This window comes from Endothiovibrio diazotrophicus, assembly GCF_054657215.1.
This window is the reverse complement of record NZ_BAAHXB010000047.1, coordinates 1-41,862: the sequence shown is the minus strand read 5'-3', so window position 1 is coordinate 41,862 and position 41,862 is coordinate 1. Positions and strand designations below refer to the sequence as shown.

The 41,862-nt window shown below is 65.7% G+C and carries 38 protein-coding genes and 1 CRISPR repeat array; of the genes, 17 read left to right on the top strand and 21 right to left on the bottom strand.

The genetic code is table 11. The features are described from left to right. Positions 1-26 precede the first annotated feature (26 nt). Positions 27-2,032: a CRISPR direct-repeat array (repeat unit 36 nt; unit sequence GCTTCAATGAGGCCCCGGCAAAAAGCCGGGGAATAG). Positions 2,033-2,264: 232 nt separating this feature from the next. Together cas2 and cas4g/cas1g are read right to left on the bottom strand one after the other, a co-directional pair. After that, positions 2,265-2,555: a CRISPR-associated endonuclease Cas2 gene (gene cas2, locus ACYQ2W_RS13115; protein ID WP_459867680.1), complete on the bottom strand. Its 291-nt coding sequence runs from the start codon at positions 2,553-2,555 to the stop codon at positions 2,265-2,267. Positions 2,556-2,641: 86 nt separating this feature from the next. Further along, complete coding sequence (cas4g/cas1g, locus tag ACYQ2W_RS13110) at positions 2,642-4,348, bottom strand: CRISPR-associated endonuclease Cas4g/Cas1g (protein WP_459867677.1); 1,707 nt, start codon at positions 4,346-4,348, stop codon at positions 2,642-2,644. An 86-nt stretch (positions 4,349-4,434) separates the two neighbouring features. Here cas4g/cas1g and ACYQ2W_RS13105 point away from each other — a divergent pair, with 86 nt between their 5' ends. Both ACYQ2W_RS13105 and ACYQ2W_RS13100 read left to right on the top strand, forming a co-directional pair. After that, entirely contained in the window at positions 4,435-4,743 is a 309-nt protein-coding gene (locus tag ACYQ2W_RS13105) for a CopG family ribbon-helix-helix protein (protein WP_459867674.1), read from the top strand. Further along, positions 4,740-5,084 (top strand): type II toxin-antitoxin system PemK/MazF family toxin, encoded by a 345-nt coding sequence (locus ACYQ2W_RS13100; protein ID WP_459867671.1) that lies wholly within the window; start codon positions 4,740-4,742, stop codon positions 5,082-5,084. The genes ACYQ2W_RS13105 and ACYQ2W_RS13100 overlap by 4 nt, the downstream gene beginning before the upstream one ends. 38 nt (positions 5,085-5,122) lie before the next feature. Here the strand turns inward: ACYQ2W_RS13100 and csb2 are convergent, their stop codons facing one another. The 5 genes from csb2 to ACYQ2W_RS13075 all read right to left on the bottom strand — a co-directional run bounded on the left by csb2 (position 5,123) and on the right by ACYQ2W_RS13075 (position 13,719). Beyond that, a complete protein-coding gene (gene csb2, locus ACYQ2W_RS13095; RefSeq protein ID WP_459867668.1) occupies positions 5,123-6,685 on the bottom strand; it encodes a type I-G CRISPR-associated protein Csb2 in 1,563 nt (520 codons plus the stop codon). Positions 6,686-6,687: 2 nt separating this feature from the next. Next, positions 6,688-7,641: a type I-G CRISPR-associated RAMP protein Csb1/Cas7g gene (gene cas7g / locus ACYQ2W_RS13090; protein WP_459867665.1), complete on the bottom strand. Its 954-nt coding sequence runs from the start codon at positions 7,639-7,641 to the stop codon at positions 6,688-6,690. Then, positions 7,641-9,803: a type I-G CRISPR-associated protein Cas8g1/Csx17 gene (gene cas8g1, locus ACYQ2W_RS13085; RefSeq protein ID WP_459867662.1), complete on the bottom strand. Its 2,163-nt coding sequence runs from the start codon at positions 9,801-9,803 to the stop codon at positions 7,641-7,643. The genes cas7g and cas8g1 overlap by 1 nt, the downstream gene beginning before the upstream one ends. Further along, a complete protein-coding gene (gene cas3g / locus ACYQ2W_RS13080; RefSeq protein ID WP_459867660.1) occupies positions 9,796-12,246 on the bottom strand; it encodes a type I-G CRISPR-associated helicase/endonuclease Cas3g in 2,451 nt (816 codons plus the stop codon). The genes cas8g1 and cas3g overlap by 8 nt, the downstream gene beginning before the upstream one ends. Positions 12,247-12,741: 495 nt before the next feature. Further along, a complete protein-coding gene (locus tag ACYQ2W_RS13075; protein WP_459867658.1) occupies positions 12,742-13,719 on the bottom strand; it encodes a helix-turn-helix transcriptional regulator in 978 nt (325 codons plus the stop codon). A gap of 186 nt (positions 13,720-13,905) precedes the next feature. On the opposite strand from ACYQ2W_RS13075, the gene ACYQ2W_RS13070 reads away from it, so the two are divergent. The 9 genes from ACYQ2W_RS13070 to ACYQ2W_RS13030 all read left to right on the top strand — a co-directional run bounded on the left by ACYQ2W_RS13070 (position 13,906) and on the right by ACYQ2W_RS13030 (position 22,558). Further along, a complete protein-coding gene (locus ACYQ2W_RS13070) occupies positions 13,906-14,199 on the top strand; it encodes a type II toxin-antitoxin system Phd/YefM family antitoxin (RefSeq protein WP_459867655.1) in 294 nt (97 codons plus the stop codon). Beyond that, positions 14,196-14,633, top strand: a complete 438-nt coding sequence (locus ACYQ2W_RS13065; RefSeq protein ID WP_459867652.1) for a type II toxin-antitoxin system VapC family toxin — start codon at positions 14,196-14,198, stop codon at positions 14,631-14,633. The genes ACYQ2W_RS13070 and ACYQ2W_RS13065 overlap by 4 nt, the downstream gene beginning before the upstream one ends. A gap of 36 nt (positions 14,634-14,669) precedes the next feature. Then, the gene (locus ACYQ2W_RS13060) at positions 14,670-15,086 is read left to right on the top strand and encodes an RDD family protein (RefSeq protein WP_459867649.1); all 417 of its coding nucleotides are present in this window, start codon (positions 14,670-14,672) and stop codon (positions 15,084-15,086) included. Positions 15,087-15,302: 216 nt separating this feature from the next. Then, on the top strand, positions 15,303-16,817 hold the full coding sequence (locus tag ACYQ2W_RS13055; RefSeq protein WP_459867646.1) for an alternate F1F0 ATPase, F1 subunit alpha: 1,515 nt from the start codon (positions 15,303-15,305) through the stop codon (positions 16,815-16,817). Between the two features lie 215 nt (positions 16,818-17,032). Then, entirely contained in the window at positions 17,033-17,905 is an 873-nt protein-coding gene (locus ACYQ2W_RS13050) for a F0F1 ATP synthase subunit gamma (RefSeq protein ID WP_459867643.1), read from the top strand. Between the two features lie 107 nt (positions 17,906-18,012). Continuing rightward, positions 18,013-18,423, top strand: a complete 411-nt coding sequence (locus tag ACYQ2W_RS13045) for a secondary thiamine-phosphate synthase enzyme YjbQ (RefSeq protein WP_459867640.1) — start codon at positions 18,013-18,015, stop codon at positions 18,421-18,423. 252 nt (positions 18,424-18,675) lie between these two features. Next, complete coding sequence (locus tag ACYQ2W_RS13040) at positions 18,676-19,038, top strand: glutathione S-transferase N-terminal domain-containing protein (protein WP_459867637.1); 363 nt, start codon at positions 18,676-18,678, stop codon at positions 19,036-19,038. Between the two features lie 166 nt (positions 19,039-19,204). Continuing rightward, positions 19,205-20,641: an exodeoxyribonuclease I gene (sbcB, locus tag ACYQ2W_RS13035; RefSeq protein WP_459867634.1), complete on the top strand. Its 1,437-nt coding sequence runs from the start codon at positions 19,205-19,207 to the stop codon at positions 20,639-20,641. A gap of 246 nt (positions 20,642-20,887) precedes the next feature. Next, entirely contained in the window at positions 20,888-22,558 is a 1,671-nt protein-coding gene (locus tag ACYQ2W_RS13030) for a methyl-accepting chemotaxis protein (RefSeq protein ID WP_459867631.1), read from the top strand. 60 nt (positions 22,559-22,618) lie between these two features. Here the strand turns inward: ACYQ2W_RS13030 and ACYQ2W_RS13025 are convergent, their stop codons facing one another. Continuing rightward, positions 22,619-23,230: a YiiX/YebB-like N1pC/P60 family cysteine hydrolase gene (locus tag ACYQ2W_RS13025; RefSeq protein WP_459867628.1), complete on the bottom strand. Its 612-nt coding sequence runs from the start codon at positions 23,228-23,230 to the stop codon at positions 22,619-22,621. Positions 23,231-23,553: 323 nt separating this feature from the next. Between ACYQ2W_RS13025 and ACYQ2W_RS13020 the strand changes: the two genes are divergently transcribed. The 4 genes from ACYQ2W_RS13020 to ACYQ2W_RS13005 all read left to right on the top strand — a co-directional run bounded on the left by ACYQ2W_RS13020 (position 23,554) and on the right by ACYQ2W_RS13005 (position 28,324). Next, on the top strand, positions 23,554-25,662 hold the full coding sequence (locus ACYQ2W_RS13020; protein WP_459867625.1) for an SUMF1/EgtB/PvdO family nonheme iron enzyme: 2,109 nt from the start codon (positions 23,554-23,556) through the stop codon (positions 25,660-25,662). A 149-nt stretch (positions 25,663-25,811) separates the two neighbouring features. After that, the gene (locus ACYQ2W_RS13015; RefSeq protein WP_459867622.1) at positions 25,812-27,620 is read left to right on the top strand and encodes an ABC transporter ATP-binding protein; all 1,809 of its coding nucleotides are present in this window, start codon (positions 25,812-25,814) and stop codon (positions 27,618-27,620) included. A 26-nt stretch (positions 27,621-27,646) separates the two neighbouring features. Beyond that, complete coding sequence (locus tag ACYQ2W_RS13010) at positions 27,647-28,156, top strand: hypothetical protein (RefSeq protein WP_459867619.1); 510 nt, start codon at positions 27,647-27,649, stop codon at positions 28,154-28,156. Between the two features lie 42 nt (positions 28,157-28,198). Further along, positions 28,199-28,324 (top strand): hypothetical protein, encoded by a 126-nt coding sequence (locus ACYQ2W_RS13005; protein WP_459867616.1) that lies wholly within the window; start codon positions 28,199-28,201, stop codon positions 28,322-28,324. A 244-nt stretch (positions 28,325-28,568) separates the two neighbouring features. Here ACYQ2W_RS13005 and ACYQ2W_RS13000 read toward each other — a convergent pair whose 3' ends face one another. Then, a complete protein-coding gene (locus ACYQ2W_RS13000; protein WP_459867613.1) occupies positions 28,569-29,288 on the bottom strand; it encodes a DNA-binding transcriptional response regulator in 720 nt (239 codons plus the stop codon). Positions 29,289-29,398: 110 nt separating this feature from the next. On the opposite strand from ACYQ2W_RS13000, the gene cqsA reads away from it, so the two are divergent. Next, complete coding sequence (gene cqsA, locus ACYQ2W_RS12995) at positions 29,399-30,724, top strand: alpha-hydroxyketone-type quorum-sensing autoinducer synthase (RefSeq protein WP_459867610.1); 1,326 nt, start codon at positions 29,399-29,401, stop codon at positions 30,722-30,724. A gap of 33 nt (positions 30,725-30,757) precedes the next feature. Here the strand turns inward: cqsA and ACYQ2W_RS12990 are convergent, their stop codons facing one another. After that, the gene (locus ACYQ2W_RS12990) at positions 30,758-32,071 is read right to left on the bottom strand and encodes a sensor histidine kinase (RefSeq protein ID WP_459867607.1); all 1,314 of its coding nucleotides are present in this window, start codon (positions 32,069-32,071) and stop codon (positions 30,758-30,760) included. 150 nt (positions 32,072-32,221) lie between these two features. Here ACYQ2W_RS12990 and ACYQ2W_RS12985 point away from each other — a divergent pair, with 150 nt between their 5' ends. Then, positions 32,222-32,641, top strand: coding sequence for a hypothetical protein (locus tag ACYQ2W_RS12985; protein ID WP_459867604.1), 420 nt, complete (start codon positions 32,222-32,224; stop codon positions 32,639-32,641). Between the two features lie 27 nt (positions 32,642-32,668). Here the strand turns inward: ACYQ2W_RS12985 and ACYQ2W_RS12980 are convergent, their stop codons facing one another. The 11 genes from ACYQ2W_RS12980 to ACYQ2W_RS12930 all read right to left on the bottom strand — a co-directional run bounded on the left by ACYQ2W_RS12980 (position 32,669) and on the right by ACYQ2W_RS12930 (position 41,679). Further along, on the bottom strand, positions 32,669-32,917 hold the full coding sequence (locus ACYQ2W_RS12980; protein ID WP_459867601.1) for a hypothetical protein: 249 nt from the start codon (positions 32,915-32,917) through the stop codon (positions 32,669-32,671). 52 nt (positions 32,918-32,969) lie between these two features. Then, positions 32,970-33,782, bottom strand: coding sequence for a response regulator (locus ACYQ2W_RS12975; protein ID WP_459867598.1), 813 nt, complete (start codon positions 33,780-33,782; stop codon positions 32,970-32,972). Between the two features lie 129 nt (positions 33,783-33,911). Continuing rightward, positions 33,912-34,328 (bottom strand): hypothetical protein, encoded by a 417-nt coding sequence (locus tag ACYQ2W_RS12970; RefSeq protein WP_459867595.1) that lies wholly within the window; start codon positions 34,326-34,328, stop codon positions 33,912-33,914. A 13-nt stretch (positions 34,329-34,341) separates the two neighbouring features. Beyond that, the gene (locus ACYQ2W_RS12965; RefSeq protein WP_459867592.1) at positions 34,342-35,331 is read right to left on the bottom strand and encodes a DNA polymerase III subunit delta'; all 990 of its coding nucleotides are present in this window, start codon (positions 35,329-35,331) and stop codon (positions 34,342-34,344) included. A 145-nt stretch (positions 35,332-35,476) separates the two neighbouring features. Further along, positions 35,477-36,106, bottom strand: coding sequence for a dTMP kinase (gene tmk, locus ACYQ2W_RS12960; protein ID WP_459867589.1), 630 nt, complete (start codon positions 36,104-36,106; stop codon positions 35,477-35,479). A gap of 11 nt (positions 36,107-36,117) precedes the next feature. Then, positions 36,118-36,369 (bottom strand): DUF7706 family protein, encoded by a 252-nt coding sequence (locus ACYQ2W_RS12955; RefSeq protein WP_459867586.1) that lies wholly within the window; start codon positions 36,367-36,369, stop codon positions 36,118-36,120. A 235-nt stretch (positions 36,370-36,604) separates the two neighbouring features. Next, positions 36,605-37,672, bottom strand: coding sequence for an endolytic transglycosylase MltG (gene mltG / locus ACYQ2W_RS12950; RefSeq protein WP_459867583.1), 1,068 nt, complete (start codon positions 37,670-37,672; stop codon positions 36,605-36,607). A gap of 6 nt (positions 37,673-37,678) precedes the next feature. Further along, the gene (pabC, locus tag ACYQ2W_RS12945) at positions 37,679-38,515 is read right to left on the bottom strand and encodes an aminodeoxychorismate lyase (protein ID WP_459867580.1); all 837 of its coding nucleotides are present in this window, start codon (positions 38,513-38,515) and stop codon (positions 37,679-37,681) included. 360 nt (positions 38,516-38,875) lie between these two features. Further along, the gene (locus tag ACYQ2W_RS12940; protein ID WP_459867577.1) at positions 38,876-39,517 is read right to left on the bottom strand and encodes a DUF47 domain-containing protein; all 642 of its coding nucleotides are present in this window, start codon (positions 39,515-39,517) and stop codon (positions 38,876-38,878) included. 12 nt (positions 39,518-39,529) lie between these two features. Continuing rightward, on the bottom strand, positions 39,530-40,561 hold the full coding sequence (locus tag ACYQ2W_RS12935) for an inorganic phosphate transporter (RefSeq protein WP_459867574.1): 1,032 nt from the start codon (positions 40,559-40,561) through the stop codon (positions 39,530-39,532). Between the two features lie 308 nt (positions 40,562-40,869). Beyond that, entirely contained in the window at positions 40,870-41,679 is an 810-nt protein-coding gene (locus ACYQ2W_RS12930; RefSeq protein WP_459867571.1) for a site-specific integrase, read from the bottom strand. Positions 41,680-41,862: the final 183 nt, after the last annotated feature.

The window sequence follows — 41,862 nt, the reverse complement described above, 5'->3', positions numbered from 1 at the left end:
GATGGTGGAGGCGATACGCCGACTGGGCTTCAATGAGGCCCCGGCAAAAAGCCGGGGAATAGTCCCGTCGGTGCTCGATGACTTCAGTGAAGCCATCCAGCTTCAATGAGGCCCCGGCAAAAAGCCGGGGAATAGGGCGGCGCACCTTGCGCACCCCGCGCTCCGTGAGCCCGCTTCAATGAGGCCCCAGCAAAAAGCCGGGGAATAGCGCTCGCCATAGGCGCGCCGTTCTTCAGAGGATGAGCTTCAATGAGGCCCCGGCAAAAAGCCGGGGAATAGCTCCTCCGGCGGCTGGTCGTCGAACAGGGGCCGGAGCTCGCTTCAATGAGGCCCCGGCAAAAAGCCGGGGAATAGCCGATCATACCCCCTATGTGCCGTCGTGGTGCTACCAGCTTCAATGAGGCCCCGGCAAAAAGCCGGGGAATAGCCTGCATGGCAACGTAAGCACCATTCCAGCTGCGGAAGCTTCAATGAGGCCCCGGCAAAAAGCCGGGGAATAGCAACCGCTACACCGCTACCGAGTCGGCCCAGGCGGTGCTTCAATGAGGCCCCGGCAAAAAGCCGGGGAATAGGGCCGGTATCGAGGTGCGATGATGAGCGAGTGGCGCTTGCTTCAATGAGGCCCCGGCAAAAAGCCGGGGAATAGCGTGGTCCCCGCGTGGTCGGCGATGGAGGGGGCCGCGTGCTTCAATGAGGCCCCGGCAAAAAGCCGGGGAATAGGCCGGAGGCGAATCGGCCCGTGCCGCCCTGCGCCCGCGCTTCAATGAGGCCCCGGCAAAAAGCCGGGGAATAGCTGGTCACCGGACCACGCCACGGTCGTTACCGTGCCGCTTCAATGAGGCCCCGGCAAAAAGCCGGGGAATAGCAGGACGCCAGCGGAACCGAGACAACGCCTCGTGGTGGCTTCAATGAGGCCCCGGCAAAAAGCCGGGGAATAGCGACGATAGGAGGACACCTTTTCTCTTCCTCCCCGCGCTTCAATGAGGCCCCGGCAAAAAGCCGGGGAATAGGACATTGGGGTACACCATGAACACCTTGGCCCAATCGGCTTCAATGAGGCCCCGGCAAAAAGCCGGGGAATAGGGCAACAGGTCGTCGGTGATGTCCGCGTAAGTGGCGAGGCTTCAATGAGGCCCCGGCAAAAAGCCGGGGAATAGTGGATACCACGCGTCGTCGGCGCTGCCGGAGCTGCGGGCTTCAATGAGGCCCCGGCAAAAAGCCGGGGAATAGCCTGATGAGCAAGCACTGGAAAATCGGTGATCGATTCGCTTCAATGAGGCCCCGGCAAAAAGCCGGGGAATAGTCCCTGATCGATGATCTCTCCTCGCGGCATGCGAAGGAGCTTCAATGAGGCCCCGGCAAAAAGCCGGGGAATAGATCCGCTGTTCGATGTGGAGGTGAGCTTTCCGGAGATGCTTCAATGAGGCCCCGGCAAAAAGCCGGGGAATAGGGTTGCACCCCTCAATGTGACGGCCTCGCCTCGCATGCTTCAATGAGGCCCCGGCAAAAAGCCGGGGAATAGCTTGAGATGCTGTGCCACCAAGACGAGGGCACCGCGGAGCTTCAATGAGGCCCCGGCAAAAAGCCGGGGAATAGCTCGGGCCTGGGCTATAACACCCGCGTATCTGGAGAGCTTCAATGAGGCCCCGGCAAAAAGCCGGGGAATAGAGGCCGAAGTCACCAACATGATTCCTCGTAACGGGACGCTTCAATGAGGCCCCGGCAAAAAGCCGGGGAATAGGATGTTGCTGTGATAGACAGCAATGGATTCTTGCAGTGCTTCAATGAGGCCCCGGCAAAAAGCCGGGGAATAGTGCTCGATATGGACATCGAGGAGATCAGCATCGCATTGCTTCAATGAGGCCCCGGCAAAAAGCCGGGGAATAGAAAGTAATTAATAGCGTCACGAACAACCTGCGGAAGCTTCAATGAGGCCCCGGCAAAAAGCCGGGGAATAGTCGGTGACTCGCGCCCGGTCATTGGCCGGGAAGGTCACGCTTCAATGAGGCCCCGGCAAAAAGCCGGGGAATAGAGACCCATTTGAAACCCTTGCAGCACAAGGGTTTCAGGCCCATTTTGCGAGCGGTCCCTGTTCGCCAAAAAGTTATCCACAGAAAACACCCCTTCCAACCGTTTGGCAGTACCCGTTTTCATCTTGTTTTTCAAAGAGCTGGCGTTTTGCGAGCGGTCCCCCCGGGATTCGGTCATCACCGGACCGCTCGCAAACGGGCGGCGGATCGGGCCGCCGTCCGCAGGTCGCACGGTCAGACGATGACCGGCTCCCTGACCACCGCCTCGAAACGCTTGCCGAGGCTGATCACGCGCGGATCCACCTTGTCGGCGACGCCGATGTCGAGCATCAGCACGTGATCCTCGTCATGGTGGATGATCTCGTCGAGAGTGGCAAGCAGCTCGGCATGGCGGCGGCGGCTCATCCGCGCCTGGAACACCGAGAGCTGCAACCACTCGCCGTACCCCTTCATCAGCTTGAACACCCGCCGCCAACGGCGGGTGTCGCGGATGTCATACGTGATGACGTAAAGGTGTTCGTCCATCCTATCCCCCCTCCGGGCAATCGGTCGCCTCTCCGCCCGCCGCCACATTTACGAAACAACAGGATAGATGCGCCCCCAAGGGGCATCTATCGGGTCAAAAAGTTCGGATAGTCGTCCAGCTCGCCCAGCAAGTGGCGACCGAGCAACCGCGCCTGCACCTCGAGCACCCGCCGGTAGCTGATCTTGTAGCCGAACAGCGGGTGGGTGATCTCGTGGGCGAGGCGCCGCTCGAAGGCGCCGATGAAGCGCTTGCGGCCGTCGTTGGTCAGCGCCACCGAGCCGGCCGCACTGATGAAGTCGCTGGGTCGCACCTCGCCGTTGTTGATCGCGCTGACCACCGCCGACTCGGCGATCAGCGGCCGGAACGGTTCCATCAGGTCGAGCGCCAGCGCCGGCCGGCCGTAGCGCGGCTGGTGATAAAAGCCGCGGTAGGGATCGAAACCCACCGCGCTCAGCGCCACGTTCCAGCTGCGCACCAGCAGGGTGTAGGCGTAGGAGAGCAGCGCGTTGACCGGATCGGGCGGCGGGCGCCGCTTGCGATGGTGGAAATCGAAGGTGAAGTTGGTCTCGTCGTCACGCTTGAGCAGCTCGCCGAACAGCCCGAAGTAGCGCGCCGCAGCGGCCCCTTCGATACCCAGCAGTTCCTGAAGATTCTCCGCCCGCAACGCCCGCTTGGCATCCAGCTTCATCCCCTCCAGCTCCTGCTCCGGCTTGCCGTCGCCGCGCCAGTTGCGACGCAGGAAGGTGCGGGTATTGAGGATCTTCGCGTTGACCAACCCCTTGGCGATGCGCAGGCAGGCATGCTCGTCGAAACTGGCGCGGTACTGGGCGGTGCGCAGCTCGACGTTCTTGTGGCCGAGCCCCTGCGTGTGACCGAGGAACCAGCCACCATAGCTGTGCCAGGTGATCGGGATCTCGCGGCGCATCAGCTCGTGCAGGGTCGGCGTGGTGACGTAGACGTTGCCGATCAGCACCAGTTGGGAGACGTCGATCAGCCGCACCTCGGTGACCTTCTTGTCCTCGACGCTCACCTCCAGCCGCTCGCCGCGCTTCGCCACCTTGGCGGCGTTGGCCTGCACGTAGAGCGGCAGCGCCTCGTCCCTGCCCACCCCCATGGGCCGAGGCGACTCGCCGCCGCGACGCAGGAAGTTCACCTCGTCGGGCAGACAGATCCCGACCAGCGAACAGCGCGGACACTTGGGACTCTCCAGCAGCGGCGCCGGGATGTGGCCGCCGGCGGCGATCAGCCGCAGGCCGTTGATCGCCGACAGGGTGCGGTCGCGCAGCTCCTGGTCGAACTCGACGGTGACCCGCTCCTTCGACTCGACGAAGTAGAGCACCCCCTCCTCGCAGGTGTGGCCGTGCTCCTCCAGCAACATCCCCTGCATGCAGAGCTGCACCCGCTCGGGCGAATAGGCCCCCTTGGCCACGTGGGGCCGCCGGCCCCGCTTGTAGTCCACCGGGGTGACCCGCCCCCCTTCCGCCTCCACCAGATCGAGCCGCGCGATCAGCCCGAGGCGGTTGGAGGAGAGTTCGATGGAGCGGGCGTGGATCTTGGTCTGATCCTCCCAGTCCTCCTTCGCCGGCAGCTCGCCGCCCTTCCGGTCCACCCGCTTGTGCTTGGCCCGCCCATCGACGGTATCGGCCGAGTCGGCCCACTCCCCCTGCACCCACTCCAGATAGGCGAGCCGCGGACAGTACTCGTACTCGTTGACCATCCGCGCCGGCAGCAGCGGCTGGTCGTCGTTCAGCTCGGGGAAGGGTAACGGCAACTCCTGCTGGCGCGGGTCCATGGCGGATCTCCTTCTTTTTGTCCGATTGCCGGTCGTCCAATACGGCTTATAATTTGTATGACAAAACGTAGTTAACGGTGATGATCATGTCCACGTTCAGCATCCGTCTCGACGACGAACTCTCTTCGGCGTTCGACCGGGAGGCGCAGCTCTGCCACAAGAAGCGCTCCGAGCTGGCGCGCGAGGTCCTCGCCGAGTACGTTCGGCGGCGCGAGAACGAGCGCTACATGGCGGGCCTGGCCAAGGCCGCCCGCGCGCTGGCCACCGACCCGGAGGCACAGCGGGAGTCGCGGGAAATCGCCGAGGAGTTCCTCGCAGCCGACAATGAAGCGCTGGCCATCGCCGAGGGGCGCGACCCCGACGTCCCTTGGCCTGAAGAGCAGTGGTGGAAATGAGGCGGGGAGAGGTCTGGATCGGCAATCTCAATCCCACCCGCGGCCGGGAGATCGGCAAGGTTCGCCCGGTGGTGATCCTCCAGTGCAACACCCTGACCGAGCAGGGCATCGGTACCGTCGTCGCACTCCCGCTGACCACCCAACTCCGCCCGGGCAGCGAAGCGCTGAGAGTTTGTGTCCCGGCCCGTGACCGCCTCCTGCAAACCTGCTATGTCGTCGCTGAACAACCGCGTGCCGTTGATCGGAACCGCTTCGGTGAGGGACCGTTGACCACGCTGACCCGAGAGGAGATGGAGGAAGTCGAGCGCTGCCTGATGGGTGTCGTCGGGATGATCCGCTAACCGCCGTCATTGGGGACGCGGAAAAAACAGATTGTCCCTTACGCTTCCGGCACGAACATCCCCAAGCCGAAGTGGCAACCAAACCCCAGGGCCAGCGGCCCACGGACCGGTTCGGAGAAGGTGAGTCGCACCAGGTTCCCACGGCGATCGGGTTGAACGACGCCCCGCTTCGAACGGAATCGGTGGAAGTGGGTGGCCGTCCGTTCGCGCTCCCTGACCATCACCGAAGGCAACCGCTCGACCTGCTCCAGTCCGGGAATTTCGCGCGCGTCACACTCCCGCAGAAGCTGCTCCCGCAGACCGAAGCCATGCTTGGCATGCCACGGGTGAAGATAGGGGGTCACCGAACGCCACACCCGCCCCTCGCCGGTATAACCCGACGCCTGTTCCACCGACTCCCCCATCCCTTCGAGCAGCAGCCGCCACTCCCATTTCGGCAACGCGGCCGCCTCGTCCGCCCCGCCCCCCTTTCCGCCATTCGCGACGAAGAGGCGGCGAAGCCGCGAAATCGCCTGCCGCGAGCGTTCGCACAACCCGGCGGGGGCGTGGATGAGCAGATGATCGATGTATCCGTCGCCGTCGCTGTCCTCCGGCAGGAAAAAGGCGTGGCCATGGCGTTGATCCCGTACCAAGCCGTGACCCGAGATGACCGCCGGCACCTGATCTTCCCCGAAAAGCCACTTGGCCCTGCTGATCAAGGCGACCCGCGCCAGCTCCCCCAGCCTCACCGCATCCTCGATCCGCGGTCGCGGCTTGCCGGTGAGGACGAATCGGGCGGTGGTGATCGGCGGCGTCTCCCGCGAACGGCTCACGAACGGCGCGGGCGCCGCCGACAGCGCCCCGGCCGGGCGCCGGTAGGCGACCTGACGGGAGCCGGGGGGACGGTCCCACCCCTCCCCCTTCCACTGACCGGTGTCGAGCCGCATGGCATCCACCAGCCCCTCCGGCAGCGTGGCGCGCAACCGCTGGCCGCCCTTGCCCCGTTTCCCCTTGACCGCCTCGCTCTCCAGCACTCCGTCGCGCCAGCCGCGATAGGACTCCGCGGTGCGTGGCGCGATCAGCGAGACGATCTCGAAGGCCTCCCCGCTATCTGCGTCGAATGGCTGATCGCCGGGGATGCAGTTGAAGGCGATATCGCCCGCCGCCTCCAGCCTGCGCGCCTCGATCCAGCTCTCGGCGCGGCCCAGATAACCCAGCCCCTCGAGGAGAAGATCGAACAGCGCAAGCTCGCCCTCGGCGAGCGTCGTCGCGGGCCACGCGATCACCAGTTCCGCATCGGCGCCGAGCCGGGCGAAGCCGTCGTAGATCAGCACCCTCTTCTCCTTCGCCCCCTCCCGGCTCGGCATGTAGTGACAGCTGTGGGCGGCGGTGGCGGGCGGCAGCGCGTAGTGGGGCAGCTCGCCGGCCAACCGCTCGACCAACGATTCGAGCAGTGCTCCGGGAAAACGGGCGGCGTCGGCCTTGTGGTGCCACACCGCCACCAGTGCCCGCAGCAGCCGCCACGGCTCCGGCGGCCAGGCGACGTCGGCCTCGTTGACGTGGCGTCCCCAGGGGGTGGCGTGGTAGCGCCCCGCCGGGAAACGGAGTGCGACGGCGAGCATGGCTACTTCCTGTAGGTGACGACGGTGACGGCGGGATCGGCGAACAGCCCCTCGGCGGCCGCGGCCCGGATCAGGCCGGGGAGCGCATCCTCCAGTGCCGTGAGGGTCGGCAGCACCAGGCCGGCCGGGCGGGTCACCACCGGCTCCCCGGCATCGAGATCGCAGGCGGTGCGCAACCGCAGCCCCTCGTGGAGAAAGCGTTGGATTTTGAACAGGGCGAGGGCGATCAGCAGCGCCTCCGCGGCTTCGCCGAGACCGAAGCCGCGAATCTGTGCGAGGTCGAGGTTGAAATAACCGATGATCTTGTCGGCGGTATATTCATCACGCGCATAGATCACGTTGCCAAACCCCTCTCTTGCGGTCTTCCCCTCTCCGCCCTTGGCAGGTTGCACGCGATCAACCTTTACCCCGCCGGACGATGCAACCCGTACACTCTCCGCTTCGATAAATGCCGACAAGGAGCGAGGCAATCTAACCATCCCTCCTACCTTTTCCCAAAAGATCCCATGAACCAAGGAGTTGGGATCGAATTTCATAAGCACGGGAGCCAACTGTTTTCTTGGATCGAAGGGTTCCTTTTCGTTGAATGAAACCTCGGCCTTGAGTTCCTCGAAACCGTCAGCATTCACGATGTAGGGTGAATTTAGCCGGTGAGCCTCCTGCACGGAGTTGGTAAGCATTTCTCCCTTCTTGCCAGCCACCTTCACCAACGGCAACCCGCGCAGCGGCCCCACCCAGTCGTCGGCCGCCTCGTCCCAACACACCTTTTCCAGCCGGTTGGCCATGCTCTGGGCCGACTCCACCAGCAGCATGTGGGCGCCGTTCGGCACGTCGTACTCCGCCGCGCCGAGGTCGGGAAAACCGGTCGGCTGGAAACGGCTTCCCTGCACGGGCGTCAACTTCACCTCCACCAGCAGGCGGGGGCAATCATCCAGCGGGCTCAGGTCCAGGCTCATCACTCGTCTCCTTGCTCATCATTGATCTTGTCGAAAGGCTCCAGCACGGCGCGCAGGTCGTCCGGGCTCAATGGAATGGTCAGCGCCGCGATGAGGCGCCGTCCGTCGACGCCGCCCCCCGCCCCTTCGGTCAGCGGTAACGAAAAACCCGCGGCGCGCAGGCGGCGGACGGCGAGGTCGAGGGCGCGGTCGGTATCTCCGGCGTGCAGCCGAGCCAGCAGATCCTTCGGCGAGCGCAGGCGCCGCCCCTCGGGCAGCCGCTTCAGCTCCTCCAACTGCCATTCGGCGATCAGCAGCGGCTTGGTCAGCGAGTAGGCGAGCGGAACCGTACCGGGGGCGTCGCCCCGTTGCGAAAACGGCGGCAGCTCGACCCAGGCGAGACCTTCGATCAACGCAGCGATGCGGGCGTCCTCGGAATCGTCTTGCAGAAAGCGCTCGATCGCCCCCGGGCCGGGGAAGATCCGTCCACCGAAGGGCTTGCTCCGCGCGGCGCCATCGCCCCCTACCCGCTCCCACTCGATCAGGCGACGACGGGCGACCCGGTAGAGCCGCTCACACAACGCCCCGCGCCCCCACACCACCCGGTTGCTCTCCTCGTCCCAACCCTGCCAGCGCTCCTGCAACGGGACCAGATAGGCAGCGAACGGCGGATCGCCCTTGACCGGCGCGGGCGATTCAGCCCGCATCGAGGCGATGGAGGCGGCGATCAGGAAGGCCCAATCCCCGGCGTGGCGCGCCTCGTGAAACCAGCGCCTGGTAAGCGGCGCCAACGGCGGGATATCGCCGCGCAGCTTCGGGTTGTTGCCGAGCAGGGTCATCACCTCGCCCACCACCATCAACACCTTCTGCACCCGGCCGGGAGGCGCGCGACGCGCCTGCCCGCCCCCACCCAACACCAGATCGAACAGCGCATCGTCGAGCCGCTTGACCAGGCTGGTGATGCGCGCCGGGGCATCGCCGCGGGCGAGCCGGCGCACCCGTGACAGCCATCCCTGGCGATCCAGGTCATCGATCAGCTCGGCGGACGGGTTGGCTACCACCGGCACCCGATTCAGCGGCGTGGCGAGATAGGCCTTGCCCGAGCGCATCAGGAAGGCGTAGCGCTGAAACGCCGCGATCCCCCGATCAACGCCGAGCCCGGCCACCGCCCGCGCGAAATCGAGTCCGTCGCGGGCGGGGCGGCGGTGGACCGTGGCCCGCCCCTCGGAGAAGAGCGCGCGCAGCTCCGCCAGCCCCGCCGGCCGCGCCCACAGCGGCAGCCACATCTCGGCGCGCGCCGGGGCCTCGTCGGCCAGCGCGACACTCCCGGCGCCGGCCCCGGTGGGGTAGACCGTGAACGGGAAGCTGAGCGCCGCCCCTTGGGCGCTCTCCAGGCGCCGGGTGGCGGCAGCCGCGAAGAGCAGCGCCCCCTCTAGCATCAGCACGAAGTCCCACGGGTTGATCAGTGAATCGGCGTCGAACCCGGTGGTGGCGTTGGGGCCGCCCGCCGCACCCGGCGCGAACTGCCCGACCGACGCCGACGGCAGACCGGGCACCGCCTCGCCGAACAGGGCGTGGGGCAGATAACGCCGTGCCTCGGCGGTTGCCTCGCCGGAACGGGGATCGAACAGCGCGACCAGCCGCTGCATGAAGTTGTTGGTGAAATCGAGCCGGCCGTCGTTGCCGCCGGTACCGAGCAGCGGCGGATAGCGGGTCGCATCGTCGGCGAGCAGCACCGCCGCATCGAGCCACTCCAGCGCGGCATCGGGGAGCGTTGCGCGCAACGCCCGCAACAGTCCCGCCTTCGCCTCGTCCTTCGGACTCTCGCCCCATCCCCCGTCGGCAACCGCCGAGCGGCAGACACCCAACACCGCACGGTACTCGGCGAAACGCTCCGCCTCGCTCTGTTCCAGGGCGCCGATCCCCTTCTGGTTGTCCTTGGGATAGAAGCCGCTCCCACCGTTCCAGGGCGCCACCACCGCGGTGGGACGATAGGTTTCGAGGAGAAAACGGCTCAAGCCCTCGCGATCGAAACCGCCACGCAGCACGAAGGCGCTGCCTCGCCAACAACCGCTCGCCGAGCGGTCCAGCTGCTCACCGACCACCCGCAGCAAGCCGAGTCCCTTGAGGTAATGGGCCAGCGGCGTCGGCGCGCAGCCGGTCAGTACGATCTCGCTACGCATCACCTTCGCCTCCCTGCCGTTCGTAGCCCGCCGAGGCGCGCCAATCGGCGATCCGCACCAACGCCTCCAGCCACGCGAGACGGAAGGGGCCGAAACGTTCCAACAGCCCCCGGGTGCGCGCACTCCACGAGGCGCCCTGCTCCTCGCTCTCCCCCAGGCCCATCAGGTGAAGCCGCAGCACCGTCTCCGCGAGCGAGCGCCCATCGGGCAGTTCCACCGGCGGGAGCCGGTCGCCGTGCCAGACGCCGCGGGCATAACCGCGTTCGCCCCCCGGCGGCTTGGTCTCATCGGGGAGCGCCCTCAACCCCATGCGCACCTTGCCGTGGTGGGCGGCGATCAGATAGGCCACCAGATCCCGCTCCTCGCCGTCCCCGTGCTCCAGCCAGGCGAGCATCGAGGCGAGTTCGTGACGGAAGTAGCGCCGGTAGTGGATGCCGGGATGCTCGGGATCGCAGCAGACGTAACCGGGCAACGTGCCGTAGCGCGCCCCTTTGGCCCACAGCCCCCGCTGGAGACGAGCGGCTTCGGGATCCTCCCAGATCAACATCGACTGAAAGGCGGGGTGGGCCTTGCCCACGTCGTGCCACGCAGCGGCGGTAGCAACCCACGGGGACACCTCCCCGACCGCATCACATAATTTGCGCGCCTCCACCTCGACATCGCGCAGATGGTCGGAGAGCGGCACGAACCGGTAGTCACGGCTCCGCTCGTCTCCACCCATGCTCTCGGACTCCCGCCTCGCCCGGTTCCTCTCCACAGCGAGCGGTACCACCGCCTCCATGCTCGACGGGAGGAAACCGAGCTGTGAGTCGTAGCCGCCCGCATCGGCGCGCAGCATCACCCGCAATCCCGGACGGGGTCGGTCCAGGGTCGCCCAGCGGCGACCCACGCCGTCCCAGTAGAAGGCGAGGCGCTCGCCCCGCTTCTTTCGCTTGTCGAACCATGCATTCAACTGCCCGAGCGATACCGGGCAGAGTTCCCGTCGATCCGGCAAATCCTCCTCATTGGGCCACCCCTCGAACGAGCGCCAGAAGACCTGCAACTGCCCCTGATCGGCGTCGCGGATATAGGGGGCCACGTCCACGTCGAACCCCAACAGGTCGGGATCGGTATTGAACAGCTCCAGCAGATCCTTGCGCCGCAATACCGTGGTGATCGGCGCCTTGGCGTCGGTGGCCGGCAGGTGGGCGGCGGCGAGGCGGGTCAACGGCGAGAGCCGCTCGCGCGCATCGTCCAACTCCGCCACCGTGTAGGGCAGCGACAGCGCCGGATCGGCGTCGCCGTCGATCCACACCACCGACGCATCGTCCCGCTCTCCATAGCGGTTGCAGCGACCGAACCGCTGCACCATGGAAGACCACGGCGCGAGTTCGGTAAAGAGGGTGGCCGAGGAGAGGTCGCCCCCCGCCTCGATCGCCTGGGTGGCGACGATCAGACGCCCGCCGCCATCACCGGAGGCACGGATCTCCCCCTCGATCCGCCGGCGCTCCTCCGGCCGGAAGCGGGCATGGATCAGCAGCGGCATCGCCCCCCGCTTTCCCAGCCACGCGGCCAACGCCTGGGCGCGCTCCACGCGGTTGAGGATCACCAGGGTGTTGCCCCGCTCCGCGTCGTGGGCCGCCAGCACATCCTCTCCCAAGGCGCCGATGTACGCCTTCGCTCCCGCCTTGAGCGCCTCGGCGGTGAGACGAACGGAGGCCCGGCGCGGCCGCTTCTCCGCTTCGATCAGCTTCCGGACCCGTGGCTCCTTCAGGTCACCGCACTCCTCCAGACCGAGACGCCGCAACGGCAGGTGCGGCCGCATGTCGATGGTGGCGAGCCACCGGGGATTGAGGGTGGCGGAGAGCCACAGGGAACGGCACGGCTTGGCGGTGGCGAACGCACCGTCGCGGCGCAGGGCATCGAGCTGGGCGGAGGTGGCCAGCCCCGGCCCCATCAACTGCACCTCATCGAACACCCACATCGCATCGTTGTGGAGCAGCGCGAAATGGACCGGCCACTGGTAGCGGCTCATGCCGTAACCGCGCATCAGGGCGCGGGAGAGCAGCATGTCCTGGGTGCCGATGATGACCGCCTCCTCTTCCGGGAAACGCGCCCACTCCGCCTCCGTCTCGCCGCCCATCAACAGGTGGACCGAGATCCCGCCCTCCCCCGCCTTGCGGATCAACCCGAGGTTCGCCAGCCAGCCTCGAACGCTCTCGTAGGTCTGCTCCACCAGTACCCGCATCGGAAGGCAGATCACCAACCGAGGCGGGGTATCCGGGTCGCCGGCACGCCGTTTCCATGCCCAGGCCAATACCACCGCCGCGGTCTTGCCCAACCCCGTGGGCACGTCGACCAAGTCGGGCCAAACATCCTCGGCCAACCGACTCTGGAATCCGTAAGGACCTCCACCCAACTTGGTCGCCGCTGAAAAGAAATCGGAATAGGTCTGTAGATCCACGTCCTAGCTTCACTCTCTAATGGTTCCGAAGTTCCTCAACACCCGTTGCGTCGTCTGCGCCGTGCCGATCTTACGGAGGCCAGTAGCTCAATAGCTGACCTACCGGTTTTCAAATGAGGCCGAGGCCCGTGGGCCTCGGAAATTTGACCGAATTGCTGGGATTTACTGCCATCTGACTTCAATGAGGCCCGCAACTCAGTCCGCCTCAGTATTGACCCTCATTCTGAAAGTCTCAAGTGTTTTACATCTATCTGAAAGTTGATAATGCTCCCAACTGTCTCTATCATCCTCCAGAACGAACGTCCCCTCGGGAGTACCTTTGGATGGATTCGACCCCGACAAAGCTTTTCGCACGGCTACTCGAGTTCGCGCAAAGCCATCCCGAGTTATTCCGGACCCTTATTTCGTTTGTCAGAGATATCTTTTTCCTTTCAGCAATTTGCCTCGCACTGGCTGTAGCCTGGAAGGCGATCCCGGTTTCTCCATGAACAGCGGTCAAGTTCTGTACCTCGCCGCCGCCTCCCGCAACCGTCGCGCCACCTCCGCGCGCAGCTCATCCGGCCCCTCCACCACCACCTCCGCCCCGTGGCGAAGGATCTCCATCACCAGCTCCGTCGGATCGCTATAGGGAACCTCCAGCCGCCAACTGCCGTCGTCCAGCCACTCACCGCGCTGATCGCGATGCCACCGCTCGTCGGCCACCCAACGGGCGGCGGTGGACGTAAAACGGAGGATGGCGGCCTGCCTGACAGGACCGGAAAAGATGCCGTAGGCGTCGGAGAAGTGGTGATCGAGACGCTCGTCGGGGATCTCCTGGGCGGGCTGCCCCTGAGGGTGGGCCTCACGGATGCGCTCGACGGCAAAGCTGCGCAGCGCCTCGCGTTCGTGACACCACGCGTCGAGATACCAGTTGTCGCGATAGTGGACCAGTCGCTGCGGGGAAACGGTACGTACGCTCTCGCGGTCGTCACCACGGGCGTGGTAGCGGATGCGCAGCCGCTTGCGCCCCATCAGCGCGGCTGCGACCCGCTGGAACGCCTCGGGTTCCAGCGACCGGCCGGCCTGGCTCAGGATGCGCACCCGGTGAGCAACGTCACCATTGCCCCCTGGCTGTTCCTTGGCGAGTAGTTGGGCGATCCGTTCGCGCAGCGGTTCCAACTGGCGGTCCAACAGGCCGGGTTGTACCTCGGCCAGCAATTGGCGAGCGGTGAGCAACGCCTGGAGCTCGGAGGCATTGAACCAGAGACCGGGGAGTTCGAAAGGGCGCTCCCCCTGGCGGCGATCGTAGTAGTACCCGTTGCGGGTGCGGTCATACTCGACGGGGGCACCGAAGGTGTCGCGCAGATCATCCCTGACTCGTTTGAAGGTCGCCTGGGAGCACTCCAGTTCCTCTTCGATACGACGGCGCGAAACCGGCACATGGGCACCGACAAGCAGCTTGTGAAGTTGATAGATGCGTTTGAAGCGATCCATCACGCCGTTGTACCAGGATGGCCTGGGGGAGTCTGTCGGATAGAGTCGATAGACATGTAATCCATTTCTGATACGCAACGGCACGCACTCGGTACAAGTGTTGAAAAATTCAGGTGCCGCTCTTCTCCCCACACCGCGACGTGACTACAATTCACAAAACCGTGACCACATTATGATTCCAACACCATGCAAGTCCCCGTACGCGAATTGAAGGCCCACCTCTCCGAATACCTGCGCCGGGCCGGCGCCGGTGAGGAGGTGGTCATCACCTCCCACGGTCGACCTATGGCACGCTTGGTTCCGCCGAACTCCCCCCAACCCGCCGACCAAGACGCCGAAGCAGCAGCGATCGCTCGTATCCGCGCACTCCCCTTCGTCATACCGGGAAACGGCGGTTCGGTTGCCGATATCAAGCCGATCTTCTCCATACCGGAAGGCGAGACCACGATGGCCGAGCTGGTGTGCGAGGAGCGGAGGTGATCCTCTACCTCGACACCTCGGCATTGCTCAAGATCTACGTCGATGAGCACCACGCCGATGTGGTGCGTCGATACGCCACCCGGGCCGCCGTGTCGGCTTGTCATCTGATCACCTATACGGAAACCCGCTCCGCATTGGCCGGAAAGCTCCGGAAACGCCAGATCGACACCAACACCCTCGCCGCATGCGTCGCTGAACTGGACCGGACTTGGTCCTATTTCGAGCATATCGACGTATTTTTTCCATTGATCCGGCACGCTGGCGAACTTGCCGAGCGTTTCGGGTTGCGGGGATTCGATGCGCTCCACCTCGCCTCGGCGAAGGTGCTCTACGAAAGTGCGGGAGATCAAACCGCGTTTTTCTTTGCCTGTTTCGACAGCCGACTGAACGCCGCCGCGTCGCAGCTCGACATCCCGCTGATCCGCATCGACTGAACACCGCTCTCCACCCCCCGCCAGGAGTCCCTCCCCGTGCCCATCTGCGACCGCTTCAAACTCGCCCGCCGCTTCGCCGCCATGTTCTACGACAGCCTGCTGCTCGCCGCGGTGCTGTTCTTCGCCTTCATCCCCTTCGTCGCGCTGTTCGGCGACGTGGCGAAGAACGGCTACAACCCGCTCTCCACCCTCTACATGCTGGCGATCGCGCTGATCTATTTCGGCTGGCAGTGGACCCTCGGCGGGCAGACCCTGGGGATGAAGACGTGGAAGATCCGCGTGGTCTCCGACGATGGCGGGCGGGTGAGCTGGCGCCAGGCGCTGGTGCGTTTCTGCGTGGCGATCGCCTCGTGGGCGGCGCTGGGCGTCGGCTTCGTCTGGGGGCTGCGCGATCCGGACTGTCTCACCTGGCACGACCGCGCCAGCGGCACGCGCATCGAGCGGGTCGAATGAGAACCGCAGGATGGGTTGAGCACGAGCGAAGCCCTACACGCCGCGGCCGGACTGTCCACGCCGTAGTCCTTGTGTACGCCTGTTGGGCTTCGCTGCGCTCAACCCAACCCGCAAGCCTCGATCCTCCATAGTCCGACAGGCCCCTCGACACCCCCCCTGGCGATTCCGCCGTCTTCCGCTGTACTTGGGTGAGGATCAACAACCATCCTCATCCCCATGCTGCGCACCGCCGTCGACCAAGCCCTCGCCGCCATCGATCAGGCCCTGGAGTCACACGTCGCCCGTTTCCGCGTCGAGGAGGTGGGCACGGTGACGCGGGTCGACAAGGGGATCGCCACGGTCACCGGGCTGGCCGGGGCGCGCGCCGAGGAGCTGCTGCGTTTCCCCGGCGGGGTCCACGGCATCGCCTTCAATCTGGAACCGGAGCAGGTGGGGGTGGTACTGCTCAACGATGCCGCGGGCATCTCTGCCGGAATGCGCGCCCAGCGCACCGGGCGGGTGGTGGACGCGCCGGTGGGCCGGGCGCTGCTCGGCCGGGTGATCGACGCCCTCGGCCGGCCGCTGGACGGACTCGGCGGGCTGGAGGCGCTGGAGCGGCGGCCGGTGGAGCGCGACGCCCCGGCGATCATCGAGCGTATCCCGGTCAACGTGCCGCTGGAGACCGGCATCAAGGTGATCGACGCGCTGATCCCGATCGGCCGCGGCCAGCGCGAGCTGATCATCGGCGACCGCCAGAGCGGCAAGACCGCCATCGCGGTGGACACCCTGATCAACCAGCGCGCCAGCGGGGTGATCGCCATCTACTGCTCGATCGGCCAACGCGGCGCCTCCCTCTCGCGGGTGGTGGAGGAGCTGCGCCGCAGCGGCAATTTCGCGCGCACCGTGGTGGTCGCCGCCGACGGCTCCGACCCGCCGGGGTTGCAGTTCATCACCCCCTACGCCGCCACCACCATGGCGGAGTGGTTCATGGCGCAGGGGGAGGACGTGGTGGTGGTATACGATGACCTCACCCGCCACGCCCGCGCCTACCGTGAGCTCTCCCTGCTGCTGCGCCGCCCGCCGGGGCGCGAGGCCTATCCGGGGGACATCTTCTATATCCATTCGCGGCTGCTGGAGCGGGCCACCAACCTGAAGCGCGGCGGCTCCCTCACCGCGCTGCCGATCGTCGAGACCCAGGCGCAGAACCTTTCGGCCTATATTCCCACCAACCTGATCTCGATCACGGACGGTCAGATCGTGCTCTCCCCCGATCTGTTCCGCAAAGGGGTGTTGCCGGCGGTGGACGTGGGCCGTTCGGTCTCGCGGGTCGGCGGCAAGACCCAGCTCCCCGCCTACCGCGCGGTGGCCGGCCCGGTGCGCCTCGCCTACGCCCAGTTCCTGGAGCTGGAGGAGTTCGCCCGCTTCGCCACCCGCCTCGACGAGACCACCCGGCGCACCATCGAGCGCGGTCGCCGGGTGCGCCAGGTGTTGCAGCAGCCGGTGGGGGCGCCGCTGCCGGCGGCGGAGCAGATCGCCGCCCTGCTGGCGGTCAACGAGGGGCTGTTCGACGGCTACGACCCGGAACGGGTGGCGGGCGCAGAGGAGAGCGTACGCGACGCGGTGCGCGAACAGCTGCCGGAACTCTGCCATGCACTGCAGGAGGGGGCGGAGCTGGACGAGACGGACCGCGCCCAACTCCTCGACACCGCCCGCAAGGCGCTGGTCGGGCGCAAACGGCGGGAGGGTGGATGACGAGTGGCGCCGCGTAGGTCGTCGCTACCGCGACGACGCGAACGGAAGCAGCGGGGCTGGAACCCGCGACGCCCTGCCCGAACGCGACGCTCCATTCGGACGGAACGGCACGGGATTTCACGAAGGTGCTTCCGCTCGCGTCGCCGCGGTAGCGGCAACCTACGACACCTTCCTGCCCTTCGTTACGAGACTTCCGGCGCTGGGGAGAATCCACCATGGCCGAATCGCTGGAAATTCTGCAAAGGCACATCGCCAGCGTCGAGGAGCTGCACTCCATCGTGCGCACCATGAAGACCCTCTCGGCGGTGGCGATCCGCCAGTACGAGAAGGCGCTGGAGTCCCTGGAGGAGTATCAGCGCACGGTGCTCTACGGCCTCTCCGTGGTACTCCGCGACCGCCCCCCGGAGCCGCGCGGCGAGCCACCCGCCGAGGGATGGGGGATCGTCGTCTTCGGCACCGACACCGGGTTGTGCGGCCGCTTCAACGAGGACGTCACCCGCTTCGCCCTCGAGCGCGTCGCCGAGTACCCCGGCACCCTGCGGCTGATGGCGGTGGGCGAGCGGGTCTGCCCGATCCTCGAGGAGGCGGGTCGCCCCGCCGAGGAGTGCATGGGCACCCCCGGCACCGTTGCCGCCATTACCCCGGTGGTGCAGGAGGCGCTGGTGCGGCTGGAGGCGTGGCACGCGGCCGGCATCGGCCGGCTGGCGCTGGTCTTCAACCGCCAACTGCGCGGCGAGGTCTACCGCCCGCACTTCGAACCGATCCTGCCGGTGGACCTCGACCGCCTGCCCCACTACCGGCGCAAGCAGTGGCCTTCGCGCACCCTGCCCGATTACACCATGGAAGGCGGCCGGCTGTTCGCCGCCCTGCTCCGCCAGCACCTCTTCGCCTCGGTGTTCCGCGCCAGCACCCACAGCCTGGCGAGCGAGAACGCCAGCCGCCTGCGCGCCATGCAGGCGGCGGAGCGCAACATCGACGAGCGGCTCCAGGCGCTGCTCAGCGAATACCGAGCCGAACGTCAGAACGCGATCACCGAGGAGCTGCTCGATGTGGTCTCCGGATTCGAAGCCCTCAAAGAGAGTGTTTAGTGATGAGTGTTTAGTGTTTAATTGTGGAATCGCCTGCGGCGATGCCTTTTCGATATGCGCGAAGCGCGTATTCACCAAGCACTCAACATTCGATATCGTCGTAGACCATGCGCCACGCGATCCTCCAAGTCAGCTCCCCCACCCACCAGGCCCTGGTGCCGATCACCCGCGAGGTGGAGCGGATGCTCCCCGAGCTGGAGCTCGACGACGGCATCCTCCACCTCTTCGTCCGCCACACCACCTGCGGCCTGACCATCAACGAGAACGCCGATCCGGACGTCGCCCGCGACCTGATCCGGCGGCTGGAGAAACTGGTCCCGTGGCACGACGCCGACGATCGCCACATGGAGGGCAACACCGCCGCCCACCTGCGCGCGGCACTGATGGGCACCAGCCTCAGCGTGCCGGTGCAGCAGGGGAAGCTCCATCTCGGCACCTGGCAGGGGATCTACCTGACCGAGTTCGACGGTCCCCGTACCCGCCACGTCCAGCTCACGGCGCTGACCGCCGCGGAGTAGCGTCCGCGGCCACCCTCGGGGGGCCTTCCGCCCATCCCGCCCCGTTGCTACCATAGCCGCCCGTCGGACCATGGATGGATCGGCCGCGAAAGCGGGAGGGCGGCCTCGGTTTTCTAAAAATCGTCGTCAAACAGCTCGCTGTTCTCCTCGAATTTTCGAAAAACCGGGGCCGACCTCCCGCTCCTGCGACGCGATCCCCCGTAGCCCGACAGGCGACTATCGCTCCCGCAACCACGACGTCTCCAGGATCCCATGCCACTCTCCAACCTCTTCGCCCCCCTCGCCCGCCTCTTCACCGGTCAACCCACGGCGCCACGACGCGACGAGGGGGACCAGGAGCGGACCCGGGAGGCGTGTCGGCGCCTCGCCCTCTACCAGTTCCACGCCTGTCCCTACTGCGGACGGGTACGCCGGGCGATCGCCAACCTCGACCTGGAGATCGAGATCCGCGACATCCGCCGCGACGCAAGCCACCGCGACGGGTTGGTGCGCGAGGGCGGCAGCTCCCAGGTCCCCTGCCTGCGCATCGAGGAGGACGACGGCACGGTGCGCTGGCTCTACGAGTCCTACGACATCGTCCGCTACCTCGAGCGCCGCTTCCCGACCGATCGCTGATCCCTGCGCGGACGCCTCCCCGGCACCGCCCTTCATTCGTTCGACACGGCGCCCACGGGGCGCCGTGTCGAACGGAGACACTCCCCGAACGGTGTGCTCCCCCGTGGTCGCCCCTACCCCGCTCCACGGGTAAAATGCCGACAGCATTCAACCCGTGGAGCGAACCTTGCCCAACACCCTCTATTGGCACGACTACGAGACCTTCGGCACCGATCCGCGTTGCGACCGCCCGGTACAGTTCGCCGGCATCCGCACCGACGAGGCGCTCAACGAGATCGGCGAGCCACTGGAGGTGTTCGCCCGCCCCGCCGCCGACCTGCTGCCCCACCCCGGCGCCTGCCTGATCACCCACATCACCCCGCGCATCGCCTGGGAGAAGGGGCTCCCCGAGGCGGAGTTCATCGAACGCATCCGCCGCGAACTGGCCGCGCCCGGCACCTGCGGCGTCGGCTACAACTCGATCCGCTTCGACGACGAATTCACCCGCTACACCCTCTACCGCAACCTCCACGACCCCTACGCCCGCGAATGGCGCGACGGCAACTCGCGCTGGGACATCATCGACATGGTGCGCGCCGCCCACGACCTGCGCCCCGACGGCATCGAGTGGCCGAAGAACGAGAAGGGGCGCACCAGCTTCCGCCTGGAGCTGCTCACCGCCGCCAACGGCATCGGCCACGAACAGGCCCACGATGCGGTCTCCGACGTGCGCGCGACGATCGCCCTGGCGCGCCTGCTGAAGGAGCGCAAGCCGCGCCTCTACGACTACTGCTACAAACTGCGCCACAAGGGCGAGGTGATGAAACTGGTCGACCCGCGCGCGATGGGCGTGCTGGTCCACACCTCGCGCATGTACTCCAGCGACTTCGGCTGCACCACCCTCACCGCGACGCTCGCCGCCCACCCGGTCAACCGCAACTCGGCGATCGTCTACGACCTGCGCGTCGACCCCACGCCGCTGCTCGGTCTCGACGCCGCGGCGATCCGCGAACGGCTGTTCACCGCCGGCGACGACCTCCCCGAAGGCGTCGAGCGGATCCCGCTGAAGGAACTCCACTTCAACAAGAGCCCGGTGGTCGCCCCGGCCAAGACCCTCGACCCGGCCGCCGCCGAGCGGCTCGGCATCGACCTCGACGCCTGCCGCCGCCACTGGAAGGCGCTGCACGACGAACCGGGGCTGGCGGAGAAGATCCGCGAGGTGTTCGCCGGCCGTGAATTCCCCGCCGATTCCGACCCCGACCACGCCCTCTACGGCGGCGGCTTCTTCAGCGACGACGACCGCGCCCGCATGGAGGAGGTCCACACCCTGCGACCGGAGGAGCTGGTCGGCCGCGACTGGCCCTTCGACGACCGGCGGCTGCCCGAGATGCTCTTCCGCTACCGTGCCCGCAACTGGCCGGAGACCCTCACCGAGGAGGAGCAGGCGCGCTGGAGCGAATACTGCCATCGCCGCCTGACCGACCCCGAGGGCGGCGCCAACATCACCCTGGAGCGCTACGGCGAAGAGATCGACCGGCTGCGCATGGAAGAGACGCGCAGCGAGGAGGAGCTGGCGATCCTCGACGAGCTGGAGCAGTGGGGCGAGATGGTGCTGGGCGGGTGACGGCAGGAACGCCGCAACGCCGACCGGCATCCCCAACGCCGCACCCATCCGCCTCCCGCCACGGCGTGTTGAAATAGGAAGCGCACCGAGCATCCGAATACGACATACGCTCTGTCATCGATTTCCTACGCGGCCTAAGAAAAAATGCGCAACTGTGGGCTATTATTGTTCGTCACGCACCGATAACGGTCGGGCAGTGGTGCAACCCTCTTCCCAATAACAACGCAAGACGAAGACCGACAATCCATGATCACGAACTCATTGAACCGGCAACTGGCCATCATCCTGGCAGGCTTGGGAATCGGCGCGACCGCCGTGCTGTTCCTCTACCTCTACACCGCCAACCACAGCGCCGCCCTCGGCGATGCGCGGGAGATCGGCATGGGCCTGATCAACCGATCCGCCCAGATGTTCATGGTCTCCACCAAGCGCTTCCATGACGAGCTCACCGCCGCCGGCAGCGAAGAGGAGAAGAACCGGATCCGCGCGGATTGGACCCGCACCATCTTCGCGGTGGACCAGGCGGTGATCCACGACTTCGGCGCGGGGCTCGCCCGGGTCCGCCTGATCGGCGACCGGGAGATCACCGGCCACGCGCCGCTGGGCGCCGACAACACCCGCATCGAGACCCCCTTCGAGCGCGAGGCCCTGCGCCAGGTCTCTGCGGGCAGCGCCAGCGTCGAGCGCCAGGAGGGGGGGATGCTGCGCACCGCGATCCCGCTCAACGCCAACCTCCACCCCGGCTGCGCCGAGTGCCACCAGAAACCGGTGGGAGAATCCAACGTGCTGGGCTCCCTCAACGTCTACGTGCCGTTGGAGAAGACCTTCGCCGACGCCAAGCGCGAGAGCATCACCGCCACCCTGATCAGCGCCGCCACCGTGGTGGCGCTGGTGCTCACCCTGTGGTGGTTCATGTACCGCCGGGTGCTCGCGCCGATCCACCACCTGACCACCGCCACCGAGGCCCTGGCCAGCGGCGAGGGGGACCTCACCCGTCGCCTGCAGCACAACGGCAACGATGAGATCGGCCGGCTCGCGAGCAATTTCGACCGCCTGCTGGACAAGCTCCACAACACCTTCCGCGACGTCGCCCGGATCAGTTCGATGTTGAAGGAGTCCACCGGCGAACTGCTGATCGCCCGCGAACAGGCCACCGACAACATCCGCCGGCAGAGCCGCGACACCGAGCAGGTAGCGGCGGCGGTCAACCAGATGACCGCCACCACCCAGGAGGTCACCCGCTCCGCCAACTCCGCCGCCGAGGTGGCCCGCGGCGCGGATCAGGAGGCCCGCGACGGCACCAGCGTGGTCCGCCAGGCGATCGACGCCATCGGCAACCTGGCCCAGCAGATGGGCAATACCTCCGAGGTGATCAACCAGTTGGAGCAGAACAGCGAGAACATCGACGCGATCCTCGACGTCATTCGCAACATCGCCGACCAGACCAACCTGTTGGCGCTGAACGCCGCCATCGAGGCGGCCCGCGCCGGCGACCAGGGGCGCGGCTTCGCGGTGGTCGCCGACGAGGTGCGCACCCTGGCGCAGCGCACCCAGAGCTCCACCGAAGAGATCCAGAAGATGATCGAGCAGTTGCAGAACACCGCCCGCGACGCGGTGTCGGCGATGGAACAGGGGCAGGCGCAGACCAACGCCAGCGTGGAGTACGCCACCGCCGCCGGCGACACCCTCGAATCGATCACCCGGGCGGTCGCCAGCATCACCCAGATGAACGCCCAGATCGCCCACGCCATGGACGAGCAGCAGAAGACCGCCGAGAGCATCAACGCCAGCATCTCCAGCATCAGCACCGCCGCGGACCAGGCGGCCAGCGCCTCCGAGCAGGCCGGCGCCGCCTCCGCGCAGGTGGCCGAGCGCGCCGAGGAGCTCAACCGGGCGATCGGCGGCTTCCGCCTGTGATGCATCTGCTCGTGTAGGGACCTCGGAGACGGGGGACAGGCGACGCCGGTCCCCCGTTTTTCATATCCCGTTCGAGAACACCTTGGTGAGCTGCGTGGCCTCGGACAGATGTCGCGGGGTGATCATCCAGCGTTCCAGCGGCGGGTCGCCGCCCTCGTATTTTTCGATGGTCTCCCGATAAGGCCGCCAGTTCAGGCTCCCCAGCTGAACCAACGCGCCCAACGGCTGACCGGTGGCGTCCCGATAGGCCTTGTAGACCAGCTCCGAGCAATAGATGAAATCGTCGTCCAGATCGTATTTGTAGTCGTAGGGGAGACCGAGATACTGCTCGCTCATCGCCAGAAAGGAGGGGATCTGTTTCCGATAGTCCGCCTTCAGGCGAAATACGGAAAAGCGGGCCGCCCTTCCCTGGAGGATCCAGCGGTAGAGCGGCGTATCGCGCACCACCGGCCCGGCCTCCCGCACGTACCAGCCGTCCGCCTTGCGGACGATCATCCCGCAGTGGGAATACAACGAATTCGACGCCCCCTCGATGGCCTCGACCAGATCGACCTTCGGCAGGGACTGGAAAACGACATCCCCCGCCTCCGGCCGGTACTGCAGATACCAGTAGAACGGGATCAGGTAGAAATAGCCCGCGACGAGGGCCGCACCCAACAACAACGCGGACAACCGAACCCTCGCCCAGCGGGTATCCGGAAAAAATCTCAATTCTGCTCTCCCTACGTTCAAGATCGAGCGACTGCCGCGCACCCCGCCGATCATCTGTGACCCGTATCGCCCGCCGCCCCTCCGGGCAGGGGCCTGATACCCCGACAATCCTCCCGTAGATTCCCCGTCGGATCCACCGCTTGACGGGGTCGCATGGGTGACGTCAGTATCTTCCCTTCACGTCATTGTTGACACGCCAATCGATTCGCTTGCATTGGTCACCGATCCGCCGCGGGGACAGATCAGAAGATGCGGGCGAGCATGTAATACGGATGCAACCAAGGATGAACGCGACGATCACCGCCCATCGGCTCATCTCTTCCCTGCTGTTGATCGCCTTCGCCGCTCTCCCCTATTCCGTCGAGGCGGATCCGGTGCAATGGCGAGCGGAGGACGGCGGCAACAATCACTGGTACGACGTCATCTTTCTGCCGTATACGGCCGGTGATGCCGAATACCACGCGACCGAATACGACGCCCTTCGGGGCGCCAGGCAGCTCGCCACCATCACCTCCGCCGCGGAGCAGAACTTCGTCGAACACCTGCCGGCGCTGGTCGAGTGTAGGAACGACCCCCAGTGCCAAGCGCAGCAGTGGCAGGGCGTGTGGATCGGTGGAGAGCGCTCCTGGTCGCGCGAGACGTGGCAATGGATGAACGGCGAGTGGTTCGAATACACCAACTGGCGGGCAGGCGAGCCCAACGATCATGGGGGCAACGAGTCGTGCATCACCCTCTATTTCGACGGCCTGTGGAACGATCAGGACTGCTCCGCGGAGGTGGGTGGATTCGTCGTCGAGTACCTCGACAGCGCCTCCGTCCCGGTTCGCTGGGAGAGCTCCGAGGGAGGGAATGGCCACTGGTATCAGATCGTCACCGACAACTCGCGGCTGCTGTGGGTCGAGGCGCGCGACGCGGCGGCGGCAATGACCTGGGAGGGAATGAGCGGACACCTCGCCGTTCCGTCCAGCCGCGAGGAGGCCGACTTCATCCAGGGGGTGAAGCGGAGTTGGTACAACCAGACCATAGCCACCTACTCGACCAGGGCATTGGTGAACATGAGCGCTTTCCATTTGTGGCTCGGCGGGCGCTACGACGCGCGGGACACGCTCTCCTGGGTGGATGGTTCCCAATCCACGTTCCGAGACTGGTGCTCGGAACGGCTGATCGCAGTCGACCACTACCTGACCAACGTCCAGCTACACACCACCGCGAACGACGGGGTGTGCTGGATGATCAGCGATCCGGGATTCATGGAATCACCCATCCAAGGGTTCCTGGTGGAGTATGAGCCGGCACCGGCGGCCGAGGCCCCATCCACCGTACCCTCCCCGCTATGCGCTTCCATGGATTCGAGCCTGACCCTGAGGATTCCTTGCATCGAGGTCTCCGGCACCCGTTTCTCGGGAACCCTGCTGGCGGAATCACCCTCCGACTCGACGGGTGTGCGCTGGCGTGTCGGCGATGTCGAGATCACCGAAGAGGGCGCCGACGGCTGTGGCGAATTCGACGCCTCCGGGCGCATCGCCCTGCCCTGCGTCAACCACGCCGATCGAGACTACGTCGCGGAGCTCTCCCCGGTCGACGGGCCGGAGCCGCGTTGGGAGCTCTCCGCGGCGGCGCCAACGGCGACCGACGATGAACCTTTGCCGCTAGCGGATTTCCCCGGCAAGGAGGTGACCGACGTCCTCGGGATGGAGTTCGTCGTCATCCCCGGAGGGAGCTTCATGATGGGCAGCCCGGAAGGCGAGGCGGGCAGAAATGGGAACGAGGGTCCCCAACACCGCGTATCGGTACCGGGATTCCTGCTGATGACCACCGAAGTGACCGCGCGCCAATGGGCCACCCTGACGGGTTCCTTCTCCCCCCACCCCTACTGTTTTCTCTGCCCGTACGGCGATGGGGACTGGAACGACGTCCAGCGGTTCATCCGCCAGCTCAATGAACGCACGGGAGGCCGCTTTCGCCTGCCGACGGAGGCGGAGTGGGAGTATGCGGCACGCGCGGGTAGCTCGACCCCCTATTGGTGGGGGGCCTCCCGTACGGGGATCGAGGCATACGCCAACGACTGCGACGCGGATTGCCAGACGCAGACGGCCAGCACCGACGACGACTATTCACAAGCCGCGGCGGTGGGGTCGCTGGCGCCAAACGGCTGGGGTCTGTACGACATGGCCGGAAGCGTCTGGGAACTCGTCCAGGACTGCTGGCACGACGACTACGGCGACGCGCCGGGCGATGGGAGTGCATGGGAGGAAACCGCATGCGAGTCGAGCGTCTATCGCGGCGGCTCCGCTTTCAGCGAGGACATGCGCTCGTCGGTGCGAATGCGCGAGGCACAGGAGATCTTGCGGGTGAGGATCGATCTGGGATTTCGCCTGGCGATGGATCTGTGAACACCGATCACCGGCCCGCACCGGCCCCCGTAGCGACCCCATCGCCATCCCGACACCCTCGCCACCTCGCTCGTTATCGATAAGGGCAACCGGAATAACCTGCGGATCAGCGAAATACGAGGCGCACACCGTTCGGGTAAAATGGATGGATGTTCCCCGCCCACTCGAATGACGCCGCCCCCACCCCCTACCGCTGGCGCCGGATCGTGCGCCTGGTGCTGGACCACCGCCGGCCGCTGGTCACCGCCCACCTGGTCGCCATCCTCGGCGTCGCCTGCGCGGTGCCGGTGCCGCTGCTGATGCCGATGCTGGTGGACGAGGTGCTGCTCCACCAGCCGGGGCGGGTGACCGCGGTGACCGACGCCCTCTTCCCCCCCGCGTGGCACGGGCCGGTGCTCTACATCGTCGCCGTGCTCTTCGTCACCCTGTTCCTGCGCCTCTCCGCGCTGGGGCTCACCGTCTACCAGTCGCGCCAGTTCGCGCGCATCTCCAAGGAGATCACCTACCGCATCCGGCTGCGCCTGCTGGAACACCTCAAGCGGGTGTCGATGGCGGAGTACGAGACCCTCGGCTCGGGGGCGGTCACCTCGCACTTCGTCACCGACGTCGACACCGTCGACAACTTCCTCGGCCAGACCCTGAGCAAGTTCCTGGTGGCGTTGCTGAGTATCTGCGGCACCGCCGGGGTGCTGCTGTGGCTGCACTGGCAACTGGCGCTCTTCATCCTCTTCCTCAACCCCCTGGTGGTCTACATCACGGTCGCCCTCGGGCGGCGCACCAAGCGGCTGAAGAAGCGCGAGAACAGCGCCTTCGAACTGTTCCAGGAGGCCCTCGGCGAGACCCTGGAGGCGATCCAGCAGGTACGCGCCGCCAACCGCGAAGGCTTCTACCTCGGACGGGTCGCCGAGCGTGCCCGCGACATCCGCGACCGCTCCATCGCCTACGCCTGGAAGAGCGAGGCGGCCGGACGGCTCTCGTTCGCCGCCTTCCTCTTCGGCTTCGACACCTTCCGCGCCCTGAGCATGCTGATGGTGCTCTTCTCCAACCTCTCGGTGGGCGAGATGTTCGCGGTCTTCGGCTACCTCTGGTTCATGATGGGACCGGTGCAGGAGGTGCTCAACATCCAGTACGCCTACGCCGCCGCCGACGGCGCCCTCAACCGCATCAACCGGCTGATCGCGCTGCACCGCGAGCCCCACTACCCCCACCAGGTGGACCCCTTTGCCGACAAGCGCACCGTGGCGGTGGAGCTGGAGGCGATCCGCTTCGCCTACGGCGACGGACCGCCGGTGCTGGACGGGGTGAGCCTGCGGATCCGCCCGGGTGAGAAGGTGGCCCTGGTGGGGGCCAGCGGCGGCGGCAAGACCACCCTGGTGCAGGTCCTCCTCGGCCTCTATCCGCCCGTCTCGGGACGGGTGCTGTTCGACGGCGTGGCGGTGGAGTCCATCGGCATGGAGGTGGTGCGCGACAACGTCGCCACCGTGCTCCAGCACCCGGCGCTGTTCAACGACACCGTGCGTGCCAACCTGGCGATGGGCCGCGAGGTGGAAGAGGCGGCGCTATGGCAAGCGCTGGAGGTAGCCCAATTGGCGGAGTTCATCCGCGAGCAGCCCATCGGCCTCGACGCCCTGGTGGGACGTCACGGGGTACGCCTCTCCGGCGGCCAGCGCCAGCGGCTGGCGGTGGCGCGGATGGTGCTAACCGATCCCAAGGTGGTGATCCTCGACGAGGCCACCTCGGCCCTCGACACCGCCACCGAGGGCCGGCTCCACGCGGCGCTGCAGCGCTTCCTGGAGGGGCGCACCACGATCATCATCGCCCACCGCCTGAGCGCGGTGAAGCAGGCCGACCGGGTCTACGTCTTTGACGCCGGGCAGATCATCGAAGAGGGGGCCCACGACGAGCTGGTGGAGAGCGGCGGGCTCTACGCCCGCCTCTACGGCAAGGTGCAGGAATAGATGCCCCCCCGTCGCGGTGAGCTGGAATGGACCTGAAAACCGCGCTCGATGGATGGAATGGCAAAGACACCGCGACTTTGGCATCACTCTATGAAGAGATGGCCGGCGACGCGCGACTCTTCTCCCGACTGGCGGACTCGATCGAAAGGGGTGGTACGGTTCAGATCGCCGCCACTTGGCTGATCAAGCACCACATCGAACAAGGCCACGCGCCCTCACCAGCCGAGTCACGTGAGCTGCTCGGACGTAGCGAGGCATTGGACCCGTGGCAGTCGCGTTTGCACCTCTTGCAGATGATCGAGCACCTCTCCCTCGACGAGGTGGAACAGCGACCGTTGGAGCACTTCATTCGCCAAGCCCTCGCCGATCGCAACAAGTTCGTCCGCGCCTGGGCCTACCACGCCTTCCACCACCTCGCCCGCCGTTTCCCCGCCTACCGCCGCGAGGCGCTGCAACTGGAGGAGATGGCGCTGCGCGACGAGCCGCCGGCGGTGAAGGCGCGGGTGCGCCGGTTGCGGCGGCTCGGCTTCGACTGAGCGACGATTCGCGAGGAGGCGGGACACCCCTTCGACCCGGAGGTGGTGGAGTCCTTCTTCGCCGTGGAGGGGGCATGCCGGGCGATCCACGACAAATATCGCGACCCTTACCCGGCCAAGGTGCTGTCGGTGGAGGGACGGATCCAGGGGATGCCGCAGGCCGATTGAGAGCCGGTGCCCTCGCTCGACCACGGCGCGCGCAGCGCACCGTGCAGGGCGGGACCGCCCGCAGCGTCAAACCCGGTTCCACAGCGGGGGGGGAGCCGTAGGTCGGCGATACTTCGCCGACGGGAACGGGGGCAGCGGAGCATGAACGTCGCCACCCGTTCCGAGCGCGCCCCATCCCGGTCAGAAAAACGGACACGAGCGTTACCGTCGCTGCCCCCGTTTACGTCGGCGCGGTAGCGCCGACCTACGCCACCAGCCACCACCGTCCGAAGGCCTCGGTCTCCCCCTCGTCGGTCACCGCGCCCCCGGGCGGCTCGCCTCCCACGCGCAAGTCCCACCGCCCGCCCCCCTCGTCGACCAGCAGGAACCCTCCGCCATCCCGGAACAGATAGTGCTCCACACAGCCGTGCCGACGCGCCAGTCCATCCAGTAGCTCGGCGATCTCGGGCGACGACAGAAGCCCCTCGGCATCCGTCGCCACCGCCTTCCCCCATTCGATGAAATAGCGCCTCGACAACACGGCCACCGCCTCCTCCAGACGGTCGAGAAAGCGGGGATCGTGCTTGGCGATGAAACAGTCCACCACCCCCTCGCGCAACGCCTCCTCGACACACCCGACGTCGCTCATCCCGCTGTAGAGGATGCGCCGCGCCGGATGATCGCCGAACCCGCGGATCAGCTCGATCCCGGTCAGCCCGGAGAGCCCGTAGTCGACCAGCATCACCGAGACGACCGAGTGCCGCGCGGGGTCCCGGGGATTGCCGAACACTTCGGGAGAGGTTTCTGCGCCGCCCAGGGGACGCCCTCCCGCCAGCGCCTCGTGTGCCTTGCGCTGGGTGTCACAGGCAACAAACCGGTAATCGTCGCCCAAGGCTGCCTCCAGACCGAACAACAGCCCCTGTTCGTCATCCACCGCGACCAGGGTGGAAGGGTAATACCACGGGGGAACAAGCCAATCGCTCATCCGATTATCCTCCGGACAAATGGGGAAATCACATTATGTAGCCACAATAACGACATCAATATTTTTCTATGACTCAGACATTCCATGCATCAGGTGTAGGAATTTTCTGATTGGCGATAAAATGGACTGCCCCCGTACAAACGTACGGGCGAGCGCAAGAGAAATCTCTCAATGACACAGGCTACGAGGAGCAAGATCATGCCCGATATTTCCGCAAAAAAAAGGACCTGAGCACAACCTCCCCCCGCTGGCTCTCCCAACGAGTCCAGCACCACTACCGCGACCGGATGGCCAACGACTGGGGCGGCCGCCACATCCTCCGGGGAAAGGCCCCGAATACCGGCAGCGTACTGCTGATGAGCAACGACTATCTCGGGCTCTCCGGAGATCCGAGGATCGCCGACGCGCAAACCCGTTTTCTGAAAGAGAACGGCTGCGAAGTCATGATGTCATCCCTATTTTTCAGCGTGGAAAACCACCAATGGACGCTGGAACAGGAGCTGGCCGAATTCATCGGATATGAATCGACCATCGTCACGCAATCGGGATACACCGCCAACCTGGGACTCATCCAGTCGATCGCCGACGAGAACACCCCGGTATATATCGATCAGCTGGCGCACCGCTCACTCTACGAGGGAATCCTCAGTGCTCGTGCGACTCCACACCTGTTTCGGCATAACACTCCATCGCACCTGATAAAGCAGATCGAGCGATACGGGCCGGGGGTCGTGGTGGTCGACTCGATATACAGCACCAATGGCAGCATCTGCCCTTTGAAGGAGATCGTTCCGGCTGCCCATCTGCGCGACTGCGTCGTCGTGGTCGACGAGTCGCACTCTCTCGGTACCCACGGAGAGAGCGGCGAAGGGCTGGTCGCCTCCCTGGGGCTCGGCGGGATGGTCCATTTCATAACCGCCAGCCTCGCCAAGGCCTTCTGCGGAAGGGCGGGGCTCATCGCCTGCTCTGGCGAACACTCCGACTATCTCCGCTTCGAGGCCCTTCCATTGATCTTCAGCTCCGCCCTGCTCCCCCATGAAGTGGAAGGGCTACGCGAAACGCTGAAAATCATCCGCGAAGAGCATTGGAGAAGGAGAAAAATCGCCCGCCACGCGGATCGTCTGCGCAACGTATTGGCAAACGAAGGGTACGACCTCTGCGGGTCGGAGTCGCAAATCATCTCCATCGAGGCGGGAAGCGAAGCGTCGGTCATTCATCTTCGAGACGAATTCGAAAAGGATGGCCTGTTCGGCGCCCCCTTCATGTACCCCGCAACCGCGAAGAAGCGCGCTCTGCTCCGGATGTCCCTTCACGCGAACCTGTCGGACCTCGACATTGAAAGGGTGATCAGAACCGGCAAACGAATTGCCAACCACGCAGCGTTTCCCATTCGAGCGCTTCAGAGTTCCATCAAAAATCAGCAAATAGCCATATAGCCCACCCTATCGGTACAGGGATGTACCCTACCATCAACCACCTACATCCTTGCGTGCCGGAAAAAGAAGAACAAACTCCGTATACTCCCCCACCACCGACACACACTTGATTCTCCCTCCCACGCTCTCCATCGCCATTTTCGAGAATGACAAGCCAACCCCGGCATTGGCAGTGGTACGACCATCCGAATAGAACCATGTAAATATCTGCTTCATGCGATCTTCGGATATTCCGCACCCATTATCGCGAACAACAATACGATTCCATTCATCATCCGCCTTACTACTCAACACAACCTCCCCTCCCCCATTCGAATTTGCAGCATTCGCGTAGTAGATGGCGTTCTTCATGAGATTATATAAGACATGAACCACCAACACTCCGGAACCATGAAAATAAAAATCTTCGATTATTCCACGACGGACCATGCCCCTCTGGGAATCCGACTTATAAGGGAAGCCTGAAATTGCCCGCTCAATACATTGACTCGCCTGATGCACCCCCTCGTCGCTAATTTGTTGCGCCCGATGATTGACGTTCATCAACATCATATCGATAATCGTAAACGAATCATCCACCTGCCTATCCGCCGACTCAATCGAAGCCGACACTCTCGACACACACAACTGCCCATCTTCGTTGCCGTGTCGCGCCCTCCACTCAAAGGAAGAGATCCCTTTCTTGGCGGCCTTTAACTGCATCTTGATCGCTAACAGCGGGCTTCTCAGCTCATGCGCAATCGTTGCACCAACTTTAAAATAGAGCCCTCGCTTTGACTCATTGACCAGTTCTTTAGTGTAATTTGACGCTACTGCTCCAACCACAGCAAATAGATAAATAGGAACATGCTCACCAATAAAATAAGTTCCTTCCGGAGGACCATATGTTACATAAAAAACAACATATGCCAAAACACTACCAAAAACAAACTGTATCAACATAATTACCCAGTCAAAAACCAACAATGCCAAAAACACTGCCGCCATGGTAGACATGAGCCAAACATCATTCCCACTATTTCCCAACAACATAAAAACAAAAAAGAAAGGAAAAACATAAAGGGTCGCAACATACCAATAATATGGCAGATATCGCCTCATCCATTCAGGCCAGAACTTGAGAAGCACCACCCCCAGACTAAACAACATACCAACCAGCCTTAAGAAAAAATTTTCGTAAGGCTGTGGAAACAGATCGTGCCATATCCAGTAATACAGCGGAAAACCGATCAGCGCAAACACACCCATCCCCGACATGCTCGGTGTGATATACCGAATATCTCGATTAAAACGATCGGTCAACGACTTGTAGATCGACGTTACTGACTTAACCAGATTCAACGCCACACACCCCCATACCACTATCACCTAACCCCGAAATGAGTCCACGCACTCACTGCCCAAACGCTCGTCTACGCAGCCTTCTTCCTGTAGGGTACACGTTTGGTCTGACCAGCCAAACCACAGATAACCACCTCAACACTGAGCAGAACGACCATGACCAAACTCCAGGGAGAAGCCGCCGAAGGCCTCTGGTGGGACAGCGCACAGTTCGTCCACGATCTCTACAACCGCTTTCTCGCCCTCGAAGGGACGGCCCTCGCGCTGGAGCGCGATCTGTCCGAACTCGTCAACAAGGATGAAGCGGCCGCCCCACGGCGCGGGCCGCAAGTGGAGATGGACAGGGTCGCCAGGCAGATCGAGGTGATCATCCAGGAGACGCAACTCGCCCGGATGCTCACCAATCTCCATTGGGATCGGGTCGACGGCGGTCTCCAGGCGCCGGAACGACGCTGGGTGGGCAACGGCGGAAAGACCGTACAGCAGGCCAGGGAGCGTCTGGAGCGGGAGTTGGAGGAGATCGCCAACGGGCCGACATGGCCATACGCCGTGAATCAGGCGGGCATCAACAGGTAACGGATGCGATCGGGAACGATGCCGGCATCAGTGCTCGCCGCACTCCCCCTTGCGAAGGTATTTCGTCCCATCCACCAGATCGGGCAGGGTCTTCAGGATGTGCAGCAGGGCGAACAGGATGACGCCGTGGTGGACGCCGACCCGCAGATGCCCCAACGCCTCCAGCTCCCGCACCGCATCGGAGACCCCGGTGTAGAGAAACGCCAGCCCCACCAACAGGCTGACGTAGGGATTTTTCGCAAACCGGCCGCCACCTTCGATCAACGCTCGAATCATCCCTTTCACCCTATCCTCGACGCCACCGACAACCCTGATTGAAGCGCAGCCGTTACCGCCACTGATCGACCGCCAGCACCTGCTCCAGCATCTGGCGCACGGTGTTCGGCTCGAAGGGCTTGTCGCAGACCGCCGAGACCCCCGCCTGCTGCACCGCGGAGAGACGCCCCTCGTTGGCCTCACTGGTCACCATCATCACCGGCACGGTGGGCTGGGAACTCTCGTTGCGGATGTACTCCACCAGCTCCTTGCCGTCCATTTCCGGCATGTTGTAGTCGGTCACCACCAGGTCGAACATCTCCCGCTCGATCAGCGCCACCGCCTCGCGGCCGTTGGCCGCCTCTTCGAAACGCTCCAGCCCGAGGCTCTCCAGCACCCGGCGGACGAAACGGCGGGCCACCGCGCTGTCGTCCACCACCAGCACCCGCAGTTGCTCCAGCTCCATGTCGGAGAGCCGAAGCTCATGGGGATTGAGCAGCTCCAGGGTCGCCACCAGGGCGCGCTTGAGGTCCTCCACGCGGAACGGCTTGGGCAGCATCGCCACCGCGCCGGCCTGGCGGATCGGCTCCAGGTAGCGATAGCCGGTCTCGCTGGAGACGAGAATGAAGGCGACGTCCTTCAACCGCTCGTCGGCGCGCATCTTCAACACCAGTTGGGTGCCGGTGATGTCGGGCAGGTGCATGGCACTGAGCACCAGATCGGGCGGCGCGCTCTCCGCCATCGCCGCCAGTGCCGTCTCACCGTCGGCAAACCGCTCGGTATTGCGCACCCCCAGCTCCGCCAGTTCGGTAAGGATCAGCTTCGCCTGCGCATTGGAGGGCTCCACCAGATAGACGAAGAGTTCGGAAAGAGAGACCGCAAACATGGGGCAACACCTCGGCACATCAATGCAGGATTCGGGCTTTTTCCGAAAGCGTACTTTTGGTGGCGTTTCGATGCAACTCCATACTATTCCGATCACAATCCGGTCAAAGAAAGACGATGTCCGCCCCCGTCACTCCGCGAGCAGCCGCACCCGCAGCCGGCGCAGCGCCTCCGCCTCCACCGCGTCGGCGGTGAGCAGCAGCGAGTAGCGGCGGCGACCGGCGGCAAAGGGGACCGCCACCCAGCGGTGGTGGACCACCCCGCCGGCCAGCCGCCGCGCCGCCAGACGCTTGCCCCGGCCGTCGGTGAGCCGCCAGCGCCCCTCGCCCAGCCACTCGACGGCGGTCAGCGCGAAGGGGCCGCGACGCAACCCGTGACTGACCACCCAGTGGAGGGAAGCGGCGGCGGCGACCGGCAGCAGCAGCAGGCGCACCGACAACGGCAGTTGGGCGACGAACAGCGCCAGGAAGAGCAGCAGGGAGAGGAGCAGCGCGCCGCCGGTCAGCCAGCGCGAAGGGCGTAGCGGGAGAAGGAGGGCGCCGCTCACCGCCGCCCCCGCATCACGGGCGGGGCTCCCACGGGATCAACAGATCCTCCATCATCAGCTGGCGGTTGACCGGGGTCTCCACCAGCCGGGCGGCCTGCAGCAGCTGATCGTAGCGGCGGTAGAGCTGGCGCGTCTCCCAGCGCTCGCCGAGGGCGCGCAGGCGGGGGGTGAGGTCGCGGTTGACCACCGCCGACTCGCCATCGGCCATCTTCAGGCGGATCATGTCCATCACCCAGCCGGAGAGCCAGAACAGCGCGCTGCGCACGTCCCCCTTGGCCCACTCGGCGGCCAGCGCCAGCGGGTCGAGCCGCCCGGCCGCCAGCCGCTCCAGTCCCTCCAGCAAGCGTCCCCGGGTCTCCATCCGCCCCCCCTCGGCAAGATCGAGGGCGGTCAAAGGGGCGCCGTCGGCCAGCCCCAGCAGCAGTTCGGCCTCCCCGCCGGCGCCCCGCGCGGCGAGCCACGCCAGCGCCTCGGCCCGCTCCGGCCGGCCGAAGGCGACCACCTGGCAGCGGCTGCGCACCGTCGGCGGCAGCAGCACCGGCCGCTCCGCCACCAGGATCAGCACGCTGCCGCCGGTGGGTTCCTCCAGGGTCTTCAGCAGGCCGTTGGCGGCGTTGACGTTCATCCGCTCCGCCGGGGTGATCACCGCCACCTTGTAGCCGGCGTACTGGCTGCTCATGGTCAGGTAGGCGGCGAGCTCGCGGATCGGATCGATACGGATCTGCTTGCCCTCCTCCTCCGGCGCCACCCGCCGGAAGTCGGGGTGGCTCCCCGCCGCCATCAGCTTGCAGCCGCGGCACTTGCCACAGGCGCCGCCGCCGTCGCGCCGCGACTCGCAGAGCAGCGCCGCCGCCAGGGCGTCGGCGAAGCGGTTCTTGCCCAGCCCCGAAGGACCGGAGAGGAGCAGCGCGTGGGGCAGCGTGCCACCGCGCTCGCGCTCGGTGAGCTGGCGCCATTGGGCGGTCTGCCAGGGGAGGATGGGGGATTCTGGAGTGGGGATCATGGAGGGGAGGTTAAAGGCAAAAGGTCAAAGGTTAAAGGCGTGGGAGGCCTCAGCCAACGGTCGCGCCTCGTGGCCTCGCAACCTGCACCGGGATCGTCTCCGCCACCAAACGTTTTTCTCCCCGCTGCTGCGCACTCGGCGTTGATCAAGCGATCTCGGCGAAAGACTCCGCCAGCGCCCCTTCCACCCGGGCACTCACCTCCTCGATGGTGCGCGAGGCGTCGATGATACGGTAGCGCTCCGGGGCCGCTCCGGCGCGCTCGAGATAGGCGGCGCGGACCCGCTCGAAGAATTCCGCCTGCTCCTTCTCGAAGCGATCCGCCGCGCCACGTGCCCCGGCGCGGGCCAGTCCCACCTCCACCGGCAGATCGAAGAGCAGCACCAGATCGGGGCGGAAGTCCCCCTGCACCCACTGCTCCAGGGCGGCGATGTGCTCGAAGGGGATGCCACGACCGCCCCCCTGGTAGGCGAAGCTGGCGTCGGTGAAGCGATCGCAAAGGACCCACTTGCCCTCGGCAAGGGCCGGGCGGATCACCTTCTCCAGGTGCTGGGCGCGGGCGGCGAACATCATCAGCAGTTCGGCGTCGGAACTCATGCCGTCGTGGCGATGGCCGAGCAGCAGCTCGCGCAGCGCCTCCCCCAGCTCGGTCCCCCCCGGCTCGCGGGTGAGCACCACCTCGACGCCGCGCCCCTTCAGATAGCGCTCCACATGGGCCATCTGGGTCGACTTGCCGCCTCCCTCGGTGCCCTCGATGGTGATGAATCGACCGCCCACCCGAACCGTCCCTACTCGCCTTCGGGGGTCACCCCTGCCTCGCGCAGGGCGTCGCGGATCTCGCCGGCGAACTCCATCAGATCGGCGGCCTCCGCCTCGTCCACCGCCAGGGCGCGGGCGCAGTTCCAGTCGAGGGCGTGCATCAGGCGGGCGAGCAGCTGCGCCTTGGGGCGCGGCAGGTCCAACTCGATGCCGTCGATCAACTCGCAGGCCTCGCCGTCCGGCTCATGGTCGTGGTCGCAATCGTGGTCGTGGTCGCTCATTACGGCGCGCCTTCAGGGGATCGGGCCCCCATTGTCCGGAAAATCCCCACGCACCGCCACCCTTGCCGAGTTCCCGAGAGATGCACATAGTGCCATCAAGCGATATCGATCTTCGGCATCACTCTCCTCCAGGACGAACCGGAATGAGTGGCCATCGTAGCCGTGAGCCCGCTGTCTTCGTTCGCGTCGGCGCGGTGGCGCCGACCTACGGGGAGGCCGGGGAGGACACGCCCCGTCACTGGCCGAGCTGGTACTTGCGCACCGCCCGATTGTGCTCCCGCAGGGTGGCGGAGAAGTGGTGGCTGCCGTCACCCTTGGCGACGAAGTAGAGGGCATTGCCATCGGCGGGGTGAAGCACGGCGCGGATCGCCTCGCGGCCGGGCATGGCGATGGGGGTGGGGGGCAACCCCTTGCGGGTGTAGCTGTTGTAGGGGGTGTCGCGTTTCAGATCGCGGCGGCGGAGGTTGCCGTCGAAGGCGTCCCCCAGGCCGTAGATCACCGTCGGATCGGTCTGCAACAGCATCCCCTTGCGCAGGCGCCGGACGAAGACGCCGGCGATCTCCGGGCGTTCGGCGGCCCGGCCGGTCTCCTTCTCGACGATGGAGGCCAGGGTCAGCGCCTGGTAGGGACCCTGCAGCGGAAGCCCCGACTCCCGCCCCGCCCACTCCTCCGCGAGCACCTGCTCCATCCGTTCATAGGCGCGTCTCAGCACGGAGAGATCGCTCTCCCCCTTGGGAAAACGGTAGGTGTCGGGAAAGAAACGCCCCTCCGGGTGTTCGTCGGGATGGCCGAGACGCGTCATCACCTCGCCGCCGCCCATCCCGGCCAGCGAGTGTTCGAGCCGGTCCTCGGCCTCGATGGCGGCCATCACCTGGCGGAAACTCCACCCCTCCACCAGGGTGATGGCATACTCGATCGGCCGGCCCGCCACCAGCTTTTCCAGCAGCCCACGCGGGGTAACGCCCGGCTCCAGCCGGTACTCCCCCGCCTTGATCCGCCGCCCGTGGCCGCCGATCCGCGCCAGCAGGGTGAAGTAGCGGGGAGAACGCATCAGGCCGCGTCCTGCCAGTTCCCGGCCGAGGGCGGCGACCGAACGGCCGGGCTTCACCTCCAGCACCAGTGGCCGCGCGATGGCAAGGGGGGTTTCGGCGAAACGCTGGTAATCCCAGACGAACCAGCCGGCGATCAGCGCAGCACTAAACAACAGCACGCCGAGCAACCGAATCAGCACGGCGCCGAGGCGCAGTTTCGACGGTTGTGGAGCCTGCGGCTCCGGCGAAGGCGTTTCCGGGGAGCGATTCATGGGGCGCTACCGTACCACGCCAAGCGTCTCCAGTGCCCGCTGCAGGCGCCGGGTCAGCGGCCCCACGGCGAACCCCCGATCGTCCAGCCGGGCGACCGGCCAGATGCCGATCACGCTGTTGCTCAGGAAGAGCTCGTCGGCCGCCAGCAGCGCCTCCTCCTCCAGTTCCGCCTCGCGGCAGACGACGCCCAACGCCCCCGCCGCCGCCATCACCGCGCCGCGCATCACCCCCGCCACCCCGCAGTGGCGCAACGTCGGGGTGAACAACGCGCCGCCACGGACCATGAAGAGATTGCTCATCACCCCCTCGACGACCCGCCCCGCGGCATCGCGCATCAGCCCTTCGGCTATCGCGGGATCGTCCCATTCGGCGCGGGCCAGCACCTGCTCCAGGCGGTTGAGGTGCTTGATGCCGGCCAGCCGGGGGCTGCCGCCCAACGGCGTCTCGCACCCGCGAACGGCGACCCCCTCGCGCCACCACGCTTGCGGATAGTCGGGCCACGGATGGAGCGACACCACCCGCGTCGGCCGCGGCACCTCCGGCAGCCGATAGCCGCGGCCACCGACGCCACGGGTGACCACGATCTTCAACACCCCGCGCCCGACGCCCGCACACAACGCCGCCCCCTCCTCCGCCACCTCCGGCGGAAAGGGGATGGCCAATCGCCCACACCCCTCCCGCAACCGCGCCAGGTGCTCCGGCCACAGCTCCGCGCCACCGTCGCGCACCGCCACGGTCTCGAACAGCCCGTCGCCGTAGGCAAGGCCGCGGTCCTGCGCGGAAACGGTTGCGTCGGGCCGGCCGTTGACCAGCAGCGGGAACCCTCGAGCGTCGATCACCATCCATAACCTCGTCGTTTGTCGGAAAGCGGTGGGACGACGCCCCCGGGACGGGCCAAGTTCTGAAACATCCTCAGATTTTGCCTACCATTGACCGGAAAAACACCAATACCGATACCTGAAAAATTCTACGCCAATCACCTGAAATCCCCTGCATGGGGTGGAGGACTACACCGGCAACCGCGCGGAGCCGGCCGATTACTCCTCATCCGCGACCCCACGAGCATTGCCGTGATCACGATGGCGGGAAGCGTAGGAAACGGGACGCTGGAGCGTCCAGCGCTGCGTTGCCACGCTGGAGCGTGGGAACGATCAGAAACTCACCGCCAAACCACGCCTCCACCCCGAAAGCCGGCAGGTCGTTCAGGAGATCTTCACCACGATGTCGTGCAGGGTGTTGGCGGCGTCGGCGAGGCGGTCGGCGGCATTGGAGAGGTGGCGGTAGATCTCGCGGCGCTTCAGCATGTGCAGGTAATCCTCCCCCTGGAACAGCTCCACCAGGGCCTTGCGATAAAGTTTTTCCACCTTGCGTTCGGCCTTGCGTGCCCGATCGGCGCACGCCTCTGCCTCCACCGGGTTTTCATGCAGCACGGCGTAGCCATCGCGCAGGAACTGGCTGCCGGCATGCAGTTCGGCGGCCATCTTCCGGGTGAATTCATCCGGTGTCAGTTCGAGGGCATCCATCTCGTTGACCGTGCTCTTGCAGTAGTTCACCACATGGTCGAGGTGGGTGATGGCGCGGTAGAGGTCCTCGCGGTCGATCGGGGTGGAGAAGGCCTCGTTGAGCAGGTGGAGGTTGCGCACCTTGAGGACGTCAGCCTCGTGTTCGTCGGCCTTCACCGCCTCGCCCGCCTCACGGTCGCCATGCTCCATGTAGCGCGCCAGCAGCCCGACACTGTGGACCACCATCCCCGCCTGCTCGGCGAGCAAGGCGAAAAAGTCGGGGGTCTTGGGGAAGACGCGATCGACGATGCGCCGCCAGAGTGATTCGCGTTGGGCGTCCATGGTCGACCTCCTTCAGAGAATTAGCCCGATCGGCAGATAGAACAGAACCGCCACCAGTGCCGCCCCGGGGATGGTGATCACCCAGGTGGTGGCGATCTCACCCGCCTTGTTCCAGCGCACCGCCCGCGGCCGCTCCGAGGCGCCGATGCCCATGATCGACGAACCCACCACGTGGGTGGTGGAGACCGGCGCACCGAGCAGCGAGGCGGTGAGGATCACCCCCGCCGAGGTGAGCTGGGAGTCGAGGGCGTGCAGCGGCCGCACCTTGTAGATGGCGAAGCCGAGGGTGCGCACGATGCGCCAGCCGCCGGAGGCGATCCCCAGGGTCAGTGCGGTGGCACACGCCATCATCACCCACAGCGGGACGGCAAAGGTGTCGATGAAACCGCCCAGCAGCAGCACCAGGGTGAGGATGCCCATGCTCTTCTGGGCGTCGTTGGCGCCGTGGGCGAACGCGAGGCCGGCGGCGGTGACGAACTGACTGTGGCGCAACACCCCGTTGAAGCTGGGACGGGCGCCGCTCAGCAGGGCGCGGGCGAGACGGTGCAGGGCGAAGCCGAACCAGAAGCCGGCCAACGGCGAAAGGAACAGGGCGAGCAGCACCTTGGTGACGCCGGTGAGATGACCGTGGGCCAGCTCGGTGAAGCCCCAGGCAACGTGGTCCGCCCCCACCGCCATCACCACCGCCCCGGCCAGCCCGCCGACCAGGGCGTGGGAGGAGGAGGACGGGATGCCGCGCCACCAGGTGATGAGGTTCCAGGCGATGGCACCGAGCAGACCGGCGAGGAGCACCGCCAGCGCGGAGATCGGCGGCAGGTCGTCGAGGCGGACGAAACCACCGATAGTGTCGGCCACCGCGGTTCCGCCCAACAGCGGCCCGAGGAACTCGAACCCGGCGACGATCACCACCGCCTGTATCGGGGTCATGGCGCGCGAGGCGATCACCGTGGCGATGATGTTGGCGGCGTCGTGGAAACCGTTGGTGTAGTCGAAAATCAGGACGATGACGACGGCGGCCATCGCGAGCAGGAGTACGCTATCCATCGACGCTCTCCAAATTCCGCCTTGTACTATCAGTTTAGTCCGATTTTCTCATCAACCTCGTTACCGGGGATGAGGGCTCCCGTTACGGTGGCGGTTCGGGGCGAGCTGATTTTCAGGTCAAAGGCGAAAGGCAAAAGGTTAAAGGGCCTTCGTTCGGCGCCGCCCGCTCAACGATACCGCATTGACCGCAACGGCGGCCAGGAGCGGCACGGCCCCCCTCTTACCTTTGGCCTTCTACCTTTAACCTTTGACCTGATGAAACCGCTGCACCTCCTGTCGTCGGCCCTCCCGACCCTGCGGAGTGGCTTTCACGGCAACAGGGACGATGAATCCAGGTGTTCGGTGAGCGGATTGACGCGGGTCAGCGCCGCATGTTTGCGGATACGGCTGGCGATGGTGGAGCGCAGGATACGGCCGCCCTGCCGGGTGATCCACAGGGCGGGTTCGCGGCTGTCGATGAGCAGGCGGTGGCGGACCTCTATCCACCGATCGAGCCACTCCATGGTGACGCGGTCGACCAGCGTATGCTCCACCGATCCCCCCTTGGAACGGTAGCGCACCAGTCCCTCCGGGAAGATGGTGCAGAGTGGCGGCAAGGCCGGCGTGAACAGGTTGATGGCCACCACGCCGCCCATCCAGATACCGGTGAGATACATCACGCGCAGCAGGCTGCGGTCGCGCAGGTGCTCCGGGGTATCCGCGGGGATGCGTTCGAGCGACGCCAGGGTGCTGCGCGGGTAGTCGGGGCGGAGTTCGCCAAGCTCGACGCGAATCGGCGGAATCCGGTGCAGCGGGTTGTCGGCCTCGGCGATCAGCGAGCGCTCGACGGCATAGACGAAGACCAGACGGCTGATGCTGAGCAGGCGAGCGGCGCGGGCACGTTGTCCGCGGTCGCTCTCGATCACCCGGTCGAGCAGCCCGGCGACGTGATCGGGGGTCACCGCCGACCACTCGGAGAGGCCGCGCTCGGCGAAATATTCCACCAGGGTCTGGGTATCCCGCTGATAGATCTCCCGGGAGCAGCGGGAGAGCCGCTGGTTGTTCTTCGAGTGGAGGAATTGTCGAATGAAGGTATCGAAAGGCGTCTCGCTGAGTGCGCCGTCTTCGCTGTGGTCCATGGACGGGTTCCCTTTTTCCTTGTCACGTAAATAGGCCGGTCGCGGCCTGGCCCTGCCTCTTACCCACAAATCGGCCATCAGTGAGTCGCTGGGCGGTCAGCCGCAAGGCGCGCGCTCGCAGGGGTAGTCAACCTACCTCAAGAGAGCGAAACGCAGCGGATGGCCGCCCAGCGACTCACCCGA

Excerpts from the sequence above, each read along its gene's own strand:
- ACYQ2W_RS13000 (WP_459867613.1), bottom strand. The coding sequence starts at position 29,288 with ATGAGCGATTGGCTTGTTCCCCCGTGGTATTACCCTTCCACCCTGGTC.
- ACYQ2W_RS13010 (WP_459867619.1), top strand. The coding sequence starts at position 27,647 with ATGGACCTGAAAACCGCGCTCGATGGATGGAATGGCAAAGACACCGCG.
- ACYQ2W_RS12965 (WP_459867592.1), bottom strand. The coding sequence starts at position 35,331 with ATGATCCCCACTCCAGAATCCCCCATCCTCCCCTGGCAGACCGCCCAA.
- ACYQ2W_RS13055 (WP_459867646.1), top strand. The coding sequence starts at position 15,303 with ATGCTGCGCACCGCCGTCGACCAAGCCCTCGCCGCCATCGATCAGGCC.
- ACYQ2W_RS13015 (WP_459867622.1), top strand. The coding sequence starts at position 25,812 with ATGTTCCCCGCCCACTCGAATGACGCCGCCCCCACCCCCTACCGCTGG.
- pabC (WP_459867580.1), bottom strand. The coding sequence starts at position 38,515 with ATGGTGATCGACGCTCGAGGGTTCCCGCTGCTGGTCAACGGCCGGCCC.
- mltG (WP_459867583.1), bottom strand. The coding sequence starts at position 37,672 with ATGAATCGCTCCCCGGAAACGCCTTCGCCGGAGCCGCAGGCTCCACAA.
- ACYQ2W_RS13020 (WP_459867625.1), top strand. The coding sequence starts at position 23,554 with ATGAACGCGACGATCACCGCCCATCGGCTCATCTCTTCCCTGCTGTTG.
- ACYQ2W_RS13030 (WP_459867631.1), top strand. The coding sequence starts at position 20,888 with ATGATCACGAACTCATTGAACCGGCAACTGGCCATCATCCTGGCAGGC.
- ACYQ2W_RS13075 (WP_459867658.1), bottom strand. The coding sequence starts at position 13,719 with ATGGATCGCTTCAAACGCATCTATCAACTTCACAAGCTGCTTGTCGGT.
- ACYQ2W_RS13100 (WP_459867671.1), top strand. The coding sequence starts at position 4,740 with ATGAGGCGGGGAGAGGTCTGGATCGGCAATCTCAATCCCACCCGCGGC.
- ACYQ2W_RS13105 (WP_459867674.1), top strand. The coding sequence starts at position 4,435 with ATGTCCACGTTCAGCATCCGTCTCGACGACGAACTCTCTTCGGCGTTC.
- ACYQ2W_RS12980 (WP_459867601.1), bottom strand. The coding sequence starts at position 32,917 with ATGATTCGAGCGTTGATCGAAGGTGGCGGCCGGTTTGCGAAAAATCCC.
- ACYQ2W_RS13050 (WP_459867643.1), top strand. The coding sequence starts at position 17,033 with ATGGCCGAATCGCTGGAAATTCTGCAAAGGCACATCGCCAGCGTCGAG.
- csb2 (WP_459867668.1), bottom strand. The coding sequence starts at position 6,685 with ATGCTCGCCGTCGCACTCCGTTTCCCGGCGGGGCGCTACCACGCCACC.
- ACYQ2W_RS12975 (WP_459867598.1), bottom strand. The coding sequence starts at position 33,782 with ATGTTTGCGGTCTCTCTTTCCGAACTCTTCGTCTATCTGGTGGAGCCC.
- cas8g1 (WP_459867662.1), bottom strand. The coding sequence starts at position 9,803 with ATGCGTAGCGAGATCGTACTGACCGGCTGCGCGCCGACGCCGCTGGCC.
- ACYQ2W_RS12930 (WP_459867571.1), bottom strand. The coding sequence starts at position 41,679 with ATGGACCACAGCGAAGACGGCGCACTCAGCGAGACGCCTTTCGATACC.
- ACYQ2W_RS12940 (WP_459867577.1), bottom strand. The coding sequence starts at position 39,517 with ATGGACGCCCAACGCGAATCACTCTGGCGGCGCATCGTCGATCGCGTC.
- cas2 (WP_459867680.1), bottom strand. The coding sequence starts at position 2,555 with ATGGACGAACACCTTTACGTCATCACGTATGACATCCGCGACACCCGC.
- ACYQ2W_RS13070 (WP_459867655.1), top strand. The coding sequence starts at position 13,906 with ATGCAAGTCCCCGTACGCGAATTGAAGGCCCACCTCTCCGAATACCTG.
- ACYQ2W_RS12985 (WP_459867604.1), top strand. The coding sequence starts at position 32,222 with ATGACCAAACTCCAGGGAGAAGCCGCCGAAGGCCTCTGGTGGGACAGC.
- ACYQ2W_RS12935 (WP_459867574.1), bottom strand. The coding sequence starts at position 40,561 with ATGGATAGCGTACTCCTGCTCGCGATGGCCGCCGTCGTCATCGTCCTG.
- ACYQ2W_RS13040 (WP_459867637.1), top strand. The coding sequence starts at position 18,676 with ATGCCACTCTCCAACCTCTTCGCCCCCCTCGCCCGCCTCTTCACCGGT.
- cas7g (WP_459867665.1), bottom strand. The coding sequence starts at position 7,641 with ATGAGCCTGGACCTGAGCCCGCTGGATGATTGCCCCCGCCTGCTGGTG.
- ACYQ2W_RS12955 (WP_459867586.1), bottom strand. The coding sequence starts at position 36,369 with ATGAGCGACCACGACCACGATTGCGACCACGACCATGAGCCGGACGGC.
- cas4g/cas1g (WP_459867677.1), bottom strand. The coding sequence starts at position 4,348 with ATGGACCCGCGCCAGCAGGAGTTGCCGTTACCCTTCCCCGAGCTGAAC.
- ACYQ2W_RS13045 (WP_459867640.1), top strand. The coding sequence starts at position 18,013 with ATGCGCCACGCGATCCTCCAAGTCAGCTCCCCCACCCACCAGGCCCTG.